The sequence below is a fragment of the Ruegeria sp. D4 genome, from assembly GCF_056534475.1.
This window is the reverse complement of record NZ_JBQFPJ010000006.1, coordinates 115,344-170,657: the sequence shown is the minus strand read 5'-3', so window position 1 is coordinate 170,657 and position 55,314 is coordinate 115,344. Positions and strand designations below refer to the sequence as shown.

Sequence of the window (55,314 nt, the reverse complement as noted above, 5' to 3'; positions counted from 1 at the left end):
GGCCTGAAAACGGCACCCTTCGCCGACATCACAGATCTGGACAGCCTGCGCGCAGCGATTGATGAGATTGGCACACCCGCCATTCTGAAAACCCGCCGGTTCGGCTATGACGGCAAAGGTCAAGCCCGGCTGCGCGCGCCCGACGACGCCGAATCCGCACTGGCCGAAATGGCGGGCGCGCCTGCTATTTTGGAAGGCTTCGTGGATTTCTCGCACGAGGTGTCCGCCATCGCCGCCCGTGGTCTGGACGGTCAGGTTGCCTGTTTCGATCCCGGTGAAAACGTCCACCGTGACGGTATCCTGCATACAACGACCGTACCGGCGCGGCTGTCGCCGTCGCAGCGAACGGATGCCGTGCTGCTGGCGGCCAATATTCTGAACGCGCTGGATTATGTCGGGGTGATGGGCGTTGAACTGTTTGTCACGGCCGAGGGTCTTATCGTCAACGAGATCGCCCCGCGTGTTCACAACTCGGGACATTGGACCCAGAATGGATGCGCCGTGGATCAGTTCGAACAGCACATCCGCGCTGTCGCAGGGTGGCCTCTGGGGGATGGCCAGCGGCATTCCGACGTGGTCATGGAGAACCTGATCGGCGCCGATATGGACCGTGTGCCCGATCTGGCCCGCGAACGGGATGTGGCGCTGCATCTCTACGGCAAGGCCGACGTCAAGGCAGGCCGCAAGATGGGCCATTTCAACCGTGTCATCCGCTGAGGGGTATCGAGCCGGCGTGCGATGCCTCAGTCGAAGCTATTCCTGAACAATAGAAAACGCAGCGCGCTTATGCCACCAGGCGCGCCGCGATGTCCCCGGACATGTAGCTGACGCGCCCACCCGCCAGAGTGGCCGCGACACGGTTGGTGGCGGTTTCCAAGATCACCAGATCGGCCCGTTTGCCCGGTGCAAGCGTGCCGCGATCCGTCAGACCCAGCACCTGCGCAGGCCCTGACGAGACCAGCGCCCAGGCCCCGGCCAAATCCAGCAGACCGCTTTTGGCCAGCATCAGGGCCGCGCGGCGCGGGCTGGGGTAATGGTAATCCGACGCCAGCGCGTCGCACAGGCCGATCGTGATCAGGTCAAGCGCGCTGGCATTGCCTTTGTGCGAGCCGCCCCGCACCACGTTCGGAGACCCCAGTATGACGTGATCACCGGCAGCACGGGCCGCCTCGGCGGCTTCCAGCGTTTCGGGAAACTCTGATATCCGGGCCCCACGCGCGCGCCAGTCTGCCCGGGCCCGGGCCGTGGCGTCGTCATGACTGCCCAACCGGACACCGCGATCGGACAGCTTGGCGCAAAGCTGTTCCAGCGCTGCCGGTACTTCCCCTGACCGGGCATGCATTTCTTGCAGCATTTCGAGATGCGCTTCAGGGCTGCGCCCGGCCTTGAGCGCCTGCCCGGTCAGACGCGGCGGTGTGCGTCCTTGCGCCAGGCGGTCATGCGGCAGATGGTCATTGAACACCACATAAGGCACCTGCCACCGGGCAATACGCTCGGGCAGGTCCGCATAGTCGTCCAGCATGTGGGTTTCAAACCGCAACTGGGGTAACAGATCCGTCACGACGGTATCCCTGACCCCGGCAATCGCGTCAAAGACCTGGCCCGCAAATCCCGGGCCACGCACGCCGCCCTCCCAGCTATGGAACTGGGCCAGCACGGCTGTGGTAATACCATTGGCGGCCAGTTCCGCCTCGGCCGACACCAGACCTTCGGCCATTTGCTTCATCGCTCCGCGACGCGGCGCAAGATGACGCTCAAACCCGTCCCCGTGCAGATCGACGATCCCCGGCAGGATGGTGTATCCCGACAGATCGATCTGCCGTCCGGCCCCCGAGGACTGAATGATCCCGTCCGCCACGGCCAGTTCGGTTCGCGTCACTTCGTGACCTGACACAAGAACATCCGCCCGGGTGAAGGTCAGTTCAAGTGCGGTCATCGCGTCGGCTCCGACAGAGGTTCTGAACAGTCCTCTCCGATACAGATCTCGTCAATGACATTCATGACACCGTCGAGCCAGGTGATCTGCGGATCAAAGCGGCCAAACTCGATAAAATGCAGCGACTGCGCCATGACCCGGGGGTTGTTCATCATGAAGGTATGGGTCACAGGCAACACGATGTGATCGGCCATGCCTGCGACACGGGTGGTTCGCACTGACACCTTTCCATCATCCCGCCCCTCGATCATCGACGAAAACAAAGGGTTCAGCGAGTTTTCTCCCGCGATTACGCCAAGATCGAATTCGACCGGCGGCAACTGGCCGGGAATACCCTCCGGTCCCGTTCCCAGCGCCAACCCGGCGGGACCGTTGAGCATACCGAAGACCTCCCATGAGCCTAGTTCATCAACCAGTTGGCTGCCCTGGTTTGGCGGGCCCAGCATGACCACGCGGCCCAGGTTGTCCGGTGTATTGTCCTGCAGCCAGTACCGCAGAAGAATCCCGCCCATCGAATGGGCCACGACATTTGCGGTCTCGTCCCCGCAGGCGGCAAGGGCGCCCGGCACGGTTTGCCGGGCCAGTTCGGGTATGGGCAGATCCGTTGACGGGTAATCCGGACGCACGACTTTGTAGCCGTGGGCGCTAAACAATTGCTCCATCACCGAAAACGAAGCCTTGGTTCGCGCAAGCCCATGCAGCAAAACAACGCATTTCGCGCTGGCTAAAGATGGAGCGAGGCAAAGAAGCAATACGACCAGAAATCTCATAGCCGCCAGATAAGGCTTATCGTGGATCGTGAAAACCCCTAGCCGGTCTTCCGTCGCGATACGGCCATCGCAATGCCGCCCAGCACCGCGACGGTTCCAAAAGCCAGACGCAGACCTGCCGTTTCCCCCAGCAGGGCAATGCCAGCCGCGATAGCGATGATCGGAACGCTCAGTTGCACCACGGCCGCAGTCGCAGGCAAAAGCTGCGGCAGAACCCGATACCACAGCGCATAACCCAGCCCCGAGGTTACGGCGCCGGACAAAACCGCCAGCGCATACCCAGTGGGTTCCATCTGCCGCGCTCCGCCCAACAAAAACAGCGCAACGGACGTGACCGGCAGGGCCACCACGAAATTGGCAGCTGTTCCCTGCAATGCGTCGGGCTCGGACCGGCCTGCCAGCGAATAAGCGGCCCAGCCCACACCCGCCGCTGTCATCAGCGCGGCGCCGGACAAGTTGACCTGAACAGCACCAGATGGCCACAACACATACCCAAGTCCGAAAAGCGCAATCCCCGCTCCGGCCAGCTGGCGCGCGGTGGGACCCGAACCTGACACGGCGCCAAAGGCAAACATGGAAATCTGTACAACCCCGAACAGGATCAACGCCCCCAATCCCGCATCAAGCGTCAGGTACGCCATCGAAAACCCGATCATATAAATGGACAGTGACCCGGCCCCGATAACTCTGCGCTTGTGAAATACCGGCAGAGGCCCGCCTTGTTGCCGGACCAGCGCCACCAGCATCAAGGCCCCAGACAGAACCCGCACCACAGCAAATCCCGCCGGATCGGCGGCCCCGCTGTCGATTGCCAGCCGGTTCAGGATCGAGTTCGCCGCGAAGGCGCACATGGTCAGGGTGGTCAGCAGGAACAGTCTCATATCAACCGCATAGCCGGTTCGCCGCGAACTGGACAGTCCTTTCCGCAAACACCCGGCGCTTCATCTTTTCCCAAATACTCCCGCCGGAGGCATGGCCGCATCGCGGCCATCGAAACCGAAACGGGGCCGCCCGAAGACGACCCCGTTCCTTTGTACTGTGCGTCCCCGTGAAGCAGCCTGACCATAGGGCCTGGCACCTGTCGGGGTCGTCAGAATTCGCCGGAGCGAATTCGACGTCTTACATCATGCCGCCCATGCCGCCCATGTCGGGCATGCCGCCTGCGGCAGGTGCGTCTTTCTGCGGCTTGTCTGCAACCATCGCTTCGGTGGTGACCAGCAGACCGGCAACCGATGCCGCGTCTTCCAGAGCGGTACGGACAACTTTGGCCGGGTCGATCACGCCAAACGAGAACATGTCGCCATATTCTTCGGTCTGCGCGTTGAAGCCGAAGGCAGCGTCCGAGGATTCGCGAACTTTGCCTGCAACAACCGCACCGTCGACACCTGCGTTCTCGGCGATCTGGCGCAGCGGCGCTTCGATAGCCTTACGAACGATGTTGATACCTGCGTCCTGATCAGCGTTTGCACCCTTCAGAGCTTCCAGTGCTTTACCGGCCTGAACCAGAGCAACACCACCGCCCACAACGACGCCTTCCTGAACGGCAGCGCGTGTTGCGTTCAGAGCATCGTCCACACGGTCCTTACGCTCTTTCACTTCAACTTCGGTCATGCCGCCGACGCGGATAACAGCAACACCGCCTGCCAGTTTGGCAACGCGCTCTTGCAGCTTCTCGCGGTCGTAATCCGACGAAGTTTCTTCGATCTGGGTGCGGATCTGGGCAACACGTGCTTCGATCTCGGCCTTCTCGCCAGCACCGTCGACGATGGTGGTTTCGTCTTTGGTGATTTCGATCTTCTTGGCGGTGCCCAGCATGTCCATGGTCACGGACTCGAGCTTCATGCCCAGATCTTCGCTGATGACCTGACCGCCGGTCAGGATTGCGATGTCCTGCAGCATGGCTTTGCGGCGATCGCCGAAGCCCGGTGCTTTGACAGCAGCAATTTTCAGACCGCCGCGCAGTTTGTTGACAACCAGAGTTGCCAGCGCTTCGCCTTCAACGTCCTCGGCAATGATCAGCAGCGGCTTTTGCGACTGGATCACCTGCTCGAGCAGCGGAACCATCGGCTGCAGCGAGGACAGTTTCTTTTCGTGCAGCAGGATCATGCAGTCGTCGAGTTCTGCGATCATCTTGTCTGCGTTGGTGACGAAGTAGGGCGACAGGTAGCCACGGTCGAACTGCATACCTTCGACAACGTCGGTCTCGGTTTCCAGACCTTTGTTTTCTTCGACGGTGATAACGCCTTCGTTGCCAACCTTCTGCATCGCGTCTGCGATCTGCTGACCGATTTCGGCTTCGCCGTTGGCCGAGATGGTGCCAACCTGAGCAACTTCTGCCGAGTCCTTGACTTCGCGGGAAGCGGCCTTGATGCCTTCAACAACCTTGGCGGTTGCCAGGTCGATGCCGCGCTTCAGGTCCATCGGGTTCAGGCCCGCTGCAACCTGCTTCAGACCTTCTTTGACGATGGCCTGTGCCAGAACGGTTGCGGTGGTGGTACCGTCGCCGGCTTCGTCATTGGTGCGGCTGGCGACTTCTTTCACCATCTGCGCGCCCATGTTTTCGAACTTGTCTTCCAGTTCGATTTCCTTGGCAACCGAAACACCGTCTTTGGTGATGCGCGGCGCGCCGAAGGATTTGTCCAGAACCACGTTGCGGCCTTTGGGGCCCAGGGTCACTTTAACCGCGTCAGCCAGGATGTTCACACCCTTCAGCATACGGTTGCGGGCATCGGTGTCGAACTTGACGTCCTTTGCAGCCATGTCGTTTCTCCTTGAGAAATATGTTGGAAATGAAGATCAGAGAAAGCGCACAGGCTTACTCGATGATCCCCATGATGTCGCTTTCTTTCATCATCAGCAGCTCTTCGCCGCCGACGTTGACCTCGGTGCCCGACCATTTGCCGAACAGGATCTTGTCGCCGGCTTTTACGGCCATTGCGATCAGTTCGCCGCTGTCCTTGCGTGCGCCTTCGCCGGTTGCAACGACTTCGCCTTCGCTGGGCTTTTCTTTTGCGCTGTCAGGAATGATCAGGCCGCCTGCTGTTTTCTCTTCGCTTTCAACGCGACGGACCAGCACACGGTCATGAAGCGGTTTCAATGCCATCTTTGCAGCTCCTTGGGCTCAAAGTTTGTTTATCCTCCCCTCACCTAACGGCGAGGCATTAGCACTCGGGTCATCCGAGTGATAACGACGCATAGCTAGGGAGTTGGAAAGGCCGAGTCAACAAGATGTGAGAAACTTTTTGCGTCCGGGATTCCAGCGGGGCCGTTTCGGGCTTCAGTCCTGCTGTTCCCAGCTGTAGGCCCAGTGCTTCAGCCCCTCGGATCCACAGGCCGACAATTGGTAGACCCCCTTTTCGACTTTTTCGAACCAGCCATAGTGATTGTCGCGCATGATGCGCGTCGCCCCGGTAACTCCGGTTGCGCTGGCCACGTCAGATCCCTTGGTCGCGCCGCATTCCGCCAGATGGGCCGCACATTTCAGGGCGTCTTGGCGGTACCCGGTCACGATTCCGTGCCGCGTGGCCCCGCCCGCATTCGGGTCTCCTTGCAGCCGGTCGAATTCCCGCAACAACCGCGCGGCCCTTACCTTGTTCTTGCGAGGCGCGTACGGCCCCGGGTCGCAATGCACCTCGGCCCGGCCATCTTCCCGGACGGTAATCAGGCCCAAACCCAGCCTGCGGCATAAGGACAGATTATCCCTCAGCGCCCGCCTTGCGGTCCGGCCCTTCGGTTTGCGCACACCGACATAGACCTGATCGGTTACTTTCAGGCGCGCGATCGCCTGATGAAACAGGGCCAGCGAAAACCCCAGCTTCAGCTCGACAATGACCGGATCATCGCCGTCGCGCGCGGCAACGATATCGGCTGCGCCGACCTCGCCCTTGACAGTGTATCCCTGACGCTCAAGCAACGCCTTGATCGGCGGGTATAGGTCCTGTTCGCGCTTCATCTCACCATGCTAGGCTATTCGGCCGGGATTGCCAGACGTTGCCAGTCCCTTCAGCTTGCGCATCGCCGAAAGGAAAGGCAATGTCGCGCCCGGTAGGATGACCGTCAAAGCAGGGAAAACGATGCGCCTTCTTATATTTCTGTTGTGCCTGATCTTGCCTGCCAGCCTTCACGCCGCTTGCGAAGGCCGCGACCTGAGGGCGGACATGACACCCGAGATGGCGACCCGCCTTGAACACGCCTTGGACGGCATCCCCTTTCCCGAAGGCAACCACTGGGTTGCCGTGAGGGGCGACACGGTAATGCATCTGATCGGAACCCTGCACGTCAATGACCCGCGCATGTCCGCCGTGGTCGAGCGGTTGGAACCGCTCCTGAAAGACGCCGACGCCTTTTTCTTTGAAACCTCGCAGGCCGAGATGAAAGCGTTCGAGCAGGCTCTGGCCAAGGACCCCAGCCCTTTGCTGATCACATCGGGGCCGACTCTGATTGATCTGATGTCGGCCGAGGATTGGGCCGCCCTGTCAGCCACCTTGGCCAAACGCGGCATTCCCGCCTGGACCGCCGCCAAGTTGCGCCCCTGGTTTTTGAGCCTGACATTGGGCGTGCCATCCTGCGTCGCCCAGACCCCGGACGGAGACCGCGGCATGGATGCACGCCTGTCCGAACTCGCCGATACTCACGGTATCCCGCAGCATTCGCTGGAACAGGTCGAAGATGTCATTGCGATGTTCGAGAGCCATCCGATCGAAGAACAGGCCCAGTCACTGGCCCGGCTTGCCGGCGCGCTGGAGGCCAGCGAAGACCAGTTGGCCACGATGACCAACGCCTATCTGGAAGAAAAACATGCCGAAATCATCCAGCTTTCCTTGCTGCAGGGGTTCGACGCATCAGGTCTGACGCAGGAAGAATTTGATGCCGAATGGAAGGCGTTCGAGCAGCAATTGCTGATCCAGCGCAACGACAACTGGCTGAAGCACATTCTGGAACTGAAGAACCAAACGGCCGTCATCGCCGTGGGTGCGGGGCATCTGGCAGGTCAGCAGGGGTTGTTGCATCAATTACAGCTTGCGGGCTTCACGCTGACCCGCGCGCCCTTTTGATCTGACAGTCAGATTTGACGAACAGTCGCATCTGGCGCACAGCCGGGTGACAAGCTTGTCTGTCCACCCTATAAGGCCCGCAAAATCCCATTTCTGCAGGACACTGACATGACAATCCAGGTTTTCGGCCACAAGTCCCCCGACACTGACTCGACCGGCTCGCCCATTCTGTGGGCCTGGTATCTGAACGAAATCCAGGGCGAGAAAGCCGAGCCCGTGCTGCTGGGCGAACCCAATACCGAAGCCGCCTTCATGCTGCGCCACTGGGATCTGCCGAAACCGCGGATCATCGAAGACGTGAGTGAGGGCGCTCCGGTCGTCATCGTCGACACCAACAACCCCGCCGAGCTGCCTGCCGGTATCAACGGCGCCGATATCCGCGCCATCATCGACCACCACAAGCTGGTTGGCGGCCTGGAAACCAAAGGCCCGATCGACATTACCGTTCGCCCACTGGCCTGTACCGCAACCATTATGATCGACCTGATCGGGGATGACGCGGCCAAGATGCCTGACGCCATCAAAGGCGCGGCGCTGACCTGCATTCTGTCCGATACGCTGGAGTTCCGCTCGCCGACCACGACCCCACGCGATCGTGCGGTCGCGGAAAAGCTCGCCGCCGAACTTGAGTTGGATATCTCGGAATACGCTGCCGACATGTTCGCCGCGAAGTCGGACGTTTCGTCCTTTTCCGACGCGGAATTGATCCGCATGGACAGCAAAGAATACGAGGTCGACGGCACCAAATTCCGCGTCTCGGTTCTTGAAACCACCGCGCCCGGTGTGGTTCTGGACCGCAAGGACAGCCTGGCAGGCTCGATGGCGGATGTAGCCCGGGAAGATGGTGTGGATCAGGTTCTGCTGTTCGTTGTGGACATCCTGAACGAAGAAGCCACCCTGTTGGTTCCGAACGATCTGGTCAAATCCGTTGCCGAAAAAAGCTTTGGCGCCTCGGTCGACGGCGATGCCGTGGTTCTGCCCGGTATCATGAGCCGCAAGAAACAGATCATCCCGAACCTCAAGGTCTGACACCGAACTCTTTACAGAAAGTCAGGCGCCTTTATCGGGCGCCTGTTTTTTTTGCGAGGCTCTGCCTCGCGCTCCGGGATATTTTTGGCCAGATGAAGTTTGGATCCCCTGCTTCATCTGGCTGAAAGTATCCTGGGGGAGACGCCCGAAGGGCGGCGGGGGCAAAGCCCCTACTGGCCAAACCGGTATTCCTCTGCCATAGGCTTTGATGACTTTCCCACCGCGTCAACAGGGGCCTGACATGACACAGATCATCCAATCGATTGCCGAGGTTTCCGACCGCTACAAAGCTCTGTTCGTTGACCTGTGGGGCTGCGTGCACAATGGCATTACAGCCTTCCCCGAAGCGGTTGCTGCGCTGCAAACTTACCGCGCGTCGGGTGGTTTGGTGGTTCTGGTCACAAACTCACCAAAACCCCGTGCCGGTGTGGCAGTGCAACTGACGCAGTTCAACGTACCCGCCGACGCATATGACACCATCGCCACCAGTGGCGACTCGGCCCGGTCGGCCATGTTCCGAGGCACGGTTGGTCGGAAAGTCTATTTCATGGGCGAATGGGAGCGCGACGAAGGGTTCTTTGAACCACTCAAGCTGTTGCATCACCCAATCCAGATCGAACGGGTGCCGCTGGATGAAGCCGAAGGAATTGTTTGCTGCGGCCCGTTCGACCCCATGGCGGACCCGGCGGTCAACCGGGCCGATTTTCTGTACGCCAAACAAAAAGGGCTGAAGCTGCTCTGCGCAAACCCCGATATTGTCGTGGATCGTGGTGAAGTGCGGGAATGGTGTGCAGGGGCTCTGGCCCGCCTTTACACCGAAATGGGCGGTGAGAGCCTGTATTTTGGCAAGCCTCATCCGCCGATTTATGATTTGGCCCGGCGCAGGTTGCAGGAACTGGGCGCGGATATCGCTGATGCCGATATTCTGGCAATCGGTGACGGTCCACATACGGACATCGCCGGCGGCATAGGGGAAGGGATTGATTCCCTGTTCATATCCGGCGGTCTGGCTGCATCCGAGACAAAAACGTCATACCAGCCTGACCCGGATGCGCTAAACAGCTATATTGAAAAAGAAAAAATAAACCCAACCTATTCGATCGGCCGTCTGAGGTAATAAAATAAGGCTTGATTTTCTGCACTTGCGAAGTAATAAAGTTGCCAATCGATGGCTACGGGCGGTTTTTTATTTCTCCGCCAACTGCAAGTGAGGGCAACATGTTGGACAATCTTCCGCGCGGAACGATCTGTATCGAAGACATTGAAATGGGCATGAGCCGCCACCTGCGCAAAGTGGTGACGGACGAGGACATCGAGATGTTTGCCCAGGTGTCGACCGACCGGAACCCGGTTCATCTGGACGACGATTATGCCCGCGACACGATTTTCGAAGGGCGCATCGCGCATGGGATGCTGACGGCCGGCCTGATTTCGGCGGTAATCGGTGAGCAGCTGCCCGGTCACGGTACCGTATACATGGGCCAGTCGCTGAAGTTTCTGGCTCCGGTCCGCCCCGGCGACATGGTTTATGCCGAGGTCAAGGTCATCGACATCGACTTTTCGAAGCGGCGCGTCAAGCTGGACTGCCATTGTTCTGTCGAAGGCAAAAAGGTTTTGGTTGGCGAAGCCATGGTTCTGGCCCCCTCGCGGAAATTTGACTGAGGCGAACTCTGTCTGATCTGCTATCGGCAGGTCTTGAACCCGCCTCTCAGTCCCGCTAGGCAGACGCCATGCGCATCATCCGGGATTTTCAGTTTGTCGAGCCTCAGGACCGGGGCGCCAGCGTGGCGATCGGGAACTTTGACGGCGTTCATATCGGCCATCGGTCGGTCATCGAACTGGCGCGCAAGGCCGCGCCAGATGCGCCCTTGGGTGTCATGACGTTTGAGCCGCATCCACGCGAGTTTTTCGCGCCAGACAGCCCCCCTTTCCGCCTGATGCGCGGCAACAGCAGGGCGCATCGGCTGGAAAAACTTGGGGTGCAGAAGCTGTATGAGCTGCCCTTCAACAGTGCGCTGGCCGGCCTGACCCCCGAGGAATTCGCGCGCGATGTCATTTGCAAAGGCCTGGGTCTGGCGCATGTGGTGGTGGGGGCCGATTTCTGTTTTGGCAAGGGACGCAGCGGCACAGCCGATGACATGGTCCGGTTTGGCCGGGGCATGGGGTTTGGTGTCACCATCGCGCCGCTGAAGGAACGGTCCGAGCATGTGGTCTCATCCACCGCGATCCGACAGGCGCTGAGTGACGGACGCCCGCGCGACGCCGCCTCGATGCTGGGTCACTGGCATCGGATCGAAGGCGAGGTCATCGGCGGGGAACAACGCGGGCGCGAACTGGGTTTTCCGACGGCCAACATGTCCATCGAAGGGCTGCACCCGCCGAAATTCGGCGTCTACGCGGTGCTGGTTGACGTTCTGGATGGACCCAATCAGGGCAGCTATCGCGGTGCCGCATCTGTTGGGACACGCCCGATGTTCAATGGCGCAGCGCCGAATATCGAGACCTTTCTGTTCGACTTCTCGGGCGATCTTTACGGTGCCACATTGTCGGTGGGGCTGGTGGACTATCTGCGCCCGGAAATGACGTTTGAGGGGCTGGACGGGCTGGTCGCGCAGATGGATGCGGATTGTGCCCGTGCCCGCGAGGTTCTGGCGGGCCAATGAAACAAGACCCGATCGAACGCGGCGGCCTGTCGCATCGCTTTTGGGAGCGTAAGCCCCTGCGTCGCCTGAACCAGCGCGAATGGGAGGCCCTGTGTGATGGCTGCGGCAAATGCTGCCTGAACAAGCTGGAAGATGAAGACACGGGCGAGGTCGCCCTGACCTGCGTCGCCTGCCGCCTGCTGGACGACGAAAGCTGCCGCTGCACGCAATACGACATCCGCCATCAGTTCGTGCCGGAATGCATCGTGATGACCCCGGACAATATTGACGATCACGCCTATTGGCTGCCGCAGACCTGTGCCTACCGGCTGCTGTGGGAAGGCAAGCCCTTGTATGACTGGCACCCCTTGATATCGGGGACGCCGGACAGCGTTCATGCGGCCGGGGTTTCCGTTCAGGGGCGCACCGTTTCCGAATTCGAGACCCCTCTGGAAGAGTGGGAAGACCATATTATCGAGGAGCCCGTCTGATGTTTTTCGCCTCTGACAATTCCGGACCAGTCCATCCCGAAGTGCTGACCGCGCTTAGTGAAGCCAATCAGGGCTATCAGATGGCCTATGGCGCAGACACGCTGATGAACGAGGTGCGCGACCGGATCCGGGGCGTCTTCGAGGCGCCGGGCGCGGCGGTATACCTGGTGGCGACAGGCACGGCTGCAAACTCGCTGGCGCTGGCGACACTGGCGAACCCTTGGGACACCGTCTTTTGCTCGCCTGTCGCGCACATTCACGAGGATGAGTGCAACGCGCCCGAGTTCTACAGCGGCGCCAAGCTGACGCTGGTGCCCGGCGGCGACAAGATGCAGCCAGAGGCATTGCGCAGCAGCATTCTGGGCGAGGAGACCCGCGGCGTACATGGTCCGCAGCGCGGCCCTGTATCGATCACTCAGGTGACCGAGCGCGGTTCTGTCTATTCGCTCGCCGAATTGCAGGGGCTGTGCGGTGTGGCACGGGAATACGGCCTGCCGGTGCATCTTGACGGGGCACGGTTCGCCAATGCTCTGGTCGCGCTGAACTGTTCCCCTGCCGAAATGACGTGGAAAGCCGGGGTGGACGCCGTAAGCTTTGGCGGCACCAAGAACGGACTAATGGGCGTCGAAGCCGTTGTTTTCTTTGACGAAAGCAAAGCCTGGGAATTCGAATTGCGCCGCAAGCGGGGCGCGCATCTTTTTTCCAAACACCGTTATCTGTCGGCACAGATGGCGGCCTATCTGCGGGACGATCTGTGGCTGCGCGCAGCCCGGCAGGCGAACGCGAATTGCGCAAGGCTGGCGGCAGGATTGCAGGCGGCCGGTGCGGATTTCCTGCACGAGCCGCAAGCCAATATCGTTTTCGCCCGTTTCCCGAGGCACCTGCATCGTCGACTGCACGAAAAGGGCGCGGTCTACCACATGTGGGGTGATGAACTGGACGGGGCGGATGAAGACGAGATGCTGGCCTGCCGCCTTGTCTGCGACTGGTCCATCAGTGCGGAACAGATCGACCGGTTTCTGGCCCTTTTCTGACGGTTGTCAGGGGCGTCGCCCCCGCCGCAGCAAATTCAGACAGAAGAGGCTAGCGGAATGCGGAAGAACTCCGACAGGCTGCGCGCCGTCTCTTTTGGATGGGAAATCGGCAGCATGTGCCCTGCCCCCGGGATGAGTTCGGTGGTTGCCGCAGGCAGAAGGCGTTGCAGGCTGTTGCATATTGCGGGGATGACCGGGTGCGTCAGCGATCCGCTGAGGATCCGGACCGGCATCTGGGCGCGTTCCAGTTTTCCCGGTTGCAACAGGCCCGCACCGTCCTTGTATAGGGCATTGTTGGAGGCCGGGACTACATGCACCCCGCGGATCATTGCGGCGCGGGTACGGTCCGGCAGATCCGCCCAGCGGGGGCTGTCCTGTGTGCTCCACATGCGGTTGAACAGGCGGGCTGCCTGCGATGCGTTGCCTGCGGCGAGCGCGGAGACAAACGGTTCTGCATCTCGCTCATGCTGATCGTAGAGGTCTGGGGCGTCCAGCTTTGCCAGGGCAAAAAAGACCGGCTCGATCAGAATAGCGCGGCGCACGAGGTCGGGGTGTTCGACCGCCAGGCGCAATGCGATCATCGCACCAAAGGAGTGGCCGATCACATCCATCGGTTTTTGCAGCTGGCTGGCCGCCAGTTCGGTCATCCGGTCAAAAAAGTCGCCCCGCCCGTCCCAATCGGGGCTGCGGCCGTGTGACAGCATGTCCGGCGCAATCAGGCTTGCCTGCGCGCTCAGCGCAGCTGCAAGGCCCGACCAGGCGCCGGAATGGGCAATGGTGCAGTGCAGGGCGAGCATCTGGTGCGCGCCCTTGCCCAGTGCTCGCACAAAGACTTCTTGCGGCAGGGTACGGCCTGTCATGCCTTCAGCGTCGACAGGTGCCGGTCCAGATCGTCCAGCCTGTCCTGCCCCCAGAACCGCTGGTCATCCGGGGTGATATAAAACGGCGCGCCGAACACGCCGCGATCGACGGCCTCTTCAAGATTGGCGGCGTAGGTTTCCGCACCCACAAGCAGGCCGCTGTCGGCAAGTCCGGGATCGAACCCGGCCTTTGACAGGCAATCGCGGATCACATCATCCTGAGCGATGTCCTTTTCCTCGGCCCAGCAGGCACGCAGGATCGAATGGCAAAGCTGCCCGACATCGCCGGACCCGTCCTGAACGGCGGCGATCACGGCGTAGGATGAGGGGGCCATATTCGTTGGCCAGTGCGCGGGTTGCAGGTTGAATTCCATTCCCAGATTTCTGGACTGGCGCAGCAATTCCTGAGCCCGGTATTCGATGCGAGAGATGTGCCGATCCTTCGGCGGAACCCCACCAGTGCGCGAGAACAGAGCGATAATGTCCAACGGCTTGTAGTTGATCGTCGCACCGTGCTTTGCCGCGATCTCTTCCAGCCGGGTTCCGGCCAGATAGGAATAGGGCGAGAGTGTCGCAAAATAGTAGTCAATCTGGGTCATGTGCACTTTCTCCGCTGCGTTACCTTTGCGGGACGGTAAGGCCATGCTAAGCGGTGTCAACATCACGAATCTGTCACATTGCCATTGCTGCCCGGGGACCTCAGCCGATGCCGACACTTCACGAACCCAAGCTAATCGCTGGGAACGCCAACCTTCCGCTTGCCAAAACCATAGCCCGCCGCATGAGCCTTTACCGCGGCGTCGATCAGGGGCTGGTCGATGCGCGGGTCGAACGGTTCAATGATGGCGAGATCTTCGTCGAGGTGTTCGAGAATGTGCGCGGCGAGGACATGTTCATCATCCAGCCGACCTCGAACCCGGCCAATGACAACCTGATGGAACTTCTGATCATCGCCGACGCGCTGCGTCGGTCGTCGGCCCAGCGGATCACTGCCGTGATCCCCTATTTCGGGTATGCCCGTCAGGACCGCCGCACAAAGGCGCGTACGCCGATCTCTGCCAAGCTGGTCGCCAACATGCTGACCGGTGCCGGAATCGAGCGGGTCCTGACCATGGACCTGCACGCGGCCCAGATTCAGGGTTTCTTCGATATTCCGGTGGACAACCTCTATGCCTCGCCGATCTTTGCCCTGGATGTGAAACACCAGTTCAAGGACAGCCTGGATGAAATCATGGTGGTGTCGCCCGACGTCGGCGGCGTGGCCCGTGCGCGCGAACTGGCCAAACGGATCAACGCCCCCCTGTCGATCGTGGACAAACGCCGCGAGAAAGCCGGTGAAGTGGCCGAGATGACCGTAATCGGCGACGTCAAGGACAAGATCTGCCTGATCGTGGACGACATGTGCGACACTGCCGGTACGCTTTGCAAAGCGGCGCAGGTGCTGCTGGATAATGGTGCGAAAGAGGTGCACTCTTACATCACCCACGGCGTCATGAGCGGCCCGGCGGTCGAACGTGTGACCAACTCGGTCATGAAGTCGCTGGTTCTGACCGACACGATCCAGCCCACCGACGCAATCGCCAAGGCCAAGAACATCCGGATCGTACCGACGGCACCGATCTTTACCCAGGCGATCCTGAACATCTGGAACGGCACAAGTGTTTCTTCGCTGTTCGAAGACAAGACACTGACACCAATCTACGAATCCCTGTATCAGATGAACTGACCGGAAAAGGGGCGCCTGGACAGGGCCCACCTTTCTTACACGCATATCTTAGAACGGACAGCCTTTTCATGACTGACAACAAACGCGTCGTCCTTTCCAGTGACCATGCCGCCATCGGACTGCGCCAGGCAATCGCCGCACATATCGCGGACGCCGGATGGGAGGTCGTGGATATCGGCCCGACCACTCCGGAAAGCACACACTATCCCCTGCATGGCAAGGCCGCTGCCGAGCGCGTCGCCTCGGGCGATTGTGCGCTTGGCATCCTGTTGTGTGGCACCGGTCAGGGCATCATGATGGCAGCCAACAAGGTGCCGGGCATCCGTTGCGGTGTGTGTTCCGACACATTCTCAGCCCGGATGATCCGGCAGCACAATGATGCCAACATGCTGTCCATGGGCGCGCGCGTCATTGGCGAAGGTCAGGCGCTGGATATCGTGGACGCGTTTTTGGGGGCCGCGTTCGAAGGTGGCCGCCACGCAACACGCGTGGACATGATCGAAGGCACCGACGCGTAAGAAACGGGCTTCAGGTGAGCAGTTGACGACAAGAGCGCGGCTTCCGTTCTGAAGGAGCGCTCAGGATATATGCCAGTCATCCTCGTGCGGCACCTCGCCAATCGCGGTCCACGAGGCGCGGATGCGGGCAACGCGCGTATCCGACCAGGTGCGGAAGACGGCGCAGAACCCTTCGGGCGTAATGTTCTCGGCCTTGATTTCGGCGCGCAGCGCCGAGGACGTGTCCACATCCCACAGCGAAATGCCGATCTGTACCATCGGTGCCGAGCGAAACGGTTGGCTGAATGCAACGGTTGTCCGGCGTTCCCGCGCCCCCTCGCCTGTCCACATTTCACCGCCATTGGCAAAATCGGAAAACAACAGGGCCTCGCCTTGATCAATGCCAATCGGATGGGTTTGAAAAGTTTTCATTCTGTCGTCGTTGTTCTTGAATTCCCGCAACTTATTCCGGCATTCGGGCAAAAGCACGACAAAAAAACGGCCCCGCAAACGCGAGGCCGTTCTAATTCATAAGCGATCAAGCCCGCGTTACAGGCTCATATGCGTTCCAAGCGCTTCCATGTCGGCCAGCAGTTTGGCCGCGTCGTCGACCATGGTCTGATCGTCGCCACCTTTTGCCGCTTCGTGCGACTCGCGGGCCTCGGCGATCAGATCGTCGATATGCGCACGGGTCACTTCTGAAACCGGAATGGCCTTTTCGGCCAGAACCGACAAGCTGTCACCGTTGATCTGGGCAAACCCGCCGGTGACCAGATATTCGCTGGACCCTTCGGGCGCCTCAACCTTCAGCAGACCGGGGCGCAGTGTGGTGATGGTGGGGGCATGATCGGGCATTGCCGTCATGTCCCCGTCCGCGCCGGGAATCTGGACCGCCGTCACCGCGAGCGAAGCAAGGCTCCGCTCCGGGCTGACGAGGTCGAATTGCATCGTGTTTGCCATCAGGGTTTCTCCTTAGGCAGCCGCTGCAGCCATCTTCTCGGCCTTGGCGATCACGTCTTCGATGCCGCCGACCATCAGGAAGGCCGCTTCGGGCAGGTGATCGTATTCGCCGGCCACAACGGCCTTGAACGACGAGATGGTGACATCCAGAGGAACCTGAACACCAGGCGAACCGGTGAAGACTTCGGCCACGTCGAACGGCTGCGACAGGAAGCGTTCGATCTTACGGGCACGGGCCACGGTCAGCTTGTCCTCTTCCGACAGTTCGTCCATGCCGAGAATGGCGATGATGTCCTGCAGCGACTTGTAGCGCTGGAGGATCTGCTGAACGTCGGTCGCAACCTTGTAGTGCTCTTCGCCAACGATGGCCGGGTCGAGCAGACGCGAGGTCGAGTCGAGCGGGTCAACCGCAGGGTAGATACCCTTTTCCGAGATCGCACGGTTAAGAACGGTAGTCGCGTCCAGGTGCGCAAACGAAGTTGCCGGCGCGGGGTCGGTAAGGTCGTCCGCAGGCACGTAGATCGCCTGAACCGAGGTGATCGAACCAGCTTTGGTCGAGGTGATGCGTTCCTGCAGGGCACCCATGTCGGTCGCAAGTGTCGGCTGATAGCCCACCGCCGAAGGAATACGACCCAGCAGAGCCGAAACCTCGGAGCCCGCCTGCGTGAAGCGGAAGATGTTGTCGACGAAGAACAGAACGTCGGTACCGGACTGGTCGCGGAACTGCTCGGCCAGGGTCAGACCGGTCAGAGCAACACGCGCACGCGCTCCCGGAGGTTCGTTCATCTGACCGTAAACCAGGGCCACCTGCGATTCCGACAGGTTGTCCGGCTTGATAACGTTCGATTCGATCATCTCGTGGTACAGGTCGTTCCCTTCACGGGTCCGTTCACCAACACCCGCGAACACCGAGAAGCCCGAGTGCACTTTTGCGATGTTGTTGATCAGTTCCATGATCAAAACGGTTTTACCAACGCCGGCGCCGCCGAACAGGCCGATCTTACCGCCCTTTGCGTAGGGGGCCAGCAGGTCAACAACCTTGATGCCGGTGACCAGAACTTCGGATTCGGTCGACTGTTCCGCAAAGGTCGGTGCGGGCTGGTGGATCGCGCGGGCTTCTGTCGCCTCAACCGGGCCTTTTTCGTCGATCGGCTCGCCGACCACGTTTAGGATGCGGCCCAGAGTAGCGTTGCCGACGGGAACCGAGATCGGTGCGCCGGTGTCGGTCACTTCTTCGCCACGGACCAGACCTTCGGTCGCGTCCATCGCGATGGTGCGGACAGTGTTTTCACCCAGGTGCTGAGCAACTTCCAACACCAGGCGCTTGCCGTTGTTGGTGGTTTCCAGCGCGTTCAGAATTTCAGGCAGCTGATCGTCGAAGTGCACGTCGACGACGGCCCCGATGATCTGTGTGACTTTGCCTTTTGCATTCGCCATGTTTCGTCTCCGGTTTTCTTACAGCGCTTCGGCGCCGGAAATAATTTCAATCAGCTCGTTGGTGATTACGGCCTGACGCGAGCGGTTGAACTGGATCGTCAGCTTGTCGATCATTTCACCCGCGTTACGTGTCGCGTTGTCCATCGCGGACATCCGTGCACCCTGTTCGGACGCTCCGTTTTCGAGCAGAGCCGAGAAGATCGCGGTCGCAACCCCCTTGGGCAGCAAGTCGGCCAGGATGGCCTCTTCGCTGGGCTCGTAGTCGAAAATGGCACCGCTGTCGTCACCTGCCGCTTCGTCCTCGAACGAGGCGGGGATGACCTGCTGTGCCGTCGGGATCTGGGTCACAACGTTGACGAACTTCGAGTAGAAGATCGTGGCCACGTCGAACTCTCCCCCGTCGAAACGAGACAGGACGTCCTTGGCGATGTCTTGCGCGTTGGAATACCCCAGACGCTTGACCTCGCTCAGGTCGATATGTCCAACGAACAGATCGCCAAAATCACGCTTGAGCGCGTCGCGGCCTTTCTTGCCGACGGTCAGAACTTTGACCGTCTTGCCATTCAGGCGCAGCTCTTCCGCCTTTTGACGGGCCAGCTTGGCGATGTTCGAGTTGAAGCCGCCACACAGGCCGCGTTCAGCTGTCATCACAACCAGCAGATGGACATCATCACTGCCCGTACCACGGAGCAGCTTGGGGGCGCTGTCGCTGCCCCCGACCGAAGCCGCCAGCCCCGCCATCACGGCATTGAACCGCTCGGCATAGGGGCGCGAGGCTTCGGCAGATTCCTGGGCGCGGCGCAGTTTTGCTGCCGCGACCATCTGCATGGCCTTGGTGATCTTGCGGGTCGATTTGACCGACTCGATCCTGTTTTTAAGGTCCTTCAGACTAGGCATCGGAACCCCCTATCAAGCGAAGGTTGCGGCGTATTCGTCGATCGCTGCCTTGATCTTGTCGGACGCGTCGCCTTTGACCTTCGGATCTTCGTCGGTGATCCACTTCAGCAGGTCGGCGTGCTTGCCGCGCAGGTGCGCCAGAAGACCGGCCTCGTAGCGGCCAACATCCGAAACGTCGATCTTGTCGAGGTAGCCGTTGGTGCCTGCGAAGATGACGCAGACGATTTCCGCGTTGGTCAGCGGCGAGTACTGCGGCTGTTTCATCAGTTCGGTCAGACGCGCACCACGGTTCAGCAGCTGCTGAGTTGCGGCGTCAAGGTCGGAACCGAACTGCGCGAACGCAGCCATTTCGCGGTACTGAGCCAGCTCCAGCTTAACCGGACCGGCGACCGATTTCATCGCGTTGGTTTGGGCCGACGAGCCCACACGCGAAACCGACAGACCGGTGTTCACGGCAGGACGGATGCCCTGGTAGAACAATTCGGTTTCCAGGAAGATCTGGCCGTCGGTGATCGAGATCACGTTGGTCGGAATAAACGCCGAAACGTCACCACCCTGAGTTTCGATAACCGGCAGAGCGGTCAGCGAGCCTGCACCGAAGTCCTCGTTCAGCTTCGCCGAACGTTCCAGCAGGCGGGAGTGGAGGTAGAAAACGTCACCAGGATAGGCTTCACGTCCGGGCGGACGGCGCAGCAGCAGCGACATCTGACGATAGGACACGGCCTGTTTCGACAGGTCATCATAGATGATCAGCGCGTGGCGGCCGTTGTCACGGAAGTACTCGGCCATCGCGGTCGCGGCGTAAGGCGCCAGGAACTGCATCGGTGCCGGGTCGGACGCGGTTGCGGCCACAACGATCGAGTATTCGATGGCGCCGGATTCTTCCAGTTTCTTCACCAGCTGCGCAACGGTCGAACGCTTTTGGCCGATCGCAACGTAAACGCAATACAGCTTCTTCGACTCGTCGTCGCCTGCTGCGTCGTTGTAGACTTTCTGGTTCAGGATGGTGTCCAGAGCAACGGCGGTTTTGCCGGTCTGACGGTCACCAATGATCAGTTCCCGCTGGCCGCGGCCGATCGGGATCATCGCGTCAACCGATTTCAGACCGGTTGCCATCGGCTCGTGCACCGATTTACGCGGGATGATGCCCGGGGCTTTCACGTCTGCAACGCCGCGCTTGGAAGCGTTGATCGGGCCTTTGCCGTCCAGCGGGTTGCCCAGACCGTCAACAACGCGACCCAGCAGTTCGTCACCGATCGGAACGTCAACGATCGAGTTGGTGCGCTTGACGGTGTCACCTTCTTTGATGTCACGGTCGGAACCGAAGATAACGACACCGACGTTGTCGCTTTCCAGGTTCAGCGCCATGCCCATGATGCCACCGGGGAATTCGACCATCTCACCGGCTTGCACATTGTCCAGGCCGTATACACGGGCAATCCCGTCACCGACGCTCAGCACGCGGCCGATCTCGGCCACTTCGGCTTCCTGACCAAAATTCTTGATCTGGTCCTTCAGGATTGCAGAAATCTCTGCAGCTTGGATTCCCATTTATCCGACCTCTTTCATTGCATTCTGTAGGGAGTTCAGCTTCGAACGGATCGAACTGTCGATCATTTTCGAGCCCACTTTAACGACAAGACCGCCGATGAGGCTTTCATCAACGGTCGCATTGATTGTCACGGTCTTGCCCACACGCTCGGACAGCGTTTTGGACAGTTTTTCCATTTGCGTCTTGGTCAGCGCCTTGGCCGAGGCGACATCGGCGGTCACTTCGCCGCGCTCGTCCGCCAGCATATCGCGCAGAACCTGCACCAGCTGCGGCACAACGAACAGGCGACGCTTTTGCGCCATCAGGCCCAGCGTGTTCTGCAGGATGGAGTTCAGCCCCATCTTGGCGGCAATTGCGGTGATTGCGCCTTCCTGTTCGGCGCGGGAAACCAGAGGCGAGGCGATCAGGTCGCGCAAATCTGCGCTTTCGCCCAAAGCTGCTGCCAGATCATTGATGCCGGTTTCCAGACCTGCGAGGTCATTATTCTCTTTGGCAATCTCGAAGATTGCGGTGGCATAGCGCTCGGCGATGCCTGTGGAAATCGAAGCTGGTTCGGACACGTCCACCCTTCCGATATTTTGGGCCCCGAATTCGCGTGCGGCAGCTACCCCGGGGGCGTGAAGAAACCCCGTCCTTGTAGGGCGGGGATCAAAATCACCGGGGATGTAGCAGAGGTGTTCCAACCTCGCAATATAGTATAGTGATTACGATGTTATCCACAAATTGTTTGATTTCATACACTTACGCAAAGTGCGACCCTTTGGACACGTCTGAATGGGTGAAAAATGTTACCAAATTGCAGCTTTTGGCGATTCCTGTGGCCTATTTCCCTCAGATTTAGGCACCAGACATGGGTGTCCATCACCCGTTCTGTCAGGCCGGCTTGAGCAGGCCGTCCAGCGCTTTGATCGGGCGTTTGACCGCATCTTTGGTCACGGTGCCACTTGGCGGCCGGATAAGCTTGGTCGCCTCGACCATGAGAACGCCACCCGCCATAATTGTCGGCAGACGTTGCCCTGTCTTTTCGATCAGATTGCCGGATTTCAACCAGAACCGTCGATAGGATGGCGGCATGTAAAGAGCCGAGCAATGCGTTTCCGGGACGAAATGATGGGCCTTGAGCTGGGATTCCAGCTGCGATGCGGAATACGGGCGACCAAACCCGAACGGTGTCCGGTCGGACCGCGACCACAGACCCGCCCTGTTGGGCACGACAAACAGGATACGCCCCCCCGGCCCCAACACGCGCCAGCATTCCTCCAGCAACTGGGTCGGACGCTCAGAGGTTTCCAGACCGTGCATAACCACCAGCTTGTCCACGTGACCGGTTTCGATGGGCCAAAGCGTCTCTCCGGTTAGGACAGAGACGTTGGGCATTCCTGCAGGCCAGGGCATCACACCCTGTGGGCCGGGCATCAGCCCGATCACGCGCCGCGCATCCTTCAGATAGGGGCGCAGCAAGGGCACGGCGAATCCAAACCCGACAACAGTCTGCCCCTTGGCCTCGGGCCACAGCTCGACCATTCGACCACGGATCGCCGCCTGCGCGGCACGTCCCAAAGTGCTGCGGTAGTAGAAATTCCTCAGATCCTGCACATCAAGATGCATTGCGGACACCCGGTCAATCGGCTTAGCTGTCGGCAGTCTAGCAACGAAAGGGCAAAAGGCCATGCCTCTTGAGATCGTCACCATCCCATGCCTCAGCGACAATTACGCCTTTCTGGCGCATGATGCGGTCAGTGGCCAGACCGCATTGATCGATGCGCCTGAACCTGGACCGATCCTGGCCGCGCTTGACGCCCGCAACTGGAAACTGTCTCATGTCCTGCTGACCCATCACCACTGGGATCATGTGGATGGTCTGGCCGGAATCCTCGAACATCACTCTGCCAAAGTGATCGGAGCCGCCGCTGACGCCCACCGCCTGCCGCATCTGGATTTGCAGGTGCGCGAAGGCGATACTTTCGAAATCGGCGGCGAACCGGTTCATGTGCTGGACGTCTCGGGCCATACGATCGGACATATCGCGTTTTACATGCCGGAGAGCACGGCTGTGTTCACAGCAGACAGCCTGATGGCCTTGGGCTGCGGCCGTCTGTTCGAAGGCACACCTGCGCAAATGTGGGCTTCGCTTGGCAAACTGGCCGCCCTGCCCGACGAGACGATCGTCTGTTCCGGTCACGAATACACACAATCCAATGCAAAGTTCGCGATCACTGTCGATCCGGACAACGCGGCGCTGCAGCAGCGAATGCAGGATATCGACCGTGCAAGGGCTGCCGGCGAGCCAACCGTTCCGTCGACTCTGGCGCTTGAGAAGGCCACAAATCCGTTTCTGCGGGCCACGGATCCTGGGATCAAGACTCAACTGGGGATGGAAAATGCCGATCCTGTATCAGTATTTGCCGAAATTCGGGCTAGAAAAGACCGGTTTTAGGACCTATTTGCCCCACGTCACGGTCACGGTCACACGAAATGTGACTGTCAAGAGCAAGAAAACCCTTGAAGCCGCGCCACGATCAACCAAACTCTAATAGTATGAGGACATGGTTGGGATGGGGATCCGACCTTTAACGCGCCCCCTTCTGACCCAAGACAGAGGAGCACCCGCGTGCCTTCATTCTCGAGCACATTAGAACAAGCCATTCACGCGGCCCTGGCTGCGGCGAACGAACGGCGACATGAATTCGCAACGCTGGAGCATCTGCTGCTGGCGCTGCTGGAAGAACCCGATGCGGTGCGCGTGATGAAGGCGTGCAGCGTCGATCTGGATGAGTTGCGCAGTACCCTTGTCGAGTTCATCGACGAGGATCTGTCAAATCTGGTGACGGATATTGACGGATCCGAGGCGGTGCCGACTGCAGCCTTCCAGCGTGTCATCCAGCGCGCGGCGATTCACGTTCAAAGCTCTGGCCGGACCGAAGTCACCGGGGCCAACGTTCTGGTCGCCATCTTCGCCGAACGCGAAAGCAACGCGGCCTATTTCCTGCAGGAGCAGGACATGACCCGCTATGACGCGGTTAACTTCATCGCACATGGCGTGGCCAAGGATCCTGCGTATGGTGAAAACCGTCCCGTTTCCGGCGCGGATCAGGTTGAGGAAGAGGTTCAGTCTAGCGCGGGTGAAGGCGAACAAAAGGAAAGCGCGCTGGGCAAGTATTGCATCGATCTGAACGCCAAATCGCGGGCCGGAGATGTCGATCCGCTGATCGGGCGCGCAGATGAGGTCGAACGCTGCATCCAGGTGCTTTGCCGCCGCCGCAAGAACAACCCGCTGCTGGTGGGTGATCCGGGTGTGGGCAAAACTGCCATCGCCGAAGGTCTGGCTCATAAGATCGTCGCGGGTGAAGCGCCGGATGTTCTGGCCAACACCACGATCTACTCGCTCGACATGGGTGCGTTGCTGGCCGGAACCCGATACCGCGGTGATTTCGAGGAGCGTCTCAAGGCTGTCGTGACCGAGTTGGAAGACCATCCTGACGCGGTCTTGTTCATCGACGAGATTCACACCGTGATCGGTGCCGGCGCCACTTCAGGCGGCGCGATGGACGCGTCGAACCTGCTGAAACCTGCACTGCAGGGCGGCAAGCTGCGTACCATGGGCTCGACCACGTACAAGGAGTTCCGCCAGCATTTCGAGAAGGACCGCGCGCTGAGCCGCCGGTTCCAGAAAATCGACGTGAATGAGCCTTCGGTCGAGGACAGCGTGAAGATTTTGCGCGGTCTGAAACCCTATTTCGAAAAGCATCACGAGATCAAATACACCGCTGATGCGATCAAAACCGCTGTGGAACTGTCGGCGCGCTATATCAATGACCGCAAACTGCCCGACAAGGCGATCGACGTGATCGACGAGGCCGGTGCGGCCCAGCATCTGGTCGCGGAAAGCAAACGCCGCAAGACCATCGGTGTGAAAGAGATCGAAGCGGTGGTCGCCAAGATCGCCCGCATTCCGCCCAAGAACGTCACCAAGGATGATGCCGAGGTTCTCAAAGACCTGGAAGCTTCGCTGAAACGGGTGGTGTTTGGTCAGGACGTAGCCATCGAGGCGCTGTCCAGCGCGATCAAACTGGCACGCGCGGGTTTGCGTGAGCCTGAAAAGCCAATCGGCAATTACCTGTTCGCCGGCCCGACCGGTGTGGGTAAAACCGAGGTTGCGAAACAGCTGGCCGATACGCTGGGTGTGGAACTGCTGCGGTTCGACATGTCCGAATACATGGAGAAACACGCGGTTTCCCGTCTGATCGGTGCGCCTCCGGGGTATGTCGGGTTCGACCAGGGCGGTCTGTTGACCGACGGCGTCGACCAGCATCCACATTGCGTCCTGCTGCTGGACGAGATCGAGAAAGCGCACCCGGACGTGTTCAACATCCTGTTGCAGGTGATGGACCACGGTGAGCTGACCGATCACAACGGCCGCACGGTGAACTTCCGCAACGTGGTCTTGATCATGACCTCGAACGCGGGCGCGCAGGAACAGGCCAAGGCCGCCATCGGCTTTGCCCGTGATCGCCGCGAGGGCGAGGACACGGCCGCAATCGAGCGCATGTTCACGCCGGAATTCCGCAACCGTCTGGACGCGGTGATATCGTTCGCGCCGCTGCCGAAAGAGGTCATCCTGCAGGTGGTCGAGAAGTTCGTCCTGCAGCTTGAGGCGCAGCTTTTGGATCGCGGCGTCTCGATCGATCTGACCCCCAACGCAGCCGAATGGCTGGCCGACAAGGGTTATGACGACAAGATGGGTGCCCGCCCGTTGGGACGGGTTATTCAGGAGCACATCAAGAAACCACTGGCCGAGGAACTGCTGTTCGGAAAACTCGCCAAGGGCGGTGTGGTCCGCGTATCCGTCAAGGACGGCGAGCTGGATCTGGAAATCCTCGGCCCCGATCAGCCGCGTATTCCGGGCGACAAACCTCCGCTGCTGACGGCAGATTAACCCGAAGAATGAAACGACAGCCATCGCCTGCCATCCCAAATTGGCAGGCGATTTTCGTTCAAAGGACAGGAGACAGGGATGCGCAAAATCGGCGCTTTGATTTTTCCCGGGTTTGAGTTGCTGGATGTGTTCGGCCCGATGGAGATGTTCGGCTTGCTGACCGATGACTTCACCCTGGAGCTTGTGGCGGAAACCAGTGGGCCGGTTGAAAGCAATCAAAAACTGAAGGCTTTTGCCGACACGACGATCGACGCAGCGCAGGGCTATGACATTCTTTTTGTGCCGGGCGGAGCTGGCACCCGCAAGGAAGTCAACAACTCACGCTTGTTGGATTGGATTGCGGACAGTTCGGATAAGGCGGAATTCACCTTGAGCGTATGCACTGGCAGCGCCCTTCTTGCTAGGGCCGGGGTATTGGACAACCGGCGCGCCACGACCAACAAGGCGGCCTTTTCGTGGGTCTGCGCCCAAGGGCCCGACGTGGAGTGGGTTCCCCGGGCCAGATGGGTTGAAGACGGGCCATTCCTGACCTCATCCAGCGTTTCCGCCGGAATGGATATGGCCCTGGGCGCCATTGCCCTGATGCACGGAACGGATGTAGCCTAAAAGGTGTCGGTGTGGTGTGAGTATACCTGGCACAAGGACAAGACCCACGATCCGTTTGCCCGCGTGCATGGGCTGACGTGATGTAAAGGGATCAGCGCTCGGTCAGTTTCAGCTCGATCCGCCGGTTCTGGGCGCGGGCTTCGGGCGTATCTGACGGATTGACGGGCTGGAATTCACCAAAGCCGTTTGCGGCAAGCCGGTCTGGCGGGATGCCCAGCGCGTCGACCATGTAGCGAACAACGGACAAGGCGCGCCCCTGGCTGAGTTCCCAGTTGTCCTGATACCGCCCTGTTCCGGCCAGCGGCACGTTGTCGGTGTGCCCGTCCACCCGGATGACCCAATTCAATCCTTCAGGGATTTCCGCCGCCACGCTGCGCAGGATATTGGCCACCTTGGCGACCTCCAATTGCCCTTCCGGGGAAAGGACGGCCGAGCCGGTGTCGAACAGAACCTCGGACGAGAACACGAACCGGTCGCCTTCGATCCGTACGCCTTCCTGATCCCCAAGAACCTCGCGCAGGCGCCCGAAAAACTCGGACCGGTACCGTTGCAGATCTTCGGCCTGCGCCGCCAGTTGCTGGTTCTGACCCGACAGCGCTTCGGCTTCGGCCTCAAGCCGTATCCGCTCGGCCTCTTCCAGCAAGCGGCGACGGCGTTCTTCCGAGGCCGCCCGCGCCAGGGCGGCGTTCAGGTCCTGCCCCAGTGTCTGGATGCGGATATTGGCTGAAGCGTTACGCTCTTCGTAGTCATCCAGCAGGGCCTGCAACGATCCAAGCTGCCCGCGCAGTGCAGCCATCTGTTGATTCAAAAGCGCCGTTTGCCGCTGCGCTTCTGCAGAGATTTCTTTTTCATCCGCAATCGTGTTACGTGCCACCGCCAGCAATGTTGCCCGCTCTTCTGCCAGTGTCTTCTGCGCCTCGGCATCCGCTTGCGCCTGGGTCTGCGCGGCCAGGGCGGCCTTGAGTTGCGCCTTCAATTCTTCCGGATCCAGATCGCCAAAGCGACGCTCCAGCTCGGCCTTGGCTGCCTGCGCCGCGGCGAGCAAGGTCAGAGTATCCTCGGCGTCCTTGCGCTGCGCCTCAAGTGCCAGGGTCATCGCCGTCAGCTCCGCATCGGCGTCCTGAAGACGGTTGCGCAGGTTTTCGGCGGCGGCGGCTTCGGCCAGTTTCGCGGCCTCTTCCGCGCTCAGTGTTTCTTCAAGTTCAGCGATCCGGCTGCTTTGGGTTGCCTCGCTCGCCTCTAGGTCGGCAACGAGCGCTTCCAGCGCTTCCCGGCGGGCGGCAGCCAAACGGGCAGCTTCGGCCTGCGCGTCGATTTCTGCCCGGCGCTGGGCAAGCGCAAGGTTCAGGGCCTCCTGTTCGCTCAGCAATTCCTCGCGCTGGGATTGAAGATCGGCAATCGCCCCGCGCGCCTCTTCCTGATCAACCAGCAGAGCCGCGACCTGAGCCTCGAAATCCGTGATCCGGGTCTGTGCCTGTGACAGGTCATCTTCGGCCTGCGTCAAGGTCGCGTTCAGCGCCCCCAGACGGGCCTGCAAACGGCTGTTTTCACGCTCTTCCAGCCCCAGTGCGCCTGCCAACGCGGCGACTTCGTCGGACAGGGCCGTCAGCTCATCCTCCTGCCCCGAAATAGTCTCGCGCAGGACGAATTGCACCACCATGAAGATGGTCAGAACGAAGGTCAGAACCATCAGCAGCCCGGTCATCGCATCCACAAAGCCGGGCCAGACCGAACCCTGGAAACGTTGACCTGTGCGGCGGGACAGAGCCATGGCTTACTCGCCTTCCGGTGTGCTGCGCACGGCGCCCTTGGGCAGGGTCAGCGCCCTGACCAGCAATTCGATATCCTTGCGCATCTCGTTCATGCTTTCCTGACGGCCAGCCGAAATTTCCTCGAGGATACGCAGCAGCTGCACGTCCATCGACCGCAGGCGCATCCGGCTTTCGGCGTCGATCCCGTCGCCGGCGCCATGTTCGCGCATGTGATCCAGCAGCGCGTCCTGACCAAGGGCCACGCGTTCCAAAGCAGATGTCACACCTTCGGTTTCAGACTGCCGCTGGTTCATGTCCCCGATGGTTCGAACCAGCTGACCCATCTTGGCCGAAAGGTCGGCGCGGTCAGCTTCCTGCGCGGAAAACAGATCCTGCAGCGCATTCATCTGTTCGGACATTGCATCCAGAACCGGCGTCAGAACCGCGATTTCTGCGCCGCCTTCTTCACTTGCCGCGAACCCGACGCGGGTGATCGATGACAGCCATTCCTCAAGCTCGCGATAGAACCGGTTTTGGCCGTGCCCGGCAAAGAGTTCCAGCAGGCCAACGATCAAGGAGCCAGCCAACCCAAGCAGCGAGGATCCAAATGCGACGCCCATACCCTGCAACTGCGCCTCGAGCCCGGTCATCAGCCGGTTGAACACCGCCAACCCTTCTTCGCCTTCCTGCGGGTTCAGGCTGCGGATGGTGTCGACTATGGCCGGAACGGTGGTGGCAAGGCCAAAGAATGTACCCAGAAGGCCAAGGTAAATTAGGACGTTGGTGATATAGCGTGTGATCTCACGCTCTTCCTCGACCCGTTCGGCGACGGAATCCAGAATTGACCGGGTTGAACTGGAACTGATCTGCGACCGCGCACCGCGTTCGCGCAGCAGCGAGGCCAGCGGTGCCAAAAGCTGCGGTGTCCGGGCATCCTCGCGCACAACACCGCCGACAAATGCCTCGATCCAGCGGACGGAGCCGATCAGCTGCCCCACCTGATAGAAACAGGCCAGAACGCCGATGACGAAAACAAGCAGAATGAACCCGTTCAGATAGGGGTTCGCCTGAAACACCGGCAGCACGTATGGCAGCGCCATGAACACACCCAGCCCTGACAGGCCAATCGCGATCAACATCATCACGATCTGTCGGATGGGATGCGAGAAATGGGGTCTCGCGCCCTGATGTGCCTGCGCCATGCGCGTCATTCCCGGTTTTTGCCTGCTCTGCGCTGAATCTAGCGAACTTCCGCCGGTGACGCCAAGGGTTTATGCGGTAATGCTGCGCACCCGTTGCGACAACCACTCAAGATCGGGATCGCGCAGACCGATCTCGGCCAAATGTTCGGTCGTATTGTACAGATATTCGGTGTTCGGACCGCGCCCGCCAACGGCATGGGCGATGATCTGAGCCTGTTCTTCCAAGGGCATGCCGCCGCAATACTGCACGTGGGCCTCGTCGATCACATAGGTCACGGCATTCACCACTGTACCGCAGTCCAGATGCACATCCAGCATCTTCTCGACATAGGCCGAGGAAATCAGCTCGCGCTCGCGCAGTTCGTGCAGGGTGCGTTCCTCGTGCCCCGTTTCGACCGCCAGTGCCAGACCCTTGCAATGGGCGGCGGTCTGCTCGTCCAGCGCCAGCACCAGACCCGGGTGGTCCTCGGTGCCGCGGTGGTGGATGGAACTCATGCAGAAAGAGCGAGCATATCCATGCAAGGTTGCGCGTTCGCTGCGCGCCACCGGAAACCCAGGATTCCACAGCAGCGATCCATATCCGAAAACCCACATCGTCATTACTCTGGTCCTTGCCCGTTTGCGCCTATAAACATCAAATCCGACGCAGGAAAAAGGGCCATTTGTCATGCGCCGTCTGATACGAGTACTCATATTTGTTGCCGTTGCCTGGAGTGCCTATTGGTTCATCGCCGGTTACGGGCTGCGCAGCGCGATCACCGCCTGGTTCGACAAGCAACAGGAACTGGGCTGGCAGGCCGAATTTTCCGAAGTCGCAACAGCGGGTTATCCGACGCATCACGTAACCCGGCTGAACAACCCGGGGCTGGCCGATCCGGTCAACGGCACCGCCTGGAGCGCCGACTGGATCGAGTTCGAAAGCCCTGCGATCTGGCCCGGTCGGCAGGTGCTGCGGTTTGCGGATACGCCCCAACGGCTGTCCTATTTCGACCAGACGGCGACCGTTCAGGCAACGGATTTGCAGGCAGAACTGCAATTGCAGCCGGGTGTCGCACTTGTTCTGGAAAAGATGGCCCTGACTGCGGACAAGTGGATTGTCGCTGGCGAAGCTGCTGCGGTGGCCGGTGGTGAAACCCTTGATCTGCTTATGGAACAGTCCGGCCAGCCCGAAGCATACAAGGTCAGCGCCCGGATCGACGGCTTTCGTCCCGGCATGGATCTGCGCGACCTCATGCGGTCGGCCACATCGCTGCCGCAGGCATTTGAAACGCTGGCGATGGACATGACCGTCACCTTTGACAAGCCCTGGGACCGTTCTGCGCTTGAGGAAAGCAGGCCGCAGCCGGTAGCCATCGATCTGAGGCTGGCGGAAATCAGATGGGGTGAGTTGCGCCTGTTTGCTGCTGGCGAGCTGGATGTTGACGCGCAGGGCATTCCAACCGGCGAAATCGCCATCAAGGCGGAAAACTGGCGCGACATGATCGCCATGGCCAACGCCGCCGGTGCCTTGCCGGATCAGGCGGTTGATCCGGTCACGCGGGCGCTGAACTTTATGGCCGGTTTGGGCGGAAATCCGAATGCGCTGGACCTACAGCTCAATTCCCGCGACGGTTTCGTGGCACTGGGCCCCTTGCCCCTGGGACCTGCACCCCGGTTGATATTGCGGTGATGCCCGGCGATACCTTGGGCAGACACGAAACAGAATTCAGCGCTTACGGGAACGGTCAATGGGACTAAGAACACTCATTTCCAATCGGATTTCGAACTGGGCGCTGGGACACAAGAAGATCAGGCGCGAACTGCTGCGGCAGTTGTGGACAGATGACGTTCTGTTCTTTCGCAATTTCGACGATCACAGCCTGGTCTATTACCCTCATGATGTCATTGGAGAACACCTGACGAAATTCGGCGAATTCAGTCGCGAACCGGTGCGTGAACTGGCCGAATATCTGACCCGTTCGGGCCAGCCCCCGGAAGGCGGTTCCGTGCTGGAGGTCGGTGCAAATATCGGTACACACACAGTTTATTTCTTCAGGGATCTGCACTGCAACTCGGTCGTTGCAATCGAACCCGACCCCGAAAACCACGAATTGCTGTGCCGGAACGCTCAGATCAACGACCTGAACGATAAAGTGACCATTCTGCGCGTTGGCGCATCTGACAAAAGCGGGCAGTTGCCCTTCGTCACAAGTGAACTGAACCGGGGCGGTTCGAAAATCGGAGAGGCGCAGGACAATGCGATCATGGTGGATGTGACCACCGTTGATTCACTTCTCGAGACCCAAGCCCAATCGCTTCAGGATCTTCGTTTAATCTGGATCGACGTCGAAGGGCATGAATTGCAGGTCCTGCAAGGCGCACTGCGAACCCTGGGCGAAGTCAAACCCCCGGTCTATTTGGAATACACCCCCAAAAAGGATGCCTCCGAAAACGAAAAGCTGCGGGATATTCTGTTTGAGGCCTATGATCACGTCGTTGATTTTGCGAACGGTCAAACGGTTCTGACCCGGGACAGTTTCAATCACATCCACGCACAGACCGATCTGCTGGCAATGAACCTGAAATCGCAAGCGCGCCGGAACTAGCGGCAGAACGTACCGCTGCGGTACCGCGCCGTGTCCAGGTGGAAATGATCGCGGTGATACCTGTCCGAGTTTGGTCCCAGCACGGTTCCGAACGGGCCACAGGCACCGCGCCAAACCTTGATCAGCTGCTTTTGCGAGGGGTTTTTGCGCCAACCGTTCAAAACCGTCACAACCTCACCATCGGCCATTGTGAAACCCGAGATGTCGATGGCACGCCCCTTGCCGTGTTCCGAAATCCGGGCACCTTTTTGGCTGTTGCGCGTGCGGCAGGCGTAATGGGCCGCCACCTGCAACTCGACTACCGGACCACGTCTTTTGAAGGTGGGAATGACGGCTTTGTCGACCCATTTGTTGAGCGCGATCGCCGTGCCGCAATCCATCGTCGACGGGCGGCTGAGCGCGACACCCGAAACTGATGTGATCTGGACCGCATCCTTGATCCCGCAGGCCTTGATCTTGCCCGACACCCTGCCCACCGCTTTGCCCTGAATGGCGATGTCACCGCAAACTGACCCCTTGCGCAGTTTGTTTTTCTTCAGAAAAGCCTGTTGCTCCAACTCTTTGGGCCGCAGGTACGGCATCAGTGACGTGTCCGGTCCCAGCAGCGGCAGATCCGATGGTCGCGCAGCAGCAGCCAAAACCTGAGGCGATTCCGGACGTGTTTGGGGCCGCATCTCTGACAGCGCCGCAACGGATGCTGCCGCTTTGGAAATCACTGCGCCCCCAGCAAAGGCCGCCGGGCGCGTCAATGGAAACAGCGATTGTTCTGGTGGCGCAGCCGTGGTTGCGGTGGCGACCAACACTGCAGTTCCGACCAGTATGCGCCCCCAGATCTTTGTCATGAATGGGCCTTGCCACGTCCAAAGTCGGGCGCGTCCGTATCCTGACCCGCGTCGATGATGCCGCGTCGGATCGCGCGGGTGCGGGTGAAGTAATCGAACAGGTGCTCGCCATCCCCGGTGCGGATCGCACGTTGCAGGGCAAAAAGCTCTTCGGTAAAGCGCCCGAGAATTTCCAGCGTCGCGTCCTTGTTGGTCAGAAACACATCGCGCCACATGGTCGGATCAGACGCTGCAATCCGGGTGAAATCCCGGAAACCGGCTGCCGAGTACTTGATAACCTCGCTATCTGTGACCCGCCGCAGATCGTCCGCGACGCCCACCATCGTATAGGCAATCAGGTGCGGCGCATGAGAGGTCACGGCCAGAACCAGATCGTGATGGTCGGCATCCATTTCATCAACGTTCGAGCCCATCCCCTCCCACAGGGCACGCAGCCGGGTAACGGCTACAGGGTCAGCATCTTCCACCGGCACCAATAGGCACCAGCGATTGTCGAACAGTTCCGCAAACCCAGCTTCGGGACCTGAATGCTCGGTTCCGGCCAATGGGTGGGCGGGAATGAAATGCACGCCATCGGGAACGTGCGGTGACACGGCCTGAATAACGTGGCGTTTGACCGAACCGACATCCGTCACGGTGGCGCCCGGTTTCAGGACCGGTGCGATATCCTGCGCAACAGCTTCCATCGCACCAACGGGAACGCACAGCACCACCAGATCGGCCCCTTCAACGGCCTGGCGCGCCGTGTCGCACACGCGGTCGCACAACCCGATGCGCCGCGCCGTATCACGGGTGGCTTCGGACCTTGCATAGCCCGTCACTTCGCCGGCCAGACCGGCGCGCTTGATGGCCCAGAACATCGAGGAAGCGATCAGACCCAGCCCGATCAGCGCCACACGGTCATATATCTGGCTCATGCTGCGCCCCCTTTGAACGCGGTGATTGCTGCCACGACACGGCGGCAGGCCTCTTCATCGCCAACGGTGATCCGCAGCGCGTTCGGCAGGTTGTAGCCTGCAACCCGCCGAACAATCAAACCCTGGGTTTTCAGGTAGTCGTCGCAGGCCTCGGCTTCGGCCTGATCAGCAAAGCGCGCCAGGATGAAATTGGTGCAAGACCGGTCTGACGGAACGCCGATCTTCGCCAGCTCGCCCGACAACCAAACGCGCAGGCGGGCGTTCTCGGTCTGGCAAAACGTCATGTAATCGGTGTCCCGCACCGCCGCTTCTGCCGCGGCCAGCGCAGTCTGCGACAAGTTGAAGGGCTGGCGGACCCGGTTAAGCACATCGATGATCGGCTGCTGCGCGTACCCCCAGCCGACACGCAGCCCGCCCAGACCGTAGATCTTGGAAAAGGTCCGCGTCATGATCACATTTTCAAAACGGTCCACCAATGCCGCGCCGCCATCAAACCCATCGACAAACTCGGCGTAGGCGCCATCAACCACCATCAGGCAGCTTTCGGGCAGGTTTTCCGCCAATCTCGTCAGTTCGGCCTCGGAAATCATAGTCGAAGTCGGATTGCCTGGATTGGTGACAAAAACGATCCGTGTGCGTTCGGTGACCGCCGCCAGAATGGCATCCACATCGACCGTGCGATCCGTTTCAGCCACCATGACCGGGTCCGCGCCGACCATGCGAGCGATGATCGGGTACATGGAAAACCCATGCTCGGTATGGATCACCTCATCGCCCGGTCCCGCATAGGCCTGCGCCACGAACTGAAGAACTTCGTCGCTGCCGACGCCACAGATGATCCGCGCCGCATCCAGCCCGTTCCGCTCGCCGATTGCACTGCGCAGACTGGCATGATCCGTGCTGGGATAGCGATGCAGCATGGCAGCAGTTTCCCGAACGGCCTCAATCGCCTTTCGGCCCGGACCAAAGGGGTTTTCGTTGGAACTCAGCTTGATGACATCCGCCACGCCTTTGATATGCGACTGGCCGCCCTGATACAGCGCGATGTCCATGATGCCGGGTTGCGGGGTAATCTTGGTCATGAGGGGCTCCGTTATCCGAGCCCCTCATACCCGTCTCAACGGATTGAGAAAAGCGGCAATTCCCTTATGCCGCCCGGAAGCGGGCCGTTGCCGGATCAGCGTCGTAGAATGGCGCGAATTCTTCGGTCCGGTGCGACAGGTCATTAACACTGTCGATGATGAACTGAACCGTCTCTTCGGTCATCAGGTACGAGAAGTTCAGCCGCACCCAACCGGGTTTCTTCATCTCTTTCCCTGCGGACAATTCGGCATGCAAAACCTCGGATGTCGCGCGGTCTATACCCAGCAGTCGGTGCGCATAAGGCCCGGCGCAGGCACATCCGCCCCGAGCCTGAATGCCATAGACATCGCTCAGCATGCGGGTGAACAACTGCTGGTGCACTGGCTGGCCAGAATTGTCACGGACGAGAAACGAAAAGATGGGCAGGCGGTGCGAGTTGTCCACGCCCAGCAATGTCAGGTTTGGATTGCCACGCCAGCCGTCCAGCGCCATTTGATTGTAAAGCGCCTCGCGCTTTGCGATCTCCTCGGAGCCAACGACATCCTTGACGATGAAGGCCAGCGCGGCGCGGATATCTCCGATGACGTTTGGCGTTCCGGCCTCTTCCCGGGTGGCAAGATCTTCGCTGTAATCATGGCGCCAAGGCGACACGAAACTGACGGTTCCGCCACCGGGCCAGCTGGGGCAGGTGCGCTGAACCGCATGACTGTTCACGATCAGAACGCCCGACGCCCCCGGCCCGCCGGGAAATTTGTGTGGTGACACGACTATCGCATCCTTGCGCGCGTCCGCCGGCCCCATGTCCATCGGCAGATAAGGTCCGCCACCGGCATAGTCCCAGACCGACACAGCACCATGATCCTTCAGCAACCGTGTGACCGGATCGGGATTGGTGATGATGCCCGTCACGTTTGATGCCGCCGAAAACGAACCAATCAACAGATCCGCATCCTGGTTTGCAACCAGCGCCTCTTTCAATGCATCCAGATCAAGGCCACCCTCCGGGGCTTCGGGAATTTCGATCACCCGCGCCTTGCTTTCCCGCCATGGCAGAATATTCGAATGATGTTCATACGGCCCGATCAGGACAACTGGCTGGTCAGCTTGCTCTATCCCCAGCAAACTGACCAGCCGGTTGAGACCCGCAGTGGCGCCCGACCCGGCAAAAATCACCGCGTCTTCTCCCCTTGCGCCAACAATGCGGGCGATCTCTGCGCGTGCTTCGCGGCGCAAACGTGTCATATAGGATCCGCAAAAAGAGGCCTCAGTATGGCTGTTGGCATAGAACGGCAACACATGCCCGGCCACAAAGTTTTCGACCTGCCGCAACGCACGGCCGGAGGCCACGTAATCCGCATAGACAAGCGGTACGCCCCGAAGCAGACCAGGGATCAGCACGTTCTCTCCGATCAGCCCTTCACGCAGGGATGAATCTTGAGCGGCGGTCTGAAGGTTTGCTCGAAATTCGGACAAGGTCATTGCATCTGCTCCACTCCTTTGGAACCAATGTGATTGAACTATGTTCTAAAAACTTCACCTATTTTTGCTTTATTTTCTCCTTTTTTGTGTCATATGATCAGGAATGACCTCAAAATTAGATCAATTGGACATACGCATTCTGAAAGAGCTGCAACGGGATGCTTCGTTGTCGCAACGCGAGTTGGCCGACCGGGTCGGCCTGTCGCAGAATGCGTGCTGGCGCCGCCTCAAGGCGTTGACCGACGATGGCGTGCTGCAAGGCTCCAGTGCCCGGATCGCGCGTGAAAAGCTGGGGCTCAGCCTAGTTGTCTTTGTCATGCTGCGCACCCGGCACCATTCAACGGAATGGCTGCAGGCTTTTCGCAGCCACGTCCTGACCATCCCTGAAGTGGTGGATTTCCACCGGATCGGCGGCGACTATGACTATCAACTCAAGGTGGTGACCCAGGACATGGCATCTTACGACAAGGTCTATCAGCGCCTGATCGAAAAGGTGGAACTGGACAGCGTGACTTCGTATTTCGCCATGGAAGCGATTGCCGAGGGGCGTCCGCTACCGCTCTGATCCGCACTTCATCTGGCCAAAAATATCCCGGGGGAAGCGCGGCCTGCCGCGATGGGGGCAGAGCCCCCAACAAAAAAGGGCCGCGCAGAACAGCGCGGCCTTTGAAACTTGGGATCGGCGAAGATCAGTTCTTCGCGTAGAATTCGACGACCAGGTTCGGCTCCATGACGACCGGGTAAGGCACATCGCTCAGGCCCGGCGCGCGCACGAAGGTCGCGGTCATTTTCGAATGGTCGGCGTCGATGTAGTCAGGCACGTCACGCTCGGCCAGAGCAGCGGCTTCCAGAACAACGGCCAGTTGCTTGGACTTGTCACGCACTTCGATCACGTCGCCTTCCTTGACACGGTAGGACGGGATGTTGACGCGCTGGCCGTTTACCTTGACGTGGCCGTGGTTCACGAACTGACGTGCAGCAAACACGGTCGCCACGAACTTGGCGCGATAGACTACAGCGTCGAGGCGACGCTCCAGCAGGCCGATCAGGTTTTCACCGGTATCGCCTTTGACACGCTCGGCTTCGGCGTAGATGCGGCGGAACTGCTTCTCGGTCAGGTCGCCATAATAGCCTTTCAGCTTCTGCTTGGCGCGCAGCTGCAGACCGAAGTCCGACAGTTTGCCCTTGCGGCGCTGGCCGTGCTGGCCGGGGCCGTATTCACGACGGTTGACCGGGGATTTCGGACGACCCCAGATGTTTTCGCCCATCCGGCGGTCGATTTTGTACTTGGCAGACGTGCGTTTGGTCACGGCTGATCTCCTTCGTTCAGGTCGAGGCCCATTCAGGCCACTATGAAGGGCGTTGTCCTCTTGAGGTTTCCCCCATGACAGGCATCCCCTTGCGGGGGCCACCAACACCAATGAAGCAGCGCTTATATCCGTGAATTTCGGAGAGTCAACAGGTCTCGGGGCTTTGATTTTTTAACCCGCAGGGAAACAGCCGGCCTGTTGCACCAATAATGGGGAAGTTACCGAAGGCCGTTCCGTGCCGGAAATGCGATCACTGTGCTGTTGCTGTGATCGATGGCGTCAAATGGCAGGCTGATTTCCCAGATTTCGCTGACCCAGTAATCCTGATCCCGCTCGGGGAAATCCTGTTCAAAAACCAGCGTCGGCGCGTCTTCACCTTCGGGGACAATCAACTCCCCTCGATATTGCCGTGCACCGTTGGTCAGAACAACAGTGCCAAACACATCACCGGGTATCTCCGAAGAGGAATATACACTTTCAGCGACAACCCTGCTGCCGACGCTTTCTGCCTTGCCCAGCATCATCTCGGCAGCCACGTCCAGTCGACGTGCCACGCCGCGCCAGGACCATGCCGCACCTACCGTCAACGATTCCAGAGGCGCAGCCTCAAGCCCGTCGATTTCAGTTTGTGTCCACAAGATAGCTTTGCGACCGTTTTGTCCGGTTCTCATTTGCCCGCCCGACCTTTCAACAAACTACACGTTACCGATGCGTATTTATCTATTAAGAATTGGTCGGAAAAAAGACCGAATTGCAGCATTCACAGGAATGTTGTGCTTTTGCCATTTCAAAACGATACTTCCGGGCTTTTCAAAGAGTTTCAGCACACAGCCCACTGACATTCAGGGACACGATCACCCCCCTCTTTGGCCGCCTCATCCGGACGATTGTGACCAGAAAGTCGCAGAAAGCAGCAATGAAGCAATTCACTTTGAGGTTGCTCGAAAATGCAGGTACTCAGCCTGGAGAATACTGGTCGGAATCGACCTCCCAAGAGTGAATAAGTTTGTAAAATGAAAAAGTTATTGTTTGGTGCATTACTTGTTGTGAGTGCTTGTGCCGCCAATCCCGGACCATCCATCCCCGTAAAGCCCGGCCACGATCTTGCCTTTGCCCGCAGGGCAGTTCAGAGCTGTTCGGCCAATGCCGAGGCCGGCGGCACCAGCGCCGTTGTCGGTGGCTATGCAACCGGTGTCATTCTGGTGGGCGTCATCCTGGGCCCGGCGATTGTCGGGCTGAATCAGGATACCATTTATGAAAACGGCAAGATCGACGGCGTCGACCGCTGCCTGGCCAAGCACGGCTTTGAGCGCCGTGACCTGACGGATGGTGAAGTCTTCTGGCTGGGCGACAGTTACGGCACGGAACGCGAGAACCGGTTAAGTCACCTCATCGGCGGCGGCACCGTTGAAAGCTACAAACCGACTTTGAATTGATGGGTGCACTTGCCTGACGGCATCCGTGGCGGGGAACGTCTGCGCCTCGGCATGCGCGTGGCAAGTCATTGCAAGTACGGATATCCTGCCCGATCGGTACAGGATATCTGACCGGATTACAAAAGTTGTCATTGCGAAACCATTGCCCGCGAGACGGGTGGTCTCTTAGCGTTTGAACAGGGTCGCAGACCCAACAATTTCAAGCAGGAGATTACAATGAAAACTGGAATGATACTTGGAATTATCGGCGGTGTTATCGCCTTATTGGTCGGTGCGGTGGGCTACAGCGCCTCATCCGCCCTCGGCTCGTTGTCCAGCGGCATCGGGTACGAGCAGGGCGCATCATCCGCGCAGTTCTACAGCATCATGTCGCTGGTGTTGCCGGTCGCCGGCCTTCTGGGCGGAGGCATCGCCGGCAGGAACGCGCAGGTTGGAGCTGGCCTGATGGGCCTGTCCGCCGTCGGAATTTTATGGGCCTTCGGCCTGAGCTTTTTGTCAATCGTTCCCGCCGTCCTTCTTGGGCTCGGCGCTTTTCTGGTGCTTTCAGAAGGCGAAAGCAGTTCGCCTGAAAATAGCTGAGACACCTACCAAAACAGGCATGCCCAAATGGGCAAGCCTGACCGGATCATCCGTGCTTTTGCTGTTACCCGGAATTCGCAAAAGCGAACGTCCGGAGCTCACCACCCAAGAAAACTCAGTTGCCTCCAGCCTTCCAGCGGGCCCAGATTTCCGGCTCTCCGTTGAATGTGTTGATATCAACCTTGCCCTGGACCCCCGGGACCAGCCCGGTGCCAGTGTATTGCCAGAAACGCCAGATCGTATTCGGATAAACGTCGCGAGGGTGCCCGGCAACCGAACGCAACCAGAACTCGGTTTTGGGCAGGCGACTGATATTGGTGTCCTGATAAAAATCCACGGTGGTGTAGACGATCGGTCTGCGCCCGTAGTGACGCTCGAGAATATTCAGGAATTTCTCGGCCTCGGCCCGCACTGTTTTGCCATCGGGCCGCAAAGTGCAGGTCTTGGAATGTGGCGTCCATTCCATGTCGAGAACATGAGGCAGATCGGCGCCCTTGGGCACGTTGCGGATAAACCAGCGGGCCTGTTCGGCAGCAGGACGGCAAAAGTAATAATAGTGATAGGCGCCCCACGGCACACCCGCTGCCTGCGCGCCCTGCCGGTGTTCATTGAAGCGCGGATCCGCGAAATCGCCCCCTTCAGTGGCCTTGATGAACACAAAGCTGACCCCGGCAGAGCGGGCAGTGCGCCAATTGATCGAGTCCTGCCAGCGCGACACGTCCAGACCATGGACCGGGTAGCTTCCGGGGTGCCGCCCCTCCCACTCATGAGGATCCGCATCGCCAAAGCGAGGGTGAATAACCAATGGCGGTTTCGGGTCCGTTACCTCGAAGTGCTCGACCACCTGTGGTGGCGGAGGACGCCGCCCGCAAGATACAAGTGTCAGCCCGATAAGTGCCAAAAATATCGCTAAGCGCATTATTCTAACCTGCCTGAAATATCTGCTCGTATTGTTGGGCTCAGAATGACAAATCTGCATGATAAGACAACGCTACAATTGCATGACGGCGGAAACTTACCGCTTGCACACCTGGCACCTTGAGAAATTGACAATTCATGCTTGATCCCGGGCACCAAAACGCCTAAAGCAGCGCAATCCGGTGCCGCGTCATGCGACTCCGGTGTTTTGGTTTGTTTCGCAGCGTGACGTCCCGCTTTCTTCGGCCCGGACGCGATGCGGCAAGCCAGACCAAAGGAACATTCGACCTGACCTCTGGCGGGCTGTGCGCAGGACCCGGTGAAGACCAAGAGCTCTCAGGCCGTGCCCAAACTTCGTGGACCAACCACGAGCAGATAGGAGTACCTGCGATGGACCTGATCGCACAGCTTGAGGCGGAACAGATTGCCGCCCTGGGGAAAGACATCCCCGATTTCAAAGCCGGAGACACCATCCGTGTCGGCTTTAAAGTGACCGAAGGGTCGCGTACCCGTGTGCAGAACTACGAAGGCGTCTGCATCGCGCGCAAAGGTGGCAGCGGCATCGCCGGTTCGTTCACCGTTCGCAAGATTTCGTTTGGCGAAGGCGTGGAGCGTGTTTTCCCGCTGCATTCGACCAATATTGACAGCATCACCGTTGTCCGCCGTGGCCGCGTCCGTCGCGCCAAACTGTACTATCTGCGCTCGCGCCGTGGTAAGTCCGCGCGTATCGCAGAAGTCACCAACTACAAGCCCAAGGCTGGCGCCGAGGCGTAAGGAGCGGAAAGATGAAAAAAGACATCCATCCCGATTATCACGTCATCAACGTCAAAATGACCGATGGCACCGTGGTTCAGATGAAATCCACCTGGGGCGCCGAAGGCGACCAGCTGGCTCTGGAAATCGACCCCTCCTCGCACCCCGCGTGGACCGGTGGCTCGTCGCGCCTGATGGACGCCGGCGGCCGCGTGTCGAAGTTCAAGAAAAAATACGAAGGTCTGGGCTTCTAAGCCTTACCGGTTCCGAATGCAGAAGGCCGCCCATTGGGCGGCCTTTTTTTGTGGAGCGCGTTGGGCTTTATCCGAACACGTAAAAGCACAACTTGTTGCCGTCCGGGTCCCGCACATATGCGCCCTAAAAGCGGTCGGGCACACGCTGGCCCGGCTCGCCCTCGTCCGTCGCGCCAAGGCTGATGGCCCTGTCATACATGGTGGTGACCGCATCTTTGGATTCGGCGACAAAGGCCAGCATGTTGCCATTTCCTGACGCGCAGGTTTCGCCGTCATAGGGTTCGCAAACCGCCAGCATGGGTGCAGTCGGATCGTTGCCGATGAACGCAATCCGACCGGCATCGATCAGAACCTTCGCGCCTTTGTCCGCGAAAAGCGCAGTATAGAACTCCTTGGCCTTGTCCATTTTGGAAACACCAATGGTAACATATCCGATCATTCAGGATGTCCTTTGCTGATTGCTAAGCTGTTTGCGACGCACTGTCCGTCAGGTGCCACAGGTATACAAGTCACGAAACCGGCATCGACTGACCTTGAAAGCCCACTGGGAAAGTGCAGGTCACGGCCTTCGCAACCACGCGCTGTTTTTGCCTGTCTGGCCCATCGTTTCTTTGGCAAATCTGAGAAACGGTGCAAGCCGCCCGTCTTGTTGCACGGCGTAACCCGCCCGGGCCGCGCTGTTTTCCGGTTTCCTCGCCAATAATAGGCCAATACACCGCTTGAGGTTCTTTCCTTCCCACCAAACACAACATATAGTGGCCACAAACAACGTGTGGGCAAACACGGCGGGACTTGGGAATACAAGCATGGCACATATCATTGTGGTCGGGAACGAAAAGGGCGGCGCAGGCAAATCGACCGTTTCGATGCATGTGGCGACGGCGCTGGCGCGGCTGGGGCACAAGGTCAGCACACTGGATCTGGACCTGCGGCAGCGCAGCCTTGGGCGTTACTTCGAAAACCGCCTGAACTTTCTCAGAAGTTCGGACCTGAGCCTGCCCAGCCCGCGTCATCACGACCTGCCCGAAATCGATGCGGCCACGCTGAAGCCGGGCGAGAATATCTATGACCACCGCCTGTCCGCCGCCGTTGCTGAACTGGAAAGCGACAGCGATTTCATCCTGATCGACTGCCCCGGCTCGCACACGCGCCTCAGCCAGGTGGCGCATTCGTTGGCCGACACGTTGATCACGCCGCTGAATGACAGCTTCATCGACTTCGACCTGTTGGCGCGGATCGACTCGAAAGGTGAAAAGATCCTCGGGCCATCTGTCTATTCGGAAATGGTATGGAACGCGCGTCAGCTGCGGGCGCAGGCCGGGCTGAAACCCATCGACTGGGTTGTGGTCCGCAACCGGGTCGGCACACAGCGCATGGTCAACAAGGAAAAGATGCAGCGCGCGATAGAGATGCTGTCTCAGCGGATCGGTTTCAGGGTTGCATCCGGCTTTTCTGAACGGGTGATTTTCCGCGAGCTGTTTCCGCGCGGCCTGACCCTGCTGGACCTCAAGGATATCGGGGTCAAACAGCTGAACATCTCGAACATAGCCGCGCGACAAGAGCTGCGCGACATGATGAAAGAACTGAACCTGCCGGGGGTCGAGATCGACTTCTGACGGGGCACATCTTCACCGCTGCCTTGATCATCCTGATCATTTTGCCAGGGCGATCGCCTTGTTGACTTCGATGCCACGATTGATGGCAAGGTAGGTCGGAAAGGGCGACCGGCCTGAGACATCGATGTCGCGCCTAAGCCAGTCATGCGTTTCCAAAAGATAGAGCGACTTCGACAGCGCGCGGTCGGTGATCGTGGACAGATCTGATTTTATGACAGAAAAGCGCTGGGGTTTTTGCGTCACGGCCAGAATCGGCACGGTCCAGCTTCGCCTCAGAAGGGCAAAGTCGTCTTCGTCGGGCACGGCCTTAACAATTCTGCTTGCAACCTCGGCCATTTCTTTACCGCTCTGCGTTAGCCGGAATTCGGGGCGCAGTGGATGACCGTGGCCGGGGTTTTTCTCAAGAAGCCTTAACTCGATCAGGTGCCCAAGGCTCTGGGTAAACGAACTGCGACTTGCCCCCGTCGCCGCAATCAACGGTGCCTGCCGCCCCGGAACGCCCGCGTGCAGCTTTGCCAGAATGCTCAGCGACCATGCCCGCGACGTAAGCTTGACAAGTGACTTTGTGTCCATAAAGTATAGTTACTTTATTATTAGATAGTAGGAAAGACCGATGCTGCCAGTTTCTTTGGAAAACACGATCACGCTTGCGATCTCAGTCCGCGACCGTCACGCCAGCGCCAAATGGTACAGCGACATGCTTGGATTTGAGCTGATCCATCACATTGACGAGGCCGGCTGGAGCGAAATGCAGACAAAGACCGACGGCGTAACCTTGGGGCTGGGCGAGCAGACCGAACCCGCGCCCGGTAACACCGTCCCTGTATTTGGAGTAAGCGACATCAAAACGGCAAGGGGCGCGCTGGAAACGGCCGGGGTCAAATTCGACGGCGACACAGAAACCATCGAGGGGATGGTCAGCACCGCCACATTCTACGACTTGGACGGCAACGCCATGATGTTGGCGCAGGACCTGACCGGACAAGGATGACATCTTACGACCGGCGCAATCCCACGGGCCGCCGTTATTCGGCGGCCCTGTAGACAGTAAACAGCTCTTTCGGCTCGGTCACACCGCGCAGCATGTAGCGGCCCAACGATACAAGCTCGTGACTGCAAGGCTCGGCGGCCCGGGCGACGTCGTCTGATATCAGGATTCGCTGCCCCAGAGACCGGTGCATGCCGGAGATACGGGCGGCCTGATTGACCGCAGGTCCGATCACAGTGAAATCCAGCCGGTTTTCCGCCCCGATATTGCCATAGAGGATTTCACCTGCGTGCAGCGCCAGGGTGTAACCAACTACGCGCAGACCCTCTGCCTGCCGCTGCGCGTTCCTTGCGGCCATTCGATCCTGCAACAGCGCTACGGCAGCCAGCGCGGCGCGCGCGTCTTCGTCGATTTCCCCGACATCGAACATGGCCATCAGCCCGTCGCCCATGAATTTCAGGATATTGCCACCGCATTCGTGCACGACCGCCACCACAACCGCCAGATAGTCATTCAGCATTTCGATGATTTCCGGGCCGGGCAATTGCTCGGACAGGCTGGTGAAATCTTCAAGATCGAAGTTCCAGATCACGGCGTCGATCTGCTGTAGCGAACCGCGGCGAATTTCCCCTGACAGCACCCGGCGCCCCGCGTCCCGGCCCAGATAGACGCGCATCAGATCCCTGGCCATCCGGCTATTGGACGCCGATTTGAGCGCAAGTCCCAGATGGGGCAAGACGGAATTAATCAGGTTCAGATCATGATCGCGGAACCCCTCGGGCGCGTCGCTGGTCCAGGACATCAGTACTCCGTCAACCGAGGTGTCCGGTTCTTTCAGGGCCTCGCGCATGGGACGCTCGAAAGACACGCCTGTTGCGTAATAGTCCGTGGCGCCCTGCTCGCGCAGTTCATTGAGCAACGGAAAACGGCTGGGCGTGTTCTGATCGACCAGCCGTTCACGCAGGTCCTGCATGTCCTCTGTCATCAACGCATAAAGCGGGCTTTGCTGCCATTGCGGGCTGGGTTCTTCGGAATACTCGAACTTCTGATAGTCACCGCCATGCCCGTGATACCAGCTGTATCCTGTGCCGCCATACACCGGGTGCAGGGCGGATTGCGCCGCGTGAAACCGCATGAGGGGCACGCCCAGATCAACCAGTCGCGCGCAGTACCCGTCCAGCAACTCTTCTTTTCCGGCCCCTTCCAGCCCCCGGTCGACCAGCCATTCGATCAGAGAGTCCGCTTTTGCCGTTTCGGTGTCCGGGGCCGTCATATTCAAGTCCTGTATCAAGTCTCTTGATCATCTGGGGTAAGGGACGGCAAATTACCAGTGCTCAGACCATTCCCGCCAGCTTCCGAAGCATTTGCCGCAACAGGATAACCTCGTCATCGGAAAACGCATTGGCAAGCTTTGCGTCATATTGCTCGGCAATGTCGCGCAGTTCGCGATATACGCGCGTGCCGGCGTCCGTCAGCCTGAGATGCTCGACCCGTCGGTCCGTGTCGCTTTGGGTGCGCGCCAGGTAACGGCGCTGTTCCAGCCGCTGAACCGCCCGGCTGATCTTGGTCTTGTGCACCTTGGCCCTTTGGCCGATCTCCTTAGCGGTCATTTCCCCGAAGTTGCCAAGATGGAACAGCACGCGCCATTCGGTGCGCAGCATGCCGTGCCGCCCTTTGTAAATGCGCTGGAACTCAAGCGAAACCTCTTCCGCAGCCATGTTCAGAAGAAACGGCAGGAATTCCTGCAGATCAAAGTCATCTTTTTTGTGTGAATCGGGCTTTGCCATACTTGTTAGTTACAAAATCAACTATTACCCGACAAGCAGCAAATGGAGGAACACAGGATGAACCGTCCGACTGATCCACACAAACTGACCCAGGCCATCACTCCGGTCGGGACGCACGCGGGCTACATGCCCGGCTTTGGCAACGACTTCGAAACCGAGGCTTTGCCGGGTGCGCTGCCGCAGGGCATGAACAGCCCACAGAAATGCAACTATGGCCTTTATGGCGAACAGTTAAGCGGCACAGCTTTTACCGCCAACCCGCCCGAGCGGACCTGGTGTTATCGCATCCGCCCTTCGGTCAAGCATTCACACCGTTATGAAAAGATCGACCTGCCGCACTGGAAATCTGCACCCTGTGTTGATCCGGATGTGATCAGCCTGGGCCAGTATCGCTGGGACGCGGTCCCGCATTCTCAGGAGAAGCTGACCTGGCTGACCGGAATGCGCACCATGACGACAGCAGGCGACGTAAACACGCAAGTCGGAATGGCGAGCCATATCTATCTGGTCACCGAGTCCATGGTGGATGACTATTTCTATTCCGCCGATTCCGAATTGCTGGTCGTGCCGCAGGAAGGCCGTCTGCGTTTTGCGACCGAGTTGGGCATCATCGACCTGGAGCCGAAAGAGATCGCCATCCTGCCGCGCGGTCTGGTTTATCGGGTCGAAGTGCTGGAAGGCCCGGCGCGCGGCTTTGTCTGCGAAAATTACGGGCAGAAGTTCGAACTTCCCGGCCGCGGCCCCATCGGCGCGAACTGCATGGCCAATCCCCGCGATTTCAAGGCACCTGTTGCGGCTTTTGAAGATCGCGAGACGGCATCGACGGTGACCATCAAATGGTGCGGACAGTTCCACACGACAAAGATCGGGCACAGCCCGCTGGACGTCGTGGCCTGGCATGGAAACTACGCGCCCTACAAATACGATCTGCGCAATTACTGCCCTGTCGGCGCAATCCTATTCGACCATCCCGATCCGTCGATCTTTACCGTCCTGACCGCCCCGTCCGGGCAACTCGGCACGGCCAATATCGACTTTGTTCTGTTCCGCGAACGCTGGATGGTGATGGAGGATACGTTCCGCCCGCCCTGGTATCACAAGAACATCATGTCCGAACTGATGGGCAATATCTACGGTCAGTACGACGCCAAACCGCAGGGCTTTGTTCCGGGCGGCATGAGCTTGCACAACATGATGCTACCACATGGACCCGACAAGGATGCCTTTGAAAAAGCATCGAATTCCAACCTGGGTCCGGACAAGCTGGACAACACCATGTCCTTCATGTTCGAAACGCGGTTCCCGCAGCATCTGACACCCTTCGCAGCCAACGAGGCGCCCTTGCAGGATGACTACATCGATTGCTGGACTTCGCTTGAGAAAAAGTTCGATGGAACGCCTGGAAAGAAGTAGTCAGCCATGAGCCTGGATATCTGGATCACCTATGTCGGAACCGTCCTGCTGTTGATGAGCACTCCGGGGCCGAGCCAGTTGCTGATGCTGTCAAACTCGGCGGCCAACGGCTTTTCCCGGGGTCTGTTCACGGCAGCGGGGGATCTGACGGCAAATCTGCTGCAAATGCTGGCGGCGGGTCTTGGGCTGGCGACGCTGATTGCCACATCGGGCATTGCACTGACCGTGATCAAATGGCTCGGCGTGGCGTATCTGGTTTTTCTTGGCGCACGATCCATCCTGCGGGCTGAACGCAAGACGCTTCAGAAAGCCGTCAGAACAAGCCGGAAATCACTTTGGGCGCAAGGGTTTATCACGTCTGCGGCAAACCCGAAGGCCGTGGTGTTCTTTGCCGCCCTTTTCCCGTTGTTCATCGACGGCGCCTACCCGTTCTGGCCGCAGTTTGCCGTTTTGTCGGCGACCTATCTGGTCATGGACGGCCTGTTCCTTTCGGCCTATGGCGGCAGCGCAAGTTGGCTGGCCAGACGGCTCAGTGGACAGGCGCGGCTTTGGCTTGACCGGGCGGGCGGCATTTTCATGATATTGGCGGCAATACTGCTTGGGTTGAAGTCCCTCCGCCCGACAGCATAACGGCGGCATCACGCCACAAGACACAAAAAAGGACAGACCATGCCTTTGAAAAATTCCTGGGTGGCTTCGGCCAATGACGCGACGCACCCGTTTCCGCTGAACAACCTGCCCTATGGGGTCTTTTCGACCGAGGGTGAAGAACCCCGTTGCGGCGTCGCCATCGGAGACATGATCCTGGACGTCACCTCTGCCGAGGCCGAAGGTCTGATCAACCTGGGTGACGAGCCGCTTTTCGATTTGCCTTTTTGGAACCCGCTGATGGAGGAAGGCCCGGCCGTCTGGGGCGCATTGCGCGATCGGCTGACTGCCCTACTGGCCGACGGGTCGGACGAACAGGCAAAGGTCGAGCCACTGTTGGTGCGACAGGATGAGGCCGAGTTGCACATGCCCTTTGCGGTCAGCGAATACACCGATTTCTACGCGGGCCGGAATCACGCCTTCAACGTCGGGACAATGTTCCGTGGCCCCGAAAATGCGTTGCCGCCGAACTGGCTGCATATCCCGATCGGTTATAACGGGCGCGCCTCCTCCGTGGTGGTTTCGGGCACCGATATTCGCCGCCCCTGGGGGCAGCTCAAATCGCCCGATCAGGATCTACCGGCATTTTTGCCCAGCCGCCGGTTCGATATCGAACTTGAAATGGGGGCAATTGTCGGCACTCCGTCCGATGGTCCGATCTCGGTTCAGACGGCAGATGACCACATTTTAGGCTATGTCCTACTGAATGACTGGTCCGCGCGCGATATTCAGGCATGGGAATACCAGCCGCTGGGCCCGTTTCAGGCCAAGGCCACCGCGACTTCGATCAGCCCGTGGATCGTCACCAAGGCAGCGCTTGAACCCTTCCGGTGTGACACACCGGAGCGTGAGTTCGAATTGTTGGATCACCTCAAGGATTGCGGCCCGATGCTCTATGACATCGAGCTGGAGGTCACGATGGCGCCCGAAGGCAAGGCAGCCACCACCATCGCGCGAACGAACTACAACGAGATGTACTATTCCGCTGCGCAACAGTTGGCCCATCACTCCACATCGGGTTGTCCGATGAATGCAGGTGATCTGCTTGGGTCAGGGACGATTTCGGGCGAGACAAAAGCCGAACGTGGATCCTTGCTGGAACTCAGCTGGGGTGGGAAGGAACCACTTACGCTGGACGGCGGAGAGACACGCAGTTTCATCGAGGACGGTGACACACTGACTCTGAAAGGTGCGGCCAAGGGGGATGGGTATGTCATCGGGTTCGGTGATTGCGTCGGAACCGTTCTGCCGGCGCTGTCTGACCCCTATAGGCCCTGAGTTTTATTGGAGACTTCCGCCGGTCCTGCCGGCAGGCATCGGCGGGGGTCTCCCTTGCAAGACTGTGATGGGCTTACGCCAACATGCCAGTCGAGTCCTCATTGCCCGCCTCCCAGATCAAGGCCCTGAATGAAGGCACTGATTTCATCAGTCATGTCCTGAAACCGTGACCGTTCGCTGACATAAAGATAGACCTGCCTTTTGTCTGCAAGGTCCGAAATGGGCCGGAAGGCCGTCGCCTCGGGGATGAACCGGGCAACGGTTTGCGGAAGAACCGTCACCCATCTGCCTGTGCGCACCATCGTTACAAGCGAGTGTGTGTTGTGGATGGTGACATCCGCACCTTCGATGGCCTGCACAAATCGCGGCGAGCGGATCAGGCCGCACAATGCGTTCCGGATAAACGGAGCCGATGCGACATCATCAATTGTCGGTGCGGCTTCAGCTTTGATCAACGGATGGTCCGACGCGCAAACCAATCCGAACAGGTCTTCAAACAGGGCAATCGCCCGGAACCCGTTCAGTGCGTGGTGGCCCGAGGCAATTCCGATATCAGCCTTGCCCTCGACCAGCGCGTCGAGCACCTGCTGCGTATCCGTATCGCGCAGCTCGATTTTGAGGCCGGGAAACCGCTGCGTCATATGCGCCAGCGCCGCTGGGAAAACCAGCGCGGCAACCGACGGGACCGAAACGATCCGCAACAGGCCGTGTTCGGCATCCGCTGCCGCCTCAATGTTCTGCACGGTTTGATCGAATTGACGAACCTGTTTCAGTGCAAGCTCGAACACCTGCTGCCCCAAAGGTGAAAGACGGTTCTTGCGCTCGCCCTCGAACAGTTTTTTGCCGAGGTGTTCCTCAAATTGCTTCAATGTCATCGACACGGCGGATTGCGTCCGCCCAAGCCTGTCGGCGGCTTCATTCAGCTGACCGGTTTGGGCAACGGCGCAAAAACACCGCAAAGTTTCGATCTTGATTGCCATGGTTCAAGATTCCTGAAGTTTTCTTCATTTATTTGAGTTTGACTGATGTTGCTGCAAAAAGCCATCCTGTCAGAAATCCTGTTTTTCGACTCTGGGGCGCATTGTGACCAAACTGAACCTGATCGCCGGCGAATGGCTGGCGGGAGAAAGCGAAATTGAAAACCGCAACCCTTCGGACCTGAGCGATCTGGTCGGCATGTTCGCGCAGGCCAGCCCGGACCAGTTGGACGCGACACTGGATCAGGCGCGCGTTGCGCAGGCCGAATGGGAGGCCTATCTGCCGGAGCGCAAGCAAGCCGTTCTGATGAATATCGGGAATGAGCTGATGTCGCGCGTCGAAGAGTTGGGCACGCTGCTATCACGAGAGGAAGGCAAACCGCTTGCCGAGGGCAAGGGCGAGGTCTATCGCGCAGGCCAGTTCTTTACCTATTACGCCGCAGAATGCCTGCGTCAGATCGGTGAAAATGCAGACAGTGTCCGGCCGGGTGTCGAGATTGACGTACGCCGCGAAGCGGTTGGCGTCGTGGCCATCATCAGCCCGTGGAATTTCCCAACCGCGACCGCTTCGTGGAAGATCGCCCCGGCGCTGTGTTATGGCAACGCGGTTGTCTGGAAGCCCGCGAACATCACACCGGCCTCGGCTGTGGCCCTGACCGAAATCATTGAACGGCAGGACATCCCCAAGGGTCTGTTCAGCCTTGTCATGGGCTCAGGCCGATCCATTGGCCAACGGCTGGTGGAAAGCCCAAAGGTGAACGCAATCTCGTTCACCGGTTCGGTTCCGGTCGGAAAGGGCATCGCTGCTGCCGCCATCCAGAACCTGACCAAGGTGCAGATGGAGATGGGGTCCAAGAACGCTCTGGCGGTGATGGATGACGCTGATCTGGATCTGGCCGTCACACTGGCGCTTGGCGGCGCTTTTGGGGGCACCGGCCAGAAATGCACTGCGTCTTCGCGTCTGGTCGTTCATGCCGGTGTGCATGATGCGTTTGTCGAAAAGCTCGTGGCCGGTGCGAAGGCCATGAAGGTCGGCCATGCCCTGCAGGATGGGGTGCAGATGGGGCCGGTTGTCAGTCAGCAGCAGCTCAAGGAAAACCTGAGCTATGTGGAGCTTGGCAAATCCGAAGGCGCCGAGCTTGCCTGTGGTGGCCAGTTGCTCGATATGCCGCATGACGGGTTCTACATGTCCCCCGGCGTGTTCCTGAACACGACCAACGATTTGCGCATCAACCGAGAGGAAATGTTCGCGCCCCTGACCAGCGTCATCAAAGTCGGCAGCTATGACGAAGCGCTGAGCGTGGTGAACGACACCAATTTTGGCCTGACCTCGGGTATTGTGACCAAGTCGCTGGCCCGCGCCACACACTTCCGCCGCAATGCACGTACCGGTGTTGTCACGGTCAACCTGCCCACCGCCGGAACCGACTATCACGTGCCATTTGGCGGGCGCGGCGACAGCTCGTATGGCCCGCGTGAACAGGGCAAGGCGGCGGCCGAATTCTACACCACCGTCAAAACAGCCTATATCAGCGCGGGTCCCGTCTGATGCGGATTGACGGGCTGCAATACGCCAACTGGTCGGAAAAGATTTTTCGCCAACTGCGCGAAGGTGGTGTGGACGCGATCCACGTCACCATTTCGTATCACGAGAACTTTCGCGAAACGGTTCTGAACTTTGAAAAGTGGAACCGCTGGTTCGAGCAGTATCCGGACCTGATCATGAAAGGCCGTTGGGCCAGCGACATCGACACAGCCCGCGATACCGGCCGGACGGCAGTGTTCTTCGGATTTCAGAACCCCAGCCCCATCGAGGACGATATCGGGCTGGTGGAAATCCTGCATGACCTTGGTGCGCGGTTCATGCAACTGACGTACAACAACCAGTCTCTTCTGGCGACCGGCTGTTACGAGGCCGAAGACACCGGCATTACCCGCATGGGCAAACAGGTCATCAAAGAGATGAACCGCGTTGGCCTTGTGGTCGACATGAGCCATTCGGCAGACCGGTCGACTATCGAGGCCGCCGAACTGTCCGAGCGTCCCATTGCCATCACTCACGCCAATCCGCACGAATGGTCTCCGGCCCTGCGCAACAAGCGCGCGGAGGTTATTCGTGCGGTGACGGAAAATGGTGGGATGCTCGGCTTTTCGGTCTACCCTCATCACCTGAAAGACAAATCCGCATGCACGATTGAAAGTTTCTGTGAGATGATCGCGCGTACCGCCGACACATACGGCGTTCAGCATCTGGGGATCGGCACCGATCTGTGCCAGGACCAGCCCGACAGTGTGGTCGAATGGATGCGTGTAGGGCGCTGGACGAAAGAGATCGATTACGGCGAAGGCTCGGCCAGCAATCCCGGCTTTCCGCCGATGCCGGACTGGTTCCGCGACAATCGCGATTTCGGCAACATCGAGGCCGGATTGCGTACCGTCGGCATGAGCGAAGACGAAATTGCCGGTATCATGGGCGGTAACTGGTATCGGTTCTTTAATGAAAGCTTCGGACCTCAACACGCATGACACCCCCGGCCTCTCATATCGCGCGACGTGATCCTGCGAAGGTGATGCGCCTTTCCCGCCTGGGCTCGCTGCATCAATGTCGCCTCAGCTTCATGCGGCAACTGACGCGGCGCATGGCGGAGGAGGCCTGGGTTTTCTCTCGCCCGGTCTTTGAGATTGATGACAACGGTGTCGGCCATGCGGTTTATACCGCTTGCGGTCCCGAGCGCGCGTATTCTCTGGTCGCGTTTGCCCATGACCTGCCGCCCGAACAACGCTCGGACCGGGTGATTGCCGAGGCGTGGGATGCCACTTTCACACTGTTTGACGGGGTTCCGACGTCCGAGGATATCGCGCGACTGTCAAGGAATGTCCCGCTGCAAGAGGCGGGGCGCGTCAGCGAAAGCGAACTGTCCCTGTCGCGGGCCAACCGGTCCGTTCGCTTGTGGACCCATGTTGTCGACAGTCTTGCCGCCGGACAACAGCCCGAGCTGGAGCAGATTTACAAGGTCGGCTATCTGATGCGGACCACGGCGGTTTATGGTTCCGGCAAGTTCGGCGCGGCCGATCGCGAAATAACGGCAGATCGTTCCGAAGTTAGTGGCCCGTTCCAGATCGAGATGCTGTCAGTCTACCTGACCCGGGTTTTTGTGCGCGATCTGGTACAGCATATGGCGAATGTCAAAGGCAATGGACAGGCTGCGGTGCTTGACCCGCAAATCGCACGCTGGCTGGGCATCGGCAATTCCACAGGGTTGGGAATGGCGCCGTTTATCGTCAACCATCCGATCCTGTTCAACAACTGGATCATGGCACGGGAAGAGGCCATCGCCCGCGTGCGCGGCATCGAAACTGCATCCAGCGACGAAGTTCAAAAATTCCTGAACATCTTTGACCGCAGCATGCTGTCGACCTCATGGTGGCGGTCGGATCACCCGATACAGATTGAAAAACTGGCGACTCTGAACGCTGATCTGAAGGCCATCTCGGACTATCTGGAACAGGATGACCTGACGCAGAACCAACCCTGGGACCGGCTTGTGCGCTGGTCAGAGAACACGCTCAGCGAAGAAGGTCAGGAACTGGTCGTCTCGCTGATCATGGAACCCTACCCCGAGCTTGTGGATGGATTGGCAAGCTGCATGGCCGACAGCAACACGCAGGCGCATCTGATCGACGGCGCGATGACGGTGAAACAGGTCCGTTCGCTGATCCGCGAAAGCTTTGACTGGGCACTGGATGTTGATTGGACCAACCCGCAGAATTGCGCCCGGGCCTGGTATGTCTCGGAAGAAAAGCTGGAACCCAGATTGGGTGAGCGGTTCGAAGAGCCGATCTCGGACTATGAACAACCGCTGGCCCCAGCGCGGGATGCGGCGCTTGCCTGCCAGCAGCTAGCCAGTTGGCAGGACAACGCACCCATCGCTGAGTTTCTGCTGCAACACCCGGAACACCGGCATACGGTTCGACGGGCTCAGATGTCATGCATCGCACCCTACGGCGAAATCCGTGACAATACGATCAGTGCAGATGTTCTCCCCATCGACATGTTGCGTGCCAAACTCTCGTTTTTCGGGGCAACCCATTTCGATCCGCGGTCAGACCGATGGGTTCGCATCTGCATGTATTCCGGCGCGCCCTACCCCGAGGAATTAACGCCTCAAACGGCGGATCTGTGGGTTTACCCGGAGGCTGTGGAATGAGCTATTCCCTGAACGAGGTTGAGGCCACGGCCAAACGGGCCGCACGCGGCGCGGGCTACAGTTGGGGACTGGCCGAGGAAGCCGGCAAGGCAACGCGCTGGCTTTGCGCGCAGGGGTTGGACGGTATCGGAACTATGGCGCGGCTGCTGGAACAAGAAACGATCCGGTCAGGCGAACGCGGTCCGTGCCCACTGTCAAACGGCGCATATCTGTCCGACAGCGCGCATATTCTGAAGTCAGACCCTATAGTGTTGCGGCAAGTCGAATGCCCACTGCTTCTGGTGCCGTTTGCGGCCTATGCAGCACGTCGACTGGAGTCTTGTGTTGAAATCACCTGCGATGGCGCTGAGATTGTTACTGACGGAGCCGTTGTTTCAACCTCCGATGCGCTGCCCAATCGTGCCGATCGCGTTGAAATCCGTCCAAGCGGCGATTTGACCAGCATCGCGCCACAGCGATCCCGCGCCATCCCAGACCCAAGCGATTGGGAGACCCTGAACAGGTTTGCCCACCGCACCTACGCCCCCGCCACCGAAGCCTCCCGCCTTCTGGGTGCTGGTGCCGGGCTTTCCGACAATGACTGAAGAGAAACCCATGATCGAGACCCGCACCCTGACCCTCGCAGAAATCGAAGATCTGGCCTTTCGCGCGCTTGTCGCTGCGGGCACCACCGAGGCCAACGCCCGCCCGCTGGCAGTGGCCACCGCTGCAACCGAAGCGGATGGTGTTGCAAGCCACGGCCTCGCCTATATCCCGATTTATTGCGAGCATGTGCAGTGCGGCAAGGTGGATGGTCGGGCCGAGCCCGTTCTGACCCGCCCGCGCCCCGGTGTCATCAACGTCGACGCGGCGACGGGTTTTGC

General features: G+C 59.4%; 60 protein-coding genes (2 of these 60 running past the window's edge). 30 read left to right on the top strand and 30 right to left on the bottom strand.

Going from position 1 to position 55,314, the window contains the following annotated elements; translation table 11 throughout:
* On the top strand, positions 1-717 hold the 3' portion of the coding sequence (locus ACR0MI_RS11210) for a 5-(carboxyamino)imidazole ribonucleotide synthase (RefSeq protein WP_170680919.1). The gene continues 351 nt to the left of window position 1, outside the view; only the last 717 of its 1,068 coding nucleotides appear in the window; its start codon lies beyond the left edge, outside the window; its stop codon occupies positions 715-717.
* A 67-nt stretch (positions 718-784) separates the two neighbouring features.
* Here the strand turns inward: ACR0MI_RS11210 and ACR0MI_RS11205 are convergent, their stop codons facing one another.
* From ACR0MI_RS11205 to ACR0MI_RS11180, 6 genes are all read right to left on the bottom strand, one after another.
* Positions 785-1,936, bottom strand: a complete 1,152-nt coding sequence (locus ACR0MI_RS11205; RefSeq protein WP_170614748.1) for an alpha-D-ribose 1-methylphosphonate 5-triphosphate diphosphatase — start codon at positions 1,934-1,936, stop codon at positions 785-787.
* Complete coding sequence (locus tag ACR0MI_RS11200) at positions 1,933-2,706, bottom strand: alpha/beta fold hydrolase (protein WP_170614749.1); 774 nt, start codon at positions 2,704-2,706, stop codon at positions 1,933-1,935. The genes ACR0MI_RS11205 and ACR0MI_RS11200 overlap by 4 nt, the downstream gene beginning before the upstream one ends.
* Before the next feature lie 38 nt (positions 2,707-2,744).
* A complete protein-coding gene (locus tag ACR0MI_RS11195; RefSeq protein ID WP_480854378.1) occupies positions 2,745-3,587 on the bottom strand; it encodes a DMT family transporter in 843 nt (280 codons plus the stop codon).
* A 238-nt stretch (positions 3,588-3,825) separates the two neighbouring features.
* Positions 3,826-5,466: a chaperonin GroEL gene (gene groL / locus ACR0MI_RS11190; protein WP_170614751.1), complete on the bottom strand. Its 1,641-nt coding sequence runs from the start codon at positions 5,464-5,466 to the stop codon at positions 3,826-3,828.
* Between the two features lie 55 nt (positions 5,467-5,521).
* Positions 5,522-5,809, bottom strand: coding sequence for a co-chaperone GroES (locus tag ACR0MI_RS11185; protein ID WP_170614752.1), 288 nt, complete (start codon positions 5,807-5,809; stop codon positions 5,522-5,524).
* 174 nt (positions 5,810-5,983) lie between these two features.
* On the bottom strand, positions 5,984-6,658 hold the full coding sequence (locus ACR0MI_RS11180) for a DUF2161 family putative PD-(D/E)XK-type phosphodiesterase (protein ID WP_170614753.1): 675 nt from the start codon (positions 6,656-6,658) through the stop codon (positions 5,984-5,986).
* A 121-nt stretch (positions 6,659-6,779) separates the two neighbouring features.
* Here ACR0MI_RS11180 and ACR0MI_RS11175 point away from each other — a divergent pair, with 121 nt between their 5' ends.
* From ACR0MI_RS11175 to ACR0MI_RS11145, 7 genes are all read left to right on the top strand, one after another.
* A complete protein-coding gene (locus tag ACR0MI_RS11175; RefSeq protein ID WP_170614754.1) occupies positions 6,780-7,760 on the top strand; it encodes a TraB/GumN family protein in 981 nt (326 codons plus the stop codon).
* Between the two features lie 108 nt (positions 7,761-7,868).
* The gene (locus ACR0MI_RS11170; RefSeq protein ID WP_170614755.1) at positions 7,869-8,789 is read left to right on the top strand and encodes a manganese-dependent inorganic pyrophosphatase; all 921 of its coding nucleotides are present in this window, start codon (positions 7,869-7,871) and stop codon (positions 8,787-8,789) included.
* Between the two features lie 241 nt (positions 8,790-9,030).
* Positions 9,031-9,906 (top strand): TIGR01459 family HAD-type hydrolase, encoded by an 876-nt coding sequence (locus ACR0MI_RS11165; protein ID WP_170817180.1) that lies wholly within the window; start codon positions 9,031-9,033, stop codon positions 9,904-9,906.
* 101 nt (positions 9,907-10,007) lie between these two features.
* Positions 10,008-10,451, top strand: coding sequence for a MaoC family dehydratase (locus tag ACR0MI_RS11160; protein WP_170614757.1), 444 nt, complete (start codon positions 10,008-10,010; stop codon positions 10,449-10,451).
* A 68-nt stretch (positions 10,452-10,519) separates the two neighbouring features.
* Positions 10,520-11,452: a bifunctional riboflavin kinase/FAD synthetase gene (locus ACR0MI_RS11155; RefSeq protein WP_170817179.1), complete on the top strand. Its 933-nt coding sequence runs from the start codon at positions 10,520-10,522 to the stop codon at positions 11,450-11,452.
* Positions 11,449-11,922 (top strand): YcgN family cysteine cluster protein, encoded by a 474-nt coding sequence (locus tag ACR0MI_RS11150; RefSeq protein WP_170614759.1) that lies wholly within the window; start codon positions 11,449-11,451, stop codon positions 11,920-11,922. Before ACR0MI_RS11155 ends, ACR0MI_RS11150 begins: the two co-directional genes overlap by 4 nt.
* On the top strand, positions 11,922-12,956 hold the full coding sequence (locus tag ACR0MI_RS11145; protein ID WP_170619553.1) for a beta-eliminating lyase-related protein: 1,035 nt from the start codon (positions 11,922-11,924) through the stop codon (positions 12,954-12,956). The genes ACR0MI_RS11150 and ACR0MI_RS11145 overlap by 1 nt, the downstream gene beginning before the upstream one ends.
* A gap of 35 nt (positions 12,957-12,991) precedes the next feature.
* On the opposite strand, the gene ACR0MI_RS11140 is transcribed toward ACR0MI_RS11145, so the two are convergent.
* Both ACR0MI_RS11140 and ACR0MI_RS11135 read right to left on the bottom strand, forming a co-directional pair.
* Positions 12,992-13,816 (bottom strand): alpha/beta fold hydrolase, encoded by an 825-nt coding sequence (locus tag ACR0MI_RS11140; protein WP_170614761.1) that lies wholly within the window; start codon positions 13,814-13,816, stop codon positions 12,992-12,994.
* Positions 13,813-14,415, bottom strand: coding sequence for a 2-hydroxychromene-2-carboxylate isomerase (locus ACR0MI_RS11135; protein WP_170614762.1), 603 nt, complete (start codon positions 14,413-14,415; stop codon positions 13,813-13,815). The genes ACR0MI_RS11140 and ACR0MI_RS11135 overlap by 4 nt, the downstream gene beginning before the upstream one ends.
* Positions 14,416-14,522: 107 nt before the next feature.
* Between ACR0MI_RS11135 and ACR0MI_RS11130 the strand changes: the two genes are divergently transcribed.
* Both ACR0MI_RS11130 and rpiB read left to right on the top strand, forming a co-directional pair.
* Positions 14,523-15,542, top strand: coding sequence for a ribose-phosphate pyrophosphokinase (locus ACR0MI_RS11130; RefSeq protein WP_170614763.1), 1,020 nt, complete (start codon positions 14,523-14,525; stop codon positions 15,540-15,542).
* A 68-nt stretch (positions 15,543-15,610) separates the two neighbouring features.
* The gene (gene rpiB / locus ACR0MI_RS11125; RefSeq protein WP_170614764.1) at positions 15,611-16,060 is read left to right on the top strand and encodes a ribose 5-phosphate isomerase B; all 450 of its coding nucleotides are present in this window, start codon (positions 15,611-15,613) and stop codon (positions 16,058-16,060) included.
* Between the two features lie 60 nt (positions 16,061-16,120).
* On the opposite strand, the gene ACR0MI_RS11120 is transcribed toward rpiB, so the two are convergent.
* The 7 genes from ACR0MI_RS11120 to ACR0MI_RS11090 form a co-directional block, all read right to left on the bottom strand.
* A complete protein-coding gene (locus ACR0MI_RS11120; RefSeq protein WP_170614765.1) occupies positions 16,121-16,471 on the bottom strand; it encodes an H-type lectin domain-containing protein in 351 nt (116 codons plus the stop codon).
* A 117-nt stretch (positions 16,472-16,588) separates the two neighbouring features.
* The gene (locus tag ACR0MI_RS11115) at positions 16,589-16,999 is read right to left on the bottom strand and encodes a F0F1 ATP synthase subunit epsilon (protein WP_480854372.1); all 411 of its coding nucleotides are present in this window, start codon (positions 16,997-16,999) and stop codon (positions 16,589-16,591) included.
* 12 nt (positions 17,000-17,011) lie between these two features.
* Positions 17,012-18,436 (bottom strand): F0F1 ATP synthase subunit beta, encoded by a 1,425-nt coding sequence (atpD, locus tag ACR0MI_RS11110; RefSeq protein ID WP_170614767.1) that lies wholly within the window; start codon positions 18,434-18,436, stop codon positions 17,012-17,014.
* An 18-nt stretch (positions 18,437-18,454) separates the two neighbouring features.
* Complete coding sequence (locus ACR0MI_RS11105; protein WP_170614768.1) at positions 18,455-19,333, bottom strand: F0F1 ATP synthase subunit gamma; 879 nt, start codon at positions 19,331-19,333, stop codon at positions 18,455-18,457.
* A gap of 12 nt (positions 19,334-19,345) precedes the next feature.
* A complete protein-coding gene (atpA, locus tag ACR0MI_RS11100) occupies positions 19,346-20,884 on the bottom strand; it encodes a F0F1 ATP synthase subunit alpha (RefSeq protein ID WP_170614769.1) in 1,539 nt (512 codons plus the stop codon).
* Complete coding sequence (locus ACR0MI_RS11095; protein ID WP_170614770.1) at positions 20,885-21,445, bottom strand: F0F1 ATP synthase subunit delta; 561 nt, start codon at positions 21,443-21,445, stop codon at positions 20,885-20,887.
* Between the two features lie 313 nt (positions 21,446-21,758).
* Positions 21,759-22,493 carry a methyltransferase domain-containing protein gene (locus tag ACR0MI_RS11090; RefSeq protein WP_170614771.1) on the bottom strand — a complete coding sequence of 245 codons (735 nt, stop codon included), beginning with the start codon at positions 22,491-22,493 and terminating at the stop codon, positions 21,759-21,761.
* Between the two features lie 61 nt (positions 22,494-22,554).
* Between ACR0MI_RS11090 and gloB the strand changes: the two genes are divergently transcribed.
* The 3 genes from gloB to ACR0MI_RS11075 all read left to right on the top strand — a co-directional run bounded on the left by gloB (position 22,555) and on the right by ACR0MI_RS11075 (position 26,427).
* The gene (gene gloB, locus ACR0MI_RS11085) at positions 22,555-23,322 is read left to right on the top strand and encodes a hydroxyacylglutathione hydrolase (protein ID WP_170614772.1); all 768 of its coding nucleotides are present in this window, start codon (positions 22,555-22,557) and stop codon (positions 23,320-23,322) included.
* Between the two features lie 174 nt (positions 23,323-23,496).
* Positions 23,497-25,821 carry an ATP-dependent Clp protease ATP-binding subunit ClpA gene (gene clpA, locus ACR0MI_RS11080; RefSeq protein WP_170614773.1) on the top strand — a complete coding sequence of 775 codons (2,325 nt, stop codon included), beginning with the start codon at positions 23,497-23,499 and terminating at the stop codon, positions 25,819-25,821.
* A gap of 78 nt (positions 25,822-25,899) precedes the next feature.
* Complete coding sequence (locus ACR0MI_RS11075) at positions 25,900-26,427, top strand: DJ-1/PfpI family protein (RefSeq protein WP_480854368.1); 528 nt, start codon at positions 25,900-25,902, stop codon at positions 26,425-26,427.
* A gap of 91 nt (positions 26,428-26,518) precedes the next feature.
* Here the strand turns inward: ACR0MI_RS11075 and ACR0MI_RS11070 are convergent, their stop codons facing one another.
* The 3 genes from ACR0MI_RS11070 to ACR0MI_RS11060 form a co-directional block, all read right to left on the bottom strand.
* Complete coding sequence (locus tag ACR0MI_RS11070) at positions 26,519-28,198, bottom strand: peptidoglycan -binding protein (RefSeq protein ID WP_170614775.1); 1,680 nt, start codon at positions 28,196-28,198, stop codon at positions 26,519-26,521.
* Positions 28,199-28,201: 3 nt separating this feature from the next.
* On the bottom strand, positions 28,202-29,380 hold the full coding sequence (locus tag ACR0MI_RS11065) for a biopolymer transporter ExbB (RefSeq protein WP_170619555.1): 1,179 nt from the start codon (positions 29,378-29,380) through the stop codon (positions 28,202-28,204).
* 69 nt (positions 29,381-29,449) lie between these two features.
* Positions 29,450-29,980 (bottom strand): gamma-glutamylcyclotransferase, encoded by a 531-nt coding sequence (locus tag ACR0MI_RS11060; RefSeq protein WP_170614777.1) that lies wholly within the window; start codon positions 29,978-29,980, stop codon positions 29,450-29,452.
* Between the two features lie 67 nt (positions 29,981-30,047).
* Between ACR0MI_RS11060 and ACR0MI_RS11055 the strand changes: the two genes are divergently transcribed.
* Positions 30,048-31,049, top strand: a complete 1,002-nt coding sequence (locus ACR0MI_RS11055; protein ID WP_170817177.1) for a DUF2125 domain-containing protein — start codon at positions 30,048-30,050, stop codon at positions 31,047-31,049.
* Positions 31,050-31,107: 58 nt separating this feature from the next.
* Positions 31,108-31,965, top strand: a complete 858-nt coding sequence (locus ACR0MI_RS11050) for an FkbM family methyltransferase (RefSeq protein ID WP_170614779.1) — start codon at positions 31,108-31,110, stop codon at positions 31,963-31,965.
* Here the strand turns inward: ACR0MI_RS11050 and ACR0MI_RS11045 are convergent.
* The 4 genes from ACR0MI_RS11045 to ACR0MI_RS11030 form a co-directional block, all read right to left on the bottom strand.
* Positions 31,962-32,807 (bottom strand): extensin family protein, encoded by an 846-nt coding sequence (locus ACR0MI_RS11045; RefSeq protein WP_170817176.1) that lies wholly within the window; start codon positions 32,805-32,807, stop codon positions 31,962-31,964. The genes ACR0MI_RS11050 and ACR0MI_RS11045 overlap by 4 nt on opposite strands.
* On the bottom strand, positions 32,804-33,724 hold the full coding sequence (locus ACR0MI_RS11040; protein WP_170614781.1) for a prephenate/arogenate dehydrogenase family protein: 921 nt from the start codon (positions 33,722-33,724) through the stop codon (positions 32,804-32,806). The genes ACR0MI_RS11045 and ACR0MI_RS11040 overlap by 4 nt, the downstream gene beginning before the upstream one ends.
* Positions 33,721-34,806, bottom strand: coding sequence for a histidinol-phosphate transaminase (gene hisC / locus ACR0MI_RS11035; RefSeq protein WP_170614782.1), 1,086 nt, complete (start codon positions 34,804-34,806; stop codon positions 33,721-33,723). The genes ACR0MI_RS11040 and hisC overlap by 4 nt, the downstream gene beginning before the upstream one ends.
* 64 nt (positions 34,807-34,870) lie before the next feature.
* Positions 34,871-36,286 (bottom strand): aminotransferase class V-fold PLP-dependent enzyme, encoded by a 1,416-nt coding sequence (locus tag ACR0MI_RS11030; protein ID WP_170817175.1) that lies wholly within the window; start codon positions 36,284-36,286, stop codon positions 34,871-34,873.
* A 103-nt stretch (positions 36,287-36,389) separates the two neighbouring features.
* On the opposite strand from ACR0MI_RS11030, the gene ACR0MI_RS11025 reads away from it, so the two are divergent.
* Positions 36,390-36,851 (top strand): Lrp/AsnC family transcriptional regulator, encoded by a 462-nt coding sequence (locus ACR0MI_RS11025; protein ID WP_170614784.1) that lies wholly within the window; start codon positions 36,390-36,392, stop codon positions 36,849-36,851.
* Positions 36,852-36,975: 124 nt separating this feature from the next.
* On the opposite strand, the gene rpsD is transcribed toward ACR0MI_RS11025, so the two are convergent.
* Complete coding sequence (rpsD, locus tag ACR0MI_RS11020; protein ID WP_170614785.1) at positions 36,976-37,596, bottom strand: 30S ribosomal protein S4; 621 nt, start codon at positions 37,594-37,596, stop codon at positions 36,976-36,978.
* Between the two features lie 218 nt (positions 37,597-37,814).
* The gene (locus ACR0MI_RS11015) at positions 37,815-38,234 is read right to left on the bottom strand and encodes a hypothetical protein (protein ID WP_170619557.1); all 420 of its coding nucleotides are present in this window, start codon (positions 38,232-38,234) and stop codon (positions 37,815-37,817) included.
* A 375-nt stretch (positions 38,235-38,609) separates the two neighbouring features.
* Here ACR0MI_RS11015 and ACR0MI_RS11010 point away from each other — a divergent pair, with 375 nt between their 5' ends.
* Positions 38,610-39,032, top strand: coding sequence for a hypothetical protein (locus ACR0MI_RS11010; RefSeq protein WP_170614787.1), 423 nt, complete (start codon positions 38,610-38,612; stop codon positions 39,030-39,032).
* A gap of 216 nt (positions 39,033-39,248) precedes the next feature.
* Positions 39,249-39,611: a hypothetical protein gene (locus tag ACR0MI_RS11005; protein ID WP_170614788.1), complete on the top strand. Its 363-nt coding sequence runs from the start codon at positions 39,249-39,251 to the stop codon at positions 39,609-39,611.
* 115 nt (positions 39,612-39,726) lie between these two features.
* Here ACR0MI_RS11005 and ACR0MI_RS11000 read toward each other — a convergent pair whose 3' ends face one another.
* The gene (locus ACR0MI_RS11000; protein ID WP_170614789.1) at positions 39,727-40,530 is read right to left on the bottom strand and encodes a glycoside hydrolase family 25 protein; all 804 of its coding nucleotides are present in this window, start codon (positions 40,528-40,530) and stop codon (positions 39,727-39,729) included.
* Positions 40,531-40,919: 389 nt separating this feature from the next.
* On the opposite strand from ACR0MI_RS11000, the gene rplS reads away from it, so the two are divergent.
* Positions 40,920-41,303 (top strand): 50S ribosomal protein L19, encoded by a 384-nt coding sequence (rplS, locus tag ACR0MI_RS10995; RefSeq protein WP_170328369.1) that lies wholly within the window; start codon positions 40,920-40,922, stop codon positions 41,301-41,303.
* 11 nt (positions 41,304-41,314) lie between these two features.
* Positions 41,315-41,536, top strand: coding sequence for a 50S ribosomal protein L31 (gene rpmE / locus ACR0MI_RS10990; RefSeq protein ID WP_170428949.1), 222 nt, complete (start codon positions 41,315-41,317; stop codon positions 41,534-41,536).
* 124 nt (positions 41,537-41,660) lie between these two features.
* Here rpmE and ACR0MI_RS10985 read toward each other — a convergent pair whose 3' ends face one another.
* On the bottom strand, positions 41,661-41,975 hold the full coding sequence (locus tag ACR0MI_RS10985) for a VOC family protein (RefSeq protein ID WP_170817174.1): 315 nt from the start codon (positions 41,973-41,975) through the stop codon (positions 41,661-41,663).
* A 367-nt stretch (positions 41,976-42,342) separates the two neighbouring features.
* On the opposite strand from ACR0MI_RS10985, the gene ACR0MI_RS10980 reads away from it, so the two are divergent.
* On the top strand, positions 42,343-43,152 hold the full coding sequence (locus tag ACR0MI_RS10980) for a division plane positioning ATPase MipZ (RefSeq protein WP_170614791.1): 810 nt from the start codon (positions 42,343-42,345) through the stop codon (positions 43,150-43,152).
* 36 nt (positions 43,153-43,188) lie between these two features.
* On the opposite strand, the gene ACR0MI_RS10975 is transcribed toward ACR0MI_RS10980, so the two are convergent.
* Positions 43,189-43,725, bottom strand: a complete 537-nt coding sequence (locus tag ACR0MI_RS10975; protein ID WP_170614792.1) for a winged helix-turn-helix transcriptional regulator — start codon at positions 43,723-43,725, stop codon at positions 43,189-43,191.
* 40 nt (positions 43,726-43,765) lie between these two features.
* On the opposite strand from ACR0MI_RS10975, the gene ACR0MI_RS10970 reads away from it, so the two are divergent.
* Complete coding sequence (locus ACR0MI_RS10970; protein ID WP_170614793.1) at positions 43,766-44,143, top strand: VOC family protein; 378 nt, start codon at positions 43,766-43,768, stop codon at positions 44,141-44,143.
* Positions 44,144-44,177: 34 nt separating this feature from the next.
* On the opposite strand, the gene ACR0MI_RS10965 is transcribed toward ACR0MI_RS10970, so the two are convergent.
* Together ACR0MI_RS10965 and ACR0MI_RS10960 are read right to left on the bottom strand one after the other, a co-directional pair.
* Positions 44,178-45,413, bottom strand: coding sequence for an adenylate/guanylate cyclase domain-containing protein (locus ACR0MI_RS10965; protein WP_170815751.1), 1,236 nt, complete (start codon positions 45,411-45,413; stop codon positions 44,178-44,180).
* A gap of 61 nt (positions 45,414-45,474) precedes the next feature.
* Entirely contained in the window at positions 45,475-45,927 is a 453-nt protein-coding gene (locus ACR0MI_RS10960; protein ID WP_170614795.1) for a MarR family transcriptional regulator, read from the bottom strand.
* A 57-nt stretch (positions 45,928-45,984) separates the two neighbouring features.
* Here ACR0MI_RS10960 and hmgA point away from each other — a divergent pair, with 57 nt between their 5' ends.
* Genes hmgA through fahA form a run of 3 tightly spaced genes read left to right on the top strand, consistent with a single transcriptional unit; the run spans position 45,985 to position 49,266 of the window.
* Positions 45,985-47,340 (top strand): homogentisate 1,2-dioxygenase, encoded by a 1,356-nt coding sequence (hmgA, locus tag ACR0MI_RS10955; protein ID WP_170614796.1) that lies wholly within the window; start codon positions 45,985-45,987, stop codon positions 47,338-47,340.
* A gap of 6 nt (positions 47,341-47,346) precedes the next feature.
* Entirely contained in the window at positions 47,347-47,970 is a 624-nt protein-coding gene (locus ACR0MI_RS10950) for a LysE family translocator (protein ID WP_170614797.1), read from the top strand.
* Between the two features lie 39 nt (positions 47,971-48,009).
* Positions 48,010-49,266, top strand: coding sequence for a fumarylacetoacetase (fahA, locus tag ACR0MI_RS10945; protein WP_170614798.1), 1,257 nt, complete (start codon positions 48,010-48,012; stop codon positions 49,264-49,266).
* A 98-nt stretch (positions 49,267-49,364) separates the two neighbouring features.
* Here fahA and ACR0MI_RS10940 read toward each other — a convergent pair whose 3' ends face one another.
* Complete coding sequence (locus ACR0MI_RS10940; protein WP_170614799.1) at positions 49,365-50,246, bottom strand: LysR family transcriptional regulator; 882 nt, start codon at positions 50,244-50,246, stop codon at positions 49,365-49,367.
* 103 nt (positions 50,247-50,349) lie between these two features.
* On the opposite strand from ACR0MI_RS10940, the gene ACR0MI_RS10935 reads away from it, so the two are divergent.
* The 5 genes in view from ACR0MI_RS10935 to ACR0MI_RS10915 are tightly spaced (at most 10 nt apart) and all read left to right on the top strand, a layout consistent with a single transcriptional unit that may run on beyond the window.
* A complete protein-coding gene (locus tag ACR0MI_RS10935) occupies positions 50,350-51,792 on the top strand; it encodes an aldehyde dehydrogenase family protein (protein WP_170817173.1) in 1,443 nt (480 codons plus the stop codon).
* On the top strand, positions 51,792-52,769 hold the full coding sequence (locus ACR0MI_RS10930) for a membrane dipeptidase (RefSeq protein ID WP_170614801.1): 978 nt from the start codon (positions 51,792-51,794) through the stop codon (positions 52,767-52,769). Before ACR0MI_RS10935 ends, ACR0MI_RS10930 begins: the two co-directional genes overlap by 1 nt.
* Positions 52,766-54,451, top strand: coding sequence for a hypothetical protein (locus ACR0MI_RS10925; protein WP_170614802.1), 1,686 nt, complete (start codon positions 52,766-52,768; stop codon positions 54,449-54,451). Before ACR0MI_RS10930 ends, ACR0MI_RS10925 begins: the two co-directional genes overlap by 4 nt.
* Positions 54,448-55,035, top strand: coding sequence for a DUF3726 domain-containing protein (locus tag ACR0MI_RS10920; protein ID WP_170614803.1), 588 nt, complete (start codon positions 54,448-54,450; stop codon positions 55,033-55,035). Before ACR0MI_RS10925 ends, ACR0MI_RS10920 begins: the two co-directional genes overlap by 4 nt.
* Positions 55,036-55,045: 10 nt before the next feature.
* On the top strand, positions 55,046-55,314 hold the start of the coding sequence (locus ACR0MI_RS10915) for an Ldh family oxidoreductase (protein ID WP_170614804.1). It continues 742 nt past the right edge of the window; 269 of the gene's 1,011 nt are visible here — the first part of the coding sequence; the start codon lies at positions 55,046-55,048; its stop codon lies beyond the right edge, outside the window.

Coding starts and splice junctions, on each gene's coding strand:
- ACR0MI_RS11105 (WP_170614768.1), bottom strand. CDS start 19,333: ATGCCTAGTCTGAAGGACCTTAAAAACAGGATCGAGTCGGTCAAATCG.
- ACR0MI_RS11070 (WP_170614775.1), bottom strand. CDS start 28,198: ATGGCTCTGTCCCGCCGCACAGGTCAACGTTTCCAGGGTTCGGTCTGG.
- ACR0MI_RS11135 (WP_170614762.1), bottom strand. CDS start 14,415: ATGACCCAGATTGACTACTATTTTGCGACACTCTCGCCCTATTCCTAT.
- ACR0MI_RS11130 (WP_170614763.1), top strand. CDS start 14,523: ATGCCGACACTTCACGAACCCAAGCTAATCGCTGGGAACGCCAACCTT.
- hisC (WP_170614782.1), bottom strand. CDS start 34,806: ATGACCAAGATTACCCCGCAACCCGGCATCATGGACATCGCGCTGTAT.
- ACR0MI_RS11010 (WP_170614787.1), top strand. CDS start 38,610: ATGAAAAAGTTATTGTTTGGTGCATTACTTGTTGTGAGTGCTTGTGCC.
- ACR0MI_RS11145 (WP_170619553.1), top strand. CDS start 11,922: ATGTTTTTCGCCTCTGACAATTCCGGACCAGTCCATCCCGAAGTGCTG.
- ACR0MI_RS11050 (WP_170614779.1), top strand. CDS start 31,108: ATGGGACTAAGAACACTCATTTCCAATCGGATTTCGAACTGGGCGCTG.
- ACR0MI_RS11030 (WP_170817175.1), bottom strand. CDS start 36,286: ATGACCTTGTCCGAATTTCGAGCAAACCTTCAGACCGCCGCTCAAGAT.
- ACR0MI_RS11055 (WP_170817177.1), top strand. CDS start 30,048: ATGCGCCGTCTGATACGAGTACTCATATTTGTTGCCGTTGCCTGGAGT.
- ACR0MI_RS10925 (WP_170614802.1), top strand. CDS start 52,766: ATGACACCCCCGGCCTCTCATATCGCGCGACGTGATCCTGCGAAGGTG.
- ACR0MI_RS10930 (WP_170614801.1), top strand. CDS start 51,792: ATGCGGATTGACGGGCTGCAATACGCCAACTGGTCGGAAAAGATTTTT.
- ACR0MI_RS10975 (WP_170614792.1), bottom strand. CDS start 43,725: ATGGACACAAAGTCACTTGTCAAGCTTACGTCGCGGGCATGGTCGCTG.
- ACR0MI_RS10980 (WP_170614791.1), top strand. CDS start 42,343: ATGGCACATATCATTGTGGTCGGGAACGAAAAGGGCGGCGCAGGCAAA.
- ACR0MI_RS11045 (WP_170817176.1), bottom strand. CDS start 32,807: ATGACAAAGATCTGGGGGCGCATACTGGTCGGAACTGCAGTGTTGGTC.
- ACR0MI_RS11005 (WP_170614788.1), top strand. CDS start 39,249: ATGAAAACTGGAATGATACTTGGAATTATCGGCGGTGTTATCGCCTTA.
- gloB (WP_170614772.1), top strand. CDS start 22,555: ATGCCTCTTGAGATCGTCACCATCCCATGCCTCAGCGACAATTACGCC.
- ACR0MI_RS11000 (WP_170614789.1), bottom strand. CDS start 40,530: ATGCGCTTAGCGATATTTTTGGCACTTATCGGGCTGACACTTGTATCT.
- ACR0MI_RS11205 (WP_170614748.1), bottom strand. CDS start 1,936: ATGACCGCACTTGAACTGACCTTCACCCGGGCGGATGTTCTTGTGTCA.
- ACR0MI_RS10950 (WP_170614797.1), top strand. CDS start 47,347: ATGAGCCTGGATATCTGGATCACCTATGTCGGAACCGTCCTGCTGTTG.
- ACR0MI_RS11170 (WP_170614755.1), top strand. CDS start 7,869: ATGACAATCCAGGTTTTCGGCCACAAGTCCCCCGACACTGACTCGACC.
- ACR0MI_RS11160 (WP_170614757.1), top strand. CDS start 10,008: ATGTTGGACAATCTTCCGCGCGGAACGATCTGTATCGAAGACATTGAA.
- hmgA (WP_170614796.1), top strand. CDS start 45,985: ATGAACCGTCCGACTGATCCACACAAACTGACCCAGGCCATCACTCCG.
- ACR0MI_RS11090 (WP_170614771.1), bottom strand. CDS start 22,493: ATGCATCTTGATGTGCAGGATCTGAGGAATTTCTACTACCGCAGCACT.
- rpiB (WP_170614764.1), top strand. CDS start 15,611: ATGACTGACAACAAACGCGTCGTCCTTTCCAGTGACCATGCCGCCATC.
- ACR0MI_RS11200 (WP_170614749.1), bottom strand. CDS start 2,706: ATGAGATTTCTGGTCGTATTGCTTCTTTGCCTCGCTCCATCTTTAGCC.
- fahA (WP_170614798.1), top strand. CDS start 48,010: ATGCCTTTGAAAAATTCCTGGGTGGCTTCGGCCAATGACGCGACGCAC.
- ACR0MI_RS10960 (WP_170614795.1), bottom strand. CDS start 45,927: ATGGCAAAGCCCGATTCACACAAAAAAGATGACTTTGATCTGCAGGAA.
- ACR0MI_RS11150 (WP_170614759.1), top strand. CDS start 11,449: ATGAAACAAGACCCGATCGAACGCGGCGGCCTGTCGCATCGCTTTTGG.
- atpD (WP_170614767.1), bottom strand. CDS start 18,436: ATGGCGAATGCAAAAGGCAAAGTCACACAGATCATCGGGGCCGTCGTC.
- ACR0MI_RS11185 (WP_170614752.1), bottom strand. CDS start 5,809: ATGGCATTGAAACCGCTTCATGACCGTGTGCTGGTCCGTCGCGTTGAA.
- ACR0MI_RS11180 (WP_170614753.1), bottom strand. CDS start 6,658: ATGAAGCGCGAACAGGACCTATACCCGCCGATCAAGGCGTTGCTTGAG.
- ACR0MI_RS10970 (WP_170614793.1), top strand. CDS start 43,766: ATGCTGCCAGTTTCTTTGGAAAACACGATCACGCTTGCGATCTCAGTC.
- ACR0MI_RS11140 (WP_170614761.1), bottom strand. CDS start 13,816: ATGACAGGCCGTACCCTGCCGCAAGAAGTCTTTGTGCGAGCACTGGGC.
- ACR0MI_RS11060 (WP_170614777.1), bottom strand. CDS start 29,980: ATGACGATGTGGGTTTTCGGATATGGATCGCTGCTGTGGAATCCTGGG.
- ACR0MI_RS11065 (WP_170619555.1), bottom strand. CDS start 29,380: ATGGCGCAGGCACATCAGGGCGCGAGACCCCATTTCTCGCATCCCATC.
- ACR0MI_RS11155 (WP_170817179.1), top strand. CDS start 10,520: ATGCGCATCATCCGGGATTTTCAGTTTGTCGAGCCTCAGGACCGGGGC.
- ACR0MI_RS11175 (WP_170614754.1), top strand. CDS start 6,780: ATGCGCCTTCTTATATTTCTGTTGTGCCTGATCTTGCCTGCCAGCCTT.
- ACR0MI_RS10920 (WP_170614803.1), top strand. CDS start 54,448: ATGAGCTATTCCCTGAACGAGGTTGAGGCCACGGCCAAACGGGCCGCA.
- ACR0MI_RS11115 (WP_480854372.1), bottom strand. CDS start 16,999: ATGGCAAACACGATGCAATTCGACCTCGTCAGCCCGGAGCGGAGCCTT.
- ACR0MI_RS11165 (WP_170817180.1), top strand. CDS start 9,031: ATGACACAGATCATCCAATCGATTGCCGAGGTTTCCGACCGCTACAAA.
- ACR0MI_RS10940 (WP_170614799.1), bottom strand. CDS start 50,246: ATGGCAATCAAGATCGAAACTTTGCGGTGTTTTTGCGCCGTTGCCCAA.
- ACR0MI_RS10965 (WP_170815751.1), bottom strand. CDS start 45,413: ATGACGGCCCCGGACACCGAAACGGCAAAAGCGGACTCTCTGATCGAA.
- rpmE (WP_170428949.1), top strand. CDS start 41,315: ATGAAAAAAGACATCCATCCCGATTATCACGTCATCAACGTCAAAATG.
- ACR0MI_RS11120 (WP_170614765.1), bottom strand. CDS start 16,471: ATGAAAACTTTTCAAACCCATCCGATTGGCATTGATCAAGGCGAGGCC.
- ACR0MI_RS11025 (WP_170614784.1), top strand. CDS start 36,390: ATGACCTCAAAATTAGATCAATTGGACATACGCATTCTGAAAGAGCTG.
- ACR0MI_RS11040 (WP_170614781.1), bottom strand. CDS start 33,724: ATGAGCCAGATATATGACCGTGTGGCGCTGATCGGGCTGGGTCTGATC.
- rplS (WP_170328369.1), top strand. CDS start 40,920: ATGGACCTGATCGCACAGCTTGAGGCGGAACAGATTGCCGCCCTGGGG.
- ACR0MI_RS11195 (WP_480854378.1), bottom strand. CDS start 3,587: ATGAGACTGTTCCTGCTGACCACCCTGACCATGTGCGCCTTCGCGGCG.
- ACR0MI_RS11075 (WP_480854368.1), top strand. CDS start 25,900: ATGCGCAAAATCGGCGCTTTGATTTTTCCCGGGTTTGAGTTGCTGGAT.
- atpA (WP_170614769.1), bottom strand. CDS start 20,884: ATGGGAATCCAAGCTGCAGAGATTTCTGCAATCCTGAAGGACCAGATC.
- ACR0MI_RS10985 (WP_170817174.1), bottom strand. CDS start 41,975: ATGATCGGATATGTTACCATTGGTGTTTCCAAAATGGACAAGGCCAAG.
- groL (WP_170614751.1), bottom strand. CDS start 5,466: ATGGCTGCAAAGGACGTCAAGTTCGACACCGATGCCCGCAACCGTATG.